Source organism: Streptomyces sp. NPDC031445 (assembly GCF_055581365.1).
Genome location: NZ_JBVIJO010000002.1, coordinates 112,665 through 167,379, shown reverse-complemented (window position 1 = coordinate 167,379; position 54,715 = coordinate 112,665). Strand labels below are relative to the sequence as shown.

The 54,715-nt window shown below is 73.7% G+C and carries 54 protein-coding genes, 1 other RNA gene and 1 pseudogene (2 of these 56 only partly in view); 31 read left to right on the top strand and 25 right to left on the bottom strand.

The features are described from left to right. The 3 genes from ACZ5DC_RS07055 to ACZ5DC_RS07045 all read right to left on the bottom strand — a co-directional run. Window positions 1–465, bottom strand: the 5' end (the start) of a protein-coding gene (locus tag ACZ5DC_RS07055; protein ID WP_468650229.1) for an N-acetylmuramoyl-L-alanine amidase. The gene continues 486 nt to the left of window position 1, outside the view; 465 of the gene's 951 nt are visible here — the first part of the coding sequence; it begins with the start codon at window positions 463–465; its stop codon lies off the left edge, out of view. A gap of 22 nt (window positions 466–487) precedes the next feature. Next, entirely contained in the window at window positions 488–1,138 is a 651-nt protein-coding gene (locus tag ACZ5DC_RS07050; protein ID WP_366749341.1) for a class I SAM-dependent methyltransferase, read from the bottom strand. Between the two features lie 155 nt (window positions 1,139–1,293). Beyond that, entirely contained in the window at window positions 1,294–3,036 is a 1,743-nt protein-coding gene (locus ACZ5DC_RS07045) for an MFS transporter (RefSeq protein ID WP_468650227.1), read from the bottom strand. A 193-nt stretch (window positions 3,037–3,229) separates the two neighbouring features. Between ACZ5DC_RS07045 and ACZ5DC_RS07040 the strand changes: the two genes are divergently transcribed. Further along, entirely contained in the window at window positions 3,230–3,769 is a 540-nt protein-coding gene (locus ACZ5DC_RS07040; protein ID WP_468650225.1) for a SigE family RNA polymerase sigma factor, read from the top strand. Further along, a complete protein-coding gene (locus ACZ5DC_RS07035; RefSeq protein WP_468650223.1) occupies window positions 3,769–4,590 on the top strand; it encodes a hypothetical protein in 822 nt (273 codons plus the stop codon). The genes ACZ5DC_RS07040 and ACZ5DC_RS07035 overlap by 1 nt, the downstream gene beginning before the upstream one ends. 22 nt (window positions 4,591–4,612) lie before the next feature. Here ACZ5DC_RS07035 and ACZ5DC_RS07030 read toward each other — a convergent pair whose 3' ends face one another. Further along, on the bottom strand, window positions 4,613–5,245 hold the full coding sequence (locus ACZ5DC_RS07030; RefSeq protein ID WP_468651257.1) for a response regulator: 633 nt from the start codon (window positions 5,243–5,245) through the stop codon (window positions 4,613–4,615). 184 nt (window positions 5,246–5,429) lie between these two features. Between ACZ5DC_RS07030 and ACZ5DC_RS07025 the strand changes: the two genes are divergently transcribed. Beyond that, the gene (locus ACZ5DC_RS07025; protein WP_468650221.1) at window positions 5,430–6,047 is read left to right on the top strand and encodes a TOPRIM nucleotidyl transferase/hydrolase domain-containing protein; all 618 of its coding nucleotides are present in this window, start codon (window positions 5,430–5,432) and stop codon (window positions 6,045–6,047) included. 109 nt (window positions 6,048–6,156) lie between these two features. Here ACZ5DC_RS07025 and ACZ5DC_RS07020 read toward each other — a convergent pair whose 3' ends face one another. Then, window positions 6,157–7,491 carry a sensor histidine kinase gene (locus tag ACZ5DC_RS07020; RefSeq protein WP_468650219.1) on the bottom strand — a complete coding sequence of 445 codons (1,335 nt, stop codon included), beginning with the start codon at window positions 7,489–7,491 and terminating at the stop codon, window positions 6,157–6,159. Window positions 7,492–7,707: 216 nt separating this feature from the next. Between ACZ5DC_RS07020 and ACZ5DC_RS07015 the strand changes: the two genes are divergently transcribed. Further along, on the top strand, window positions 7,708–8,565 hold the full coding sequence (locus tag ACZ5DC_RS07015) for a MaoC/PaaZ C-terminal domain-containing protein (RefSeq protein WP_468650217.1): 858 nt from the start codon (window positions 7,708–7,710) through the stop codon (window positions 8,563–8,565). 155 nt (window positions 8,566–8,720) lie between these two features. Here the strand turns inward: ACZ5DC_RS07015 and ACZ5DC_RS07010 are convergent, their stop codons facing one another. Together ACZ5DC_RS07010 and ACZ5DC_RS07005 are read right to left on the bottom strand one after the other, a co-directional pair. Further along, on the bottom strand, window positions 8,721–8,879 hold the full coding sequence (locus ACZ5DC_RS07010) for a hypothetical protein (protein WP_366749335.1): 159 nt from the start codon (window positions 8,877–8,879) through the stop codon (window positions 8,721–8,723). Between the two features lie 96 nt (window positions 8,880–8,975). Then, window positions 8,976–10,313: a hypothetical protein gene (locus tag ACZ5DC_RS07005; protein ID WP_468650214.1), complete on the bottom strand. Its 1,338-nt coding sequence runs from the start codon at window positions 10,311–10,313 to the stop codon at window positions 8,976–8,978. A 187-nt stretch (window positions 10,314–10,500) separates the two neighbouring features. Between ACZ5DC_RS07005 and ACZ5DC_RS07000 the strand changes: the two genes are divergently transcribed. The 3 genes from ACZ5DC_RS07000 to ACZ5DC_RS06990 are packed head-to-tail and all read left to right on the top strand — an operon-like array spanning window position 10,501 to window position 13,538. Then, window positions 10,501–11,409: a Nif3-like dinuclear metal center hexameric protein gene (locus ACZ5DC_RS07000; protein WP_468650212.1), complete on the top strand. Its 909-nt coding sequence runs from the start codon at window positions 10,501–10,503 to the stop codon at window positions 11,407–11,409. After that, window positions 11,406–12,149: a zinc ribbon domain-containing protein gene (locus ACZ5DC_RS06995; RefSeq protein ID WP_468651255.1), complete on the top strand. Its 744-nt coding sequence runs from the start codon at window positions 11,406–11,408 to the stop codon at window positions 12,147–12,149. The genes ACZ5DC_RS07000 and ACZ5DC_RS06995 overlap by 4 nt, the downstream gene beginning before the upstream one ends. A gap of 12 nt (window positions 12,150–12,161) precedes the next feature. Further along, window positions 12,162–13,538: a bifunctional RNase H/acid phosphatase gene (locus tag ACZ5DC_RS06990; RefSeq protein WP_468650210.1), complete on the top strand. Its 1,377-nt coding sequence runs from the start codon at window positions 12,162–12,164 to the stop codon at window positions 13,536–13,538. Between the two features lie 12 nt (window positions 13,539–13,550). Here the strand turns inward: ACZ5DC_RS06990 and eda are convergent, their stop codons facing one another. Next, on the bottom strand, window positions 13,551–14,222 hold the full coding sequence (gene eda / locus ACZ5DC_RS06985; protein ID WP_468650208.1) for a bifunctional 4-hydroxy-2-oxoglutarate aldolase/2-dehydro-3-deoxy-phosphogluconate aldolase: 672 nt from the start codon (window positions 14,220–14,222) through the stop codon (window positions 13,551–13,553). A gap of 72 nt (window positions 14,223–14,294) precedes the next feature. Then, window positions 14,295–15,077 (bottom strand): peroxide stress protein YaaA, encoded by a 783-nt coding sequence (yaaA, locus tag ACZ5DC_RS06980; protein WP_468650206.1) that lies wholly within the window; start codon window positions 15,075–15,077, stop codon window positions 14,295–14,297. A 74-nt stretch (window positions 15,078–15,151) separates the two neighbouring features. Here yaaA and ACZ5DC_RS06975 point away from each other — a divergent pair, with 74 nt between their 5' ends. The 4 genes and pseudogenes from ACZ5DC_RS06975 to rnpB all read left to right on the top strand — a co-directional run bounded on the left by ACZ5DC_RS06975 (window position 15,152) and on the right by rnpB (window position 18,847). Further along, window positions 15,152–16,585, top strand: a complete 1,434-nt coding sequence (locus ACZ5DC_RS06975) for an RNB domain-containing ribonuclease (RefSeq protein WP_468650204.1) — start codon at window positions 15,152–15,154, stop codon at window positions 16,583–16,585. A 109-nt stretch (window positions 16,586–16,694) separates the two neighbouring features. Continuing rightward, the gene (locus ACZ5DC_RS06970) at window positions 16,695–17,543 is read left to right on the top strand and encodes an AraC family ligand binding domain-containing protein (protein ID WP_468650202.1); all 849 of its coding nucleotides are present in this window, start codon (window positions 16,695–16,697) and stop codon (window positions 17,541–17,543) included. Continuing rightward, window positions 17,540–18,319: pseudogene (locus ACZ5DC_RS06965) on the top strand (DMT family transporter); the annotation flags it as partial. The gene ACZ5DC_RS06970 and the pseudogene ACZ5DC_RS06965, both read left to right, overlap by 4 nt. A gap of 115 nt (window positions 18,320–18,434) precedes the next feature. Further along, an RNA gene (rnpB, locus tag ACZ5DC_RS06960) (RNase P RNA component class A) lies at window positions 18,435–18,847 on the top strand. 219 nt (window positions 18,848–19,066) lie between these two features. On the opposite strand, the gene ACZ5DC_RS06955 is transcribed toward rnpB, so the two are convergent. After that, window positions 19,067–19,612: a DoxX family protein gene (locus tag ACZ5DC_RS06955; RefSeq protein ID WP_468650200.1), complete on the bottom strand. Its 546-nt coding sequence runs from the start codon at window positions 19,610–19,612 to the stop codon at window positions 19,067–19,069. Window positions 19,613–19,862: 250 nt separating this feature from the next. Between ACZ5DC_RS06955 and ACZ5DC_RS06950 the strand changes: the two genes are divergently transcribed. Continuing rightward, complete coding sequence (locus tag ACZ5DC_RS06950; protein WP_468650199.1) at window positions 19,863–20,843, top strand: aldo/keto reductase; 981 nt, start codon at window positions 19,863–19,865, stop codon at window positions 20,841–20,843. Between the two features lie 154 nt (window positions 20,844–20,997). Continuing rightward, window positions 20,998–22,191 (top strand): D-alanyl-D-alanine carboxypeptidase family protein, encoded by a 1,194-nt coding sequence (locus tag ACZ5DC_RS06945; protein ID WP_468650197.1) that lies wholly within the window; start codon window positions 20,998–21,000, stop codon window positions 22,189–22,191. A 291-nt stretch (window positions 22,192–22,482) separates the two neighbouring features. On the opposite strand, the gene ACZ5DC_RS06940 is transcribed toward ACZ5DC_RS06945, so the two are convergent. After that, window positions 22,483–23,241, bottom strand: a complete 759-nt coding sequence (locus ACZ5DC_RS06940) for an SDR family oxidoreductase (protein WP_468650195.1) — start codon at window positions 23,239–23,241, stop codon at window positions 22,483–22,485. Window positions 23,242–23,297: 56 nt separating this feature from the next. Next, on the bottom strand, window positions 23,298–24,329 hold the full coding sequence (locus tag ACZ5DC_RS06935; RefSeq protein ID WP_468650193.1) for a Gfo/Idh/MocA family protein: 1,032 nt from the start codon (window positions 24,327–24,329) through the stop codon (window positions 23,298–23,300). A gap of 147 nt (window positions 24,330–24,476) precedes the next feature. Between ACZ5DC_RS06935 and ACZ5DC_RS06930 the strand changes: the two genes are divergently transcribed. From ACZ5DC_RS06930 to ACZ5DC_RS06910, 5 genes are all read left to right on the top strand, one after another. Then, entirely contained in the window at window positions 24,477–25,793 is a 1,317-nt protein-coding gene (locus ACZ5DC_RS06930) for a multidrug effflux MFS transporter (RefSeq protein ID WP_468650191.1), read from the top strand. Continuing rightward, window positions 25,730–26,914, top strand: a complete 1,185-nt coding sequence (locus ACZ5DC_RS06925; RefSeq protein WP_468650188.1) for a serine hydrolase domain-containing protein — start codon at window positions 25,730–25,732, stop codon at window positions 26,912–26,914. The genes ACZ5DC_RS06930 and ACZ5DC_RS06925 overlap by 64 nt, the downstream gene beginning before the upstream one ends. A 127-nt stretch (window positions 26,915–27,041) precedes the next feature. Then, a complete protein-coding gene (locus ACZ5DC_RS06920; RefSeq protein WP_468650186.1) occupies window positions 27,042–28,019 on the top strand; it encodes a small ribosomal subunit Rsm22 family protein in 978 nt (325 codons plus the stop codon). A 42-nt stretch (window positions 28,020–28,061) separates the two neighbouring features. Then, window positions 28,062–28,676: a TetR/AcrR family transcriptional regulator gene (locus tag ACZ5DC_RS06915; protein WP_468650184.1), complete on the top strand. Its 615-nt coding sequence runs from the start codon at window positions 28,062–28,064 to the stop codon at window positions 28,674–28,676. A 139-nt stretch (window positions 28,677–28,815) separates the two neighbouring features. After that, complete coding sequence (locus ACZ5DC_RS06910) at window positions 28,816–29,556, top strand: bifunctional DNA primase/polymerase (protein WP_468650182.1); 741 nt, start codon at window positions 28,816–28,818, stop codon at window positions 29,554–29,556. A 39-nt stretch (window positions 29,557–29,595) separates the two neighbouring features. On the opposite strand, the gene ACZ5DC_RS06905 is transcribed toward ACZ5DC_RS06910, so the two are convergent. From ACZ5DC_RS06905 to efeO, 4 genes are read right to left on the bottom strand one after another with little or no spacing between them, the layout of a single operon-like run. Next, window positions 29,596–30,588, bottom strand: a complete 993-nt coding sequence (locus ACZ5DC_RS06905; protein WP_468650180.1) for an SCO2278 family lipoprotein — start codon at window positions 30,586–30,588, stop codon at window positions 29,596–29,598. Continuing rightward, window positions 30,548–31,420, bottom strand: a complete 873-nt coding sequence (gene efeU / locus ACZ5DC_RS06900) for an iron uptake transporter permease EfeU (protein WP_468650179.1) — start codon at window positions 31,418–31,420, stop codon at window positions 30,548–30,550. The genes ACZ5DC_RS06905 and efeU overlap by 41 nt, the downstream gene beginning before the upstream one ends. A 3-nt stretch (window positions 31,421–31,423) precedes the next feature. Beyond that, window positions 31,424–32,680: an iron uptake transporter deferrochelatase/peroxidase subunit gene (efeB, locus tag ACZ5DC_RS06895; protein ID WP_468650177.1), complete on the bottom strand. Its 1,257-nt coding sequence runs from the start codon at window positions 32,678–32,680 to the stop codon at window positions 31,424–31,426. A 17-nt stretch (window positions 32,681–32,697) separates the two neighbouring features. Next, window positions 32,698–33,834, bottom strand: a complete 1,137-nt coding sequence (efeO, locus tag ACZ5DC_RS06890; RefSeq protein ID WP_468650175.1) for an iron uptake system protein EfeO — start codon at window positions 33,832–33,834, stop codon at window positions 32,698–32,700. 142 nt (window positions 33,835–33,976) lie between these two features. On the opposite strand from efeO, the gene ACZ5DC_RS06885 reads away from it, so the two are divergent. Next, window positions 33,977–34,621: a PhzF family phenazine biosynthesis protein gene (locus tag ACZ5DC_RS06885; protein WP_468650172.1), complete on the top strand. Its 645-nt coding sequence runs from the start codon at window positions 33,977–33,979 to the stop codon at window positions 34,619–34,621. 126 nt (window positions 34,622–34,747) lie between these two features. Continuing rightward, the gene (locus ACZ5DC_RS06880; RefSeq protein WP_468650170.1) at window positions 34,748–34,945 is read left to right on the top strand and encodes a hypothetical protein; all 198 of its coding nucleotides are present in this window, start codon (window positions 34,748–34,750) and stop codon (window positions 34,943–34,945) included. Window positions 34,946–34,995: 50 nt separating this feature from the next. Here the strand turns inward: ACZ5DC_RS06880 and map are convergent, their stop codons facing one another. Beyond that, window positions 34,996–35,853 carry a type I methionyl aminopeptidase gene (map, locus tag ACZ5DC_RS06875; RefSeq protein WP_468650168.1) on the bottom strand — a complete coding sequence of 286 codons (858 nt, stop codon included), beginning with the start codon at window positions 35,851–35,853 and terminating at the stop codon, window positions 34,996–34,998. A gap of 58 nt (window positions 35,854–35,911) precedes the next feature. Between map and ACZ5DC_RS06870 the strand changes: the two genes are divergently transcribed. Next, window positions 35,912–36,145, top strand: a complete 234-nt coding sequence (locus ACZ5DC_RS06870) for a hypothetical protein (RefSeq protein ID WP_468650166.1) — start codon at window positions 35,912–35,914, stop codon at window positions 36,143–36,145. Here ACZ5DC_RS06870 and ACZ5DC_RS06865 read toward each other — a convergent pair whose 3' ends face one another. Further along, the gene (locus ACZ5DC_RS06865) at window positions 36,146–37,468 is read right to left on the bottom strand and encodes an MFS transporter (protein WP_468650164.1); all 1,323 of its coding nucleotides are present in this window, start codon (window positions 37,466–37,468) and stop codon (window positions 36,146–36,148) included. It abuts the gene before it with no gap. Window positions 37,469–38,059: 591 nt separating this feature from the next. Further along, window positions 38,060–38,656, bottom strand: a complete 597-nt coding sequence (locus ACZ5DC_RS06860) for a hypothetical protein (RefSeq protein ID WP_468650162.1) — start codon at window positions 38,654–38,656, stop codon at window positions 38,060–38,062. 115 nt (window positions 38,657–38,771) lie between these two features. Between ACZ5DC_RS06860 and ACZ5DC_RS06855 the strand changes: the two genes are divergently transcribed. From ACZ5DC_RS06855 to ACZ5DC_RS06845, 3 genes are all read left to right on the top strand, one after another. Then, the gene (locus ACZ5DC_RS06855; RefSeq protein WP_468650160.1) at window positions 38,772–39,845 is read left to right on the top strand and encodes a sialidase family protein; all 1,074 of its coding nucleotides are present in this window, start codon (window positions 38,772–38,774) and stop codon (window positions 39,843–39,845) included. A 37-nt stretch (window positions 39,846–39,882) separates the two neighbouring features. Beyond that, window positions 39,883–40,596 (top strand): NADPH-dependent F420 reductase, encoded by a 714-nt coding sequence (gene npdG, locus ACZ5DC_RS06850; RefSeq protein ID WP_468650158.1) that lies wholly within the window; start codon window positions 39,883–39,885, stop codon window positions 40,594–40,596. Between the two features lie 81 nt (window positions 40,597–40,677). Next, complete coding sequence (locus ACZ5DC_RS06845) at window positions 40,678–40,890, top strand: hypothetical protein (RefSeq protein WP_468650156.1); 213 nt, start codon at window positions 40,678–40,680, stop codon at window positions 40,888–40,890. Here the strand turns inward: ACZ5DC_RS06845 and ACZ5DC_RS06840 are convergent. Beyond that, complete coding sequence (locus ACZ5DC_RS06840; protein ID WP_468650154.1) at window positions 40,880–41,683, bottom strand: site-2 protease family protein; 804 nt, start codon at window positions 41,681–41,683, stop codon at window positions 40,880–40,882. The genes ACZ5DC_RS06845 and ACZ5DC_RS06840 overlap by 11 nt on opposite strands. Window positions 41,684–41,816: 133 nt before the next feature. Between ACZ5DC_RS06840 and ACZ5DC_RS06835 the strand changes: the two genes are divergently transcribed. Beyond that, window positions 41,817–42,362 carry a Uma2 family endonuclease gene (locus tag ACZ5DC_RS06835; RefSeq protein ID WP_468650152.1) on the top strand — a complete coding sequence of 182 codons (546 nt, stop codon included), beginning with the start codon at window positions 41,817–41,819 and terminating at the stop codon, window positions 42,360–42,362. A 35-nt stretch (window positions 42,363–42,397) separates the two neighbouring features. Continuing rightward, window positions 42,398–45,655, top strand: coding sequence for an AfsR/SARP family transcriptional regulator (locus ACZ5DC_RS06830; RefSeq protein WP_468650150.1), 3,258 nt, complete (start codon window positions 42,398–42,400; stop codon window positions 45,653–45,655). A gap of 13 nt (window positions 45,656–45,668) precedes the next feature. On the opposite strand, the gene ACZ5DC_RS06825 is transcribed toward ACZ5DC_RS06830, so the two are convergent. The 3 genes from ACZ5DC_RS06825 to panB all read right to left on the bottom strand — a co-directional run bounded on the left by ACZ5DC_RS06825 (window position 45,669) and on the right by panB (window position 48,652). Beyond that, entirely contained in the window at window positions 45,669–46,490 is an 822-nt protein-coding gene (locus ACZ5DC_RS06825) for an ABC transporter permease (protein WP_468650148.1), read from the bottom strand. Further along, entirely contained in the window at window positions 46,487–47,512 is a 1,026-nt protein-coding gene (locus ACZ5DC_RS06820) for an ATP-binding cassette domain-containing protein (RefSeq protein WP_468650146.1), read from the bottom strand. The genes ACZ5DC_RS06825 and ACZ5DC_RS06820 overlap by 4 nt, the downstream gene beginning before the upstream one ends. Window positions 47,513–47,773: 261 nt before the next feature. Further along, entirely contained in the window at window positions 47,774–48,652 is an 879-nt protein-coding gene (gene panB, locus ACZ5DC_RS06815) for a 3-methyl-2-oxobutanoate hydroxymethyltransferase (protein ID WP_171156881.1), read from the bottom strand. Window positions 48,653–48,832: 180 nt separating this feature from the next. Here panB and ACZ5DC_RS06810 point away from each other — a divergent pair, with 180 nt between their 5' ends. The 5 genes from ACZ5DC_RS06810 to ACZ5DC_RS06790 all read left to right on the top strand — a co-directional run bounded on the left by ACZ5DC_RS06810 (window position 48,833) and on the right by ACZ5DC_RS06790 (window position 54,287). Then, on the top strand, window positions 48,833–50,419 hold the full coding sequence (locus tag ACZ5DC_RS06810; protein WP_366749302.1) for an MFS transporter: 1,587 nt from the start codon (window positions 48,833–48,835) through the stop codon (window positions 50,417–50,419). Window positions 50,420–50,495: 76 nt separating this feature from the next. After that, the gene (locus tag ACZ5DC_RS06805) at window positions 50,496–51,125 is read left to right on the top strand and encodes a TetR/AcrR family transcriptional regulator (RefSeq protein WP_468650143.1); all 630 of its coding nucleotides are present in this window, start codon (window positions 50,496–50,498) and stop codon (window positions 51,123–51,125) included. Between the two features lie 187 nt (window positions 51,126–51,312). Then, entirely contained in the window at window positions 51,313–52,362 is a 1,050-nt protein-coding gene (locus ACZ5DC_RS06800; protein WP_468650141.1) for an endonuclease/exonuclease/phosphatase family protein, read from the top strand. 95 nt (window positions 52,363–52,457) lie between these two features. Beyond that, window positions 52,458–53,675, top strand: coding sequence for an MFS transporter (locus ACZ5DC_RS06795; RefSeq protein ID WP_468650139.1), 1,218 nt, complete (start codon window positions 52,458–52,460; stop codon window positions 53,673–53,675). Between the two features lie 84 nt (window positions 53,676–53,759). Further along, window positions 53,760–54,287 carry an STM3941 family protein gene (locus tag ACZ5DC_RS06790; protein ID WP_468650137.1) on the top strand — a complete coding sequence of 176 codons (528 nt, stop codon included), beginning with the start codon at window positions 53,760–53,762 and terminating at the stop codon, window positions 54,285–54,287. A 34-nt stretch (window positions 54,288–54,321) separates the two neighbouring features. Here the strand turns inward: ACZ5DC_RS06790 and ACZ5DC_RS06785 are convergent, their stop codons facing one another. Further along, the gene (locus tag ACZ5DC_RS06785) at window positions 54,322–54,678 is read right to left on the bottom strand and encodes an ATP-binding protein (protein ID WP_468650135.1); all 357 of its coding nucleotides are present in this window, start codon (window positions 54,676–54,678) and stop codon (window positions 54,322–54,324) included. Next, on the bottom strand, window positions 54,675–54,715 hold the 3' end of the coding sequence (locus tag ACZ5DC_RS06780) for a hypothetical protein (RefSeq protein ID WP_468650133.1). 181 nt of this gene lie beyond the right edge of the window; the window shows 41 of its 222 coding nt (coding positions 182–222); its start codon lies off the right edge, out of view; its stop codon occupies window positions 54,675–54,677. The genes ACZ5DC_RS06785 and ACZ5DC_RS06780 overlap by 4 nt, the downstream gene beginning before the upstream one ends.

Below are 54,715 nucleotides of genomic sequence, written 5' to 3'. Positions count from 1 at the left end.
CAGGTCCCGCAGCCGGTGCGCCACGTCGAGCGTGAACCGCGCCTCGGTGTAACCGTCGTCGGTGGACGTGCCGGTGGTGTCGCACTCCTTGCGGTTCGTGCCGATGTCCACCGGGCGGCCGATCTCCGCCGTGTGCCGGAAGTTGCCCTGGTTGTGCCCCGGGTCGATGACGACGACCTTCCCCTTGAGCGACCCGGAACCGCCCGCAGGCGCGGAGGGCGAGGCGGACGCCTTGCCGTCGTCACCGCCGCCGCTTCGGGAAGGGGCCGGGAGGGAGGACACCGCCGAGCCGCGCGGCGCCGGCGCGGGGGAGGCCGCATGGTCCGCACCGCCACCGCCGACCGCCTGGTACACCACCCAGCCGAGCAGTGCCCCGGGCACCAGGGCGGCGAGCGCCACGGTCAGCGGGCGCCGCCGGGGCCGGCGGGGCTGCGGGGGATCGAAGTCCGGGCCAACGTACGACACGTCTGCGACTCTAACCGGGGCCTCAGATCCCCGCTCCCGTTCGCCGCAGGACGCGCAGCGAGCCGGTCGCCGAGACCTCCGTGAACGCCCCGGAACCAAGGGCCCGCAGGTAGACCCGGTACGGAGCCTGGCCGGTGAACTCGTCCTCCGGGTGGGGGAAGACGTCGTGGATGACCAGCAGCCCGCCCTCGGCCACGTGCGGCGCCCAGCCTTCGTAGTCCGCCGTGGCGTGCTCGTCCGTGTGGCCGCCGTCGACGAAGACGAACCCGAGCGGGGAGTTCCAGACCGCCGCCACCTGCGGGGAGCGGCCGACGAGGGCGACCACGTGCTCCTCCAGCCCCGCCCTGAACAGCGTGCGCCGGAAGGTGGGCAGCGTGTCCATCAGGCCGACCTCGGGATCGACCGTCTCCGGGTCGTGGTAGTCCCAGCCGGGCTGCTGCTCCTCGCTGCCCCGGTGGTGATCGACGGTGAGCGCCGTGACCCCGGCCGTGCGCGCGGCGTCGGCGAGCAGGACGGTGGAGCGCCCGCAGTACGTGCCGACCTCCAGCAGCGGCAGCCCGAGCCGGCCCGCGGTGACGGCGGCGTCGTGGAGGGCGAGCCCCTCGTCGAGGGGCATGAACCCCTTCGCCGCCTCGAACGCGGCGAGGATCTCGGGCTGGGGAGCGGCGGGCATGGAGCGCCTTTCGGTCGTACGTCGGTCCGTGCGCCCATGCTGCCGCACCCCCGGCCGGCCGGATGACAGGGGGTGCGTGGGCGAGGGGCGCGGGGAGCCGCGCGACCGGCACGGCCGGCACGTTCCCCGCAGGACGGCGTGGCCGCCCCGGACTCTCAGGCGCTCACCGATTCGCCGGGGAGGGCGAGATCCAGGTCCACGGCCCGCTCCGCCCCGGAATGCGTCACCGAGGAAGCCAGCGGCCCGTGGCCGAGGGCCCGTGCCGCGAGCACGTACGCGCCCTCGCCCGGCACCGCCAGCACGTAGCTGCCGTCCGCCGCGGAGAGGGTCGCACCGGCCTGCCGCCCGCGGCGGTCGATCAGGGTGACCTTGGCGCGGGCGACGGGCGTGCCGCCGGCGTCCACGATCCGCCCCCGGAACCCGCGCAGCACCTCCTCGGCGCGCTGCAGGCCGGCCTCCTCCTCGCTGCTGGCCCGCAGCTGGGTGTGGAGCGCCGGGCGGGCCGGCTTCGGGAGGAAGATTGCCAGGACCAGCCCCACAGCGACGGCGGCGGTGGCGATCAGGAAAGAGACCCGGAAGCCGTGCATGGTGGGGACGGCGACGCCGTTCACGGTGTTCGCGGTGTTGGCCAGCACCATGCCGATGACGGCGCTCGACACCGACGTGCCGATGGACCGCATCAGGGTGTTCAGGCCGTTGGCCGCGCCGGTCTCGGAGGCCGGGACCGCGCCGACGATGAGCGCGGGCAGCGAGGAGTAGGCGAGGCCGATGCCCGCGCCGAGGACGACGGACGTGATGATCGTCTGCCAGGCCGCGTCCATCAGGCCGAGGCCGCCGCCGTAGCCGATCGCGATGACGACGAGGCCGGCGATGAGGGTGACCTTCGGGCCGTAGCGGGCGGACAGCCGGGCGTACACCGGGGCGGTGAACATCATCGTCAGGCCCAGCGGGGCCACGCACAGACCCGCGACGACCATGGACCGGCCGAGGCCGTAGCCGGTCGCGGTGGGCAGCTGGAGCAGCTGGGGCAGGACGAGCGAGACGACGTAGAAGCTGACGCCGACCATGATCGAGGCCAGGTTGGTGAGCAGCACCTCACGGCGGGCGGTGGTGCGCAGGTCGACCAGGGGCGCCTGGACGCGCAGCTCGTACAGGCCCCACAGCAGCAGGACGGCGACGGCCGCGGCGAACAGGCCGAGCGTCGTGCCCGAGGACCAGCCCCAGTCGCTGCCCTTGGTGATGGGCAGCAGGAGCAGCACCAGGCCGGCGGACAGGCCGAGCGCGCCGAGCAGGTCGAAGGAGCCCTCGGCGCGCATCCGGGACTCGGGGACGGCGAGGAGGGTGAGGAGGATGGCGAGCACGCCGAGGCCGGCGGCGCCGTAGAACAGGGCGTGCCAGTCGGTGTGCTGCGCGACCAGGGCCGCGGCGGGCAGCGCGAGGCCGCCGCCGACGCCGATCGAGGAGCTCATCAGGGCCATGGCCGAGCCCAGCTTCTCGCGCGGCAGCATGTCGCGCATCAGGCCGATGCCGAGCGGTATCGCGCCCATGGCGAAGCCCTGGAGGGTACGGCCGGCGATCATGGTGAGCAGCTGGTCGGTGAAGGCGCTGACCAGGGCGCCGACCACCATCACGGCGAGGCTGAGGATCAGCATGCGGCGCTTGCCGTAGAGGTCGCCGAGCCGGCCCATGATCGGGGTGGCGACGGCGCCCGACAGGAGGGTCGAGGTGAGGACCCACGTGGCGTTGCTGGGGGCGGTGTCCAGCAGCTGCGGCAGGTCCTTGATGACCGGCACGAGCAGCGTCTGCATGACCGCCACCACGATGCCCGCGAAGGCGAGCACGGGGACCACGGCGCCGCCCGCTCTCCGGGTGCGCTGGTCGGTCGTCGTCTCTGGCATGGGGTGAGGCCTCCCGCGTGTCATAAGTGCTGGGTAAACCTCGTATGCACAGGCAACTATTCCGTTGCTTCGGGCCCCTAACGAATTCTTGACCCTTCCATGGGTTACTGACGCGGAGTCAAGGAATCTCCTCGCCGGCCGGGGCAACGGTCCGGGCGGCCCAGGGACTCCTTTAGACATCTAGGAGGTGCCCATGGGGGACGGGAAGCAGACTCGGAACGAGGAGTTCCAGAGCTTCGTGGTCGGCCGCTGGCCGCGGTTGATGCGTACGGCATTTCTCCTCACGGGGGAGCAGCACGCCGCCGAGGACCTGGTCCAGTCGACGCTCGAACAGGTCTACGTGGCCTGGCGCCGGGTCGGCGGCGCGGACGACCCGGAGGCGTATGTACGCCGCGTCATGATCAACGCGCACGCGCGCAGACACCGCCGGAGGCTCAGGGAGTTCCTGGCGCCGAAGGACGACTCCGGGCTGGCGCGCGAGGTGGCCGACACCGGCGACCGGATCGCCCAGGCCGACGACCGCAGCGCCCTGCTCAAGGCGCTCGCGCAACTGCCTGCCCGGCAGCGCGAGGCGGTGGTGCTGCGCTACTGGGAGGACCTGACGGAGACGCAGACGGCGGAGGCGATGGGCTGCTCGGTCGGCACGGTGAAGAGCAACGCGGCCAAAGGGATCGCGAAACTCCGCGCCATACCGGGTCTGGCCGACATGGTGACGCACGGAGGGCGGAAGTGATGAGCGCGGACCGGGAGAACCACGACATGACGCAGACGGACATCGCCCTCCTGCTCGCGGACGCGGCGGACGGGGTCGAGATCGGCATAGCCCCGGTCCAGGCCGTCATCCGCGGCGGCCGGCGACGCAGAGCACGGCGCTGGGCCGTGGCGGCGGCCACCGCGCTGGTGCTGGCGGGCTCGACGGGAGCCACGCTGGCCTTCGCCGGGCTGCCCGGGGAGCGCGCCGACCGGGGGACGCCGATGGCGCCCGGCCCGGCGTCCGCCGAGGAGAGACACGTGTACGAGCCGCAGCGGACGGAGCTGGCGCGGGGGACCGAGCACGGCAGGCAGTGGCGGGTCTGGGTCGAGGTGTGGGGCGCGCCGCGAGACGTGCGGGAGGCGGACCGGCAGTTCGCCGCCATGCAGCGGACGGGCGTGCGCCCGGCGGTGGACAAGGCCGCCGATCTGGTCGGGAAGACCTCGTACTTCTCGATGCGGTCCTACGGTGACGGCCGTTCCCTGGTCGTCATGTTCGACACGCACCAGAGGACCGACCGCCTCACGGACACCGACCTCATGGCCGCCGCCGTCAGCCTGGAGGGGGCCGGCCCCACGACCCCCGAACGGCTGGTGGTCGGCCATGTGGCGAAGTCCGCCCGGGAGGTCACCTGCCGCTGGAAGGACGGCAGGTCCACCGTGGCCCGGCCGGCGGGCTCGGCGCCCGCCGGCCAGGACGGCACCTCGCTGATCCGGCCGGTGGCCGGCTACCCGGGAGGCAACTGGTTCGTGTGCCTCGCCCCGGAGGGGACGGTCTACGAGGACGCCCGCGTGACCGGGTGACCCGGTGCGCGGGAAGCCCCGCTCAGAGCCAGCCCTGCTGCCGGGCCTCCCGTACCGCCTCGGCCCGGTTGCGGGTGCCGGTCTTGCCGATCGCGGAGGAGAGGTAGTTGCGGACGGTCGACTCGGACAGGCGCAGCCTGCCGGCGATGTCGGCGACGGTCGCCCCGTCCACCGAAGACGTCAGCACCTCCCGCTCACGGGGTGTCAGCGGATTCGGCCCGGCGCTGAGCGCGGCGGCGGCCAGCGCCGGATCGACCACGGTCTCCCCGGTGAGCACACGCCGGATCGCCGCGGCCAGCTCCTCCACGGGCCCGTCCTTGACGAGGAAGCCGGCCGCTCCGGCCTCCATGGCCCGGCGCAGATAGCCCGGCCGTCCGAAGGTGGTGAGGATGAGCACCCGGCAGTCGGGAGCCTGGGCCCGCAGTTCGGCCGCCGCGTCCAGTCCGCTCATGCCCGGCAGCTCGATGTCCAGCAGGGCCACGTCCGGCCGGTGCGTGAGCACGGCGTCCACGATGCCGTCACCCGCGGCCAGCTGAGCCACGACCTCGATGTCCTCCTCCATACCGAGCAGCAGGGCGAGCGCGCCACGCATCATGCCCTGGTCCTCGGCCAGCAGCACCCGGATGCGTGCGCCGGGCCGGTGACCCCGGGGCATCTCGTCGTCCACCGCCCCAGATTACGCCGGGCGGCTTGGGGTGACTCCGCGTCATCCGGTACCGAACCGGGTCCGCCGAGCGGACTCGACGCGTCCTCGGCGGGGTGGGCGGTGGCCGTGGGCAGCGCTGCGCGGTCCCCGGAATTCCCTACCGTGGGCGTGGGAAAGGGCGCAGACTCGGCTCATGGCTGACATGGGGGCGTTCCGGGAGGCGGTCACCGCGTGGGCGGCCGGTGGGCCCGGTGACCCCGCGCGGGAGCTGGCCGCGCGGCTGTCCGTCCGGGCGGTCGTCCTGCTCGAAGGGCCGAGCGACGCGGCGGCGGTCGGCGCGCTGGCCGAGGGCCGCGGCCGGGACCTGGCGGCCGAAGGCGTCTGCGTCCTGTCGATGGGCGGGGCGATGAACGTCGGGCGGTTCGCCGGGCTCCTCGGGCCGGCCGGGCTGGGCCTGCGCCTGACCGGGCTGTGCGACGAGCGGGAGCGTCCGTACTACGCCCGTGGCTGGGAGCGGGCCGGTGCGGCGCAGCACGGGTTCTTCGTCTGCGCGGCTGATCTGGAGGACGAGTTGATCCGCGCACTGGGCGTGACCCGGGTGACGGAACTGGTCCGGGCGCAGGGCGACCTGCGCGCGTTGCAGACCTTCCTGCGCCAGCCGGCGCAGCGGGGCCGCACCGCACAGCAGCAGTTGCGGCGCTTCCTCGGCACGAAGAAGGGGCGGAAGATCCACTACGGCCGTGTCCTGGTCGAGGCCCTCGATCCCGGCCGCGCGCCCGCCCCGCTCGACGGCTTGCTCACCAGTCTCTGACCGGGCGGAGGGCTCCGGGGCCACGGGGGTTGGGGCATCTTGACGGTGGGCAAACAATCGCCGGGCGGGACCAACGCCGTCGACAGCGAAACGTCGTGGACGGCCGACGTCAGCTGCGCGGTCGCCGCGCCCCGGGCGCCGTAGCGGGAGCCGCCGTAGCCACCTCGACACCGCTCAGCGCGAGTTCGCCGCTCACCGGGAGGTCGGCGGTGACCGTGAAGCCGCCGCGTGGCGCCGGGCCGGCCGTGAGGGAGCCGCCCGCCGCCGCGAGGCGTTCGGTCAGGCCCTTCAACCCCGTGCCGCCGATGCCCGCACCAACACCCGTACCGCCGACCGGGGTTCCGGTGCCGGCTCCGGTGCCCGTGCCGTTGTCCGTGACCGTCAGCCTGACCCGCTCGGCGGTCCCCTCGACGGTGATCTCGCAGCGGTCGGCACGGCTGTGCCGGACCACGTTGGTGACCGCCTCGCGCACCACCCAGCCGAGCAGCGCCTCGGTCTGCGGGGTCAGCGGCGCCCCGGTCTGGCGCACCACCGGCTCCACGCTCGCCGCGGAGAGCGCCGACCGGGCCCGGCTGAGTTCGGTGGCCAGGCTGCCCTCGCGGTAGCCGGTCACCGCCTCCCGGATCTCGGTGAGCGCCTGCCGGCCCACCGACTCGATGTCCGAGATCTGTGCCAGCGCCGCGTCCAGGTCGCGTGCCGCGAGCCGGCGGGCCGCCTCGGACTTCACCACGACCACCGACAGCGTGTGCCCGAGCAGGTCGTGCAGATCGCGGGAGAAGCGCAGCCGCTCCTCCGCCACCGCGCGACGGGCCAGTTCCTCCCGGGCGGCCCGCAGTTCCCGCACGGCCTCGGACAGGCCGAGGATCGCGGCGGTGACCATGCTGGACAGGAAGGTGGCGTAGGCGATGCCCGACGCGTCGTCCCAGCCGTCCCGCAGCCAGGTGGCCGCTCCCGCGTAGAACGTGAGCAGCAGGCCGACGCGGCCGAGCCAGGGTCCGCGCACGGTGGCGCCCGTGGCGAGGCCCAGCAGCGGGAAGAACATCAGCCAGTTGCCGCCGTACCCGAGGGCCAGGCCCGTCGTGACCAGGCCGAGCAGGACCAGCGCCACCCGGGTGGACACCGACTCGCGCCTGGCCCGGTCGAAGGCGCGGAAGGTGACGTAGACGTACAGGGAGTTGAAGGCGAGCAGGCCCAGGCCGCCGACCCAGGGGTTCGGGGTCTCGCCCTTGAGCACGTTGGAGAGGGAGCCCATGCCCAGCAGCAGCCAGGGCAGCAGGGTGAAGCCGGTGGGCGGCGGGCCCGGGTGCTCGGCGGTGGAGGGGTCCGCGCCCGCGCACCGGGCGGCCCGCCGCTCGGCCCGGAAGCGCCGCATGTCCGCCCGCCACGCCAGTCGTTCCCGCTGCCAGGCCGCCGTCTGCCGGCGCAGGCTCCGCCACCACGTCATCTCCGAGTCCCCCGTCCCCGTCGTTCCGGCGGCCCGTCCCGCAGGGGGCGGGAGGGCGGCACTGTCGTACGGATCGAACGGTACGGAACCGGGCCCGGCGCCGGCAGACACGCGTGTACCGAATCGGGCAGGACAAATGTCACGGGCGCCCTGCGGAGTCGACACACTGTCGCGTACTGCCTCGACACCGAGGTCTTGAGACCCGTCAGGAGCGCCATGCCCATCGACGCCGCCAAGGCACTCGCCGCCGAGCCCCGGTCGGGAGAGATCTCCTGGACGCGCAAGGACGTCCTGCTCTACCACCTCGGCATCGGCGCGGGCGTCCCCGCCACCGACCCCGACGAGCTGCGCTACACCCTGGAGTCCCGGCTGCACGTCCTGCCCGGCTTCGCCACCGTCGCGGGCGCCGGCTCACCGGGCGTGATCAGCGGGCTGTCCATGCCCGGCGTCGACGTCGACCTCGCCCGCGTCCTGCACGGCGGCCAGTCGCTCACCCTGCACCGGCCCGTTCCCGTGGAGGGCACCGCCACCGCCACCGGCCGCATCGCCGCCGTGTACGACAAGGGCACGGCCGCCGTCCTCGTCATGCGCACCGAGGTCGCGGACGCGGAGGGCCCGTTGTGGACCAGCGACGCGCAGATCTTCGTACGGGGAGAGGGCGGCTGGGGCGGCGACCGGGGACCGTCCGCCCGGACCGAACCGCCCGCAGGGGAGCCGGACCGGGTCGTCGAGCGGCGCCTGCGCGAGGACCAGGCCCTGCTCTACCGCCTGTCCGGCGACTGGAACCCGCTGCACGCCGACCCCGGGTTCGCCAGGCTCGCCGGCTTCGAACGGCCCATCCTGCACGGCCTGTGCACCTACGGCGTCACGCTCAAGGCGGTCGTCGACACCCTGCTCGGCGGGGACGTGAGCCGGGTGCGGTCGTACGCCACGCGGTTCGCCGGTGTCGTGTACCCGGGGGAGACCCTGCGGATCCGGCTGTGGGCATCGGAAGGCTCCGTGCGGGCCGCCGTGAGCGCCGTCGAACGCGACGACGCGCCCGTCCTCGCCGACACCGTGGTCCAGCACTCCTGACAGACCGCGTGCGACGGACTCGACGCGCTGCTCACCCCGCACCACGCGGGGCCGGGCGCCGGGGGGACCTTCGCGGCGGCGGAGGTGCCGGGGCTCGGACGGGGACAGGCGAAGGGGGCGCCCGCCGAGCGGACGCCCCCTCTTCTTTCCTACCGTCAGGCAGCTGCCTCCACCCTCTCCTGGGCCGGTTTGCGGTGCCGGCCGTGCGGAGCCGACTCGCTCTCCTGGGCCGCGACCGGGCCCCGGTGCCGGCCGTGGCCGGTGTTCTCGGAAGAGCCGGCAGACAGCTGCTCAGTGGTGCTGGTGTCGCTCATCGGACGTATTCACCCCGTCAACCTGATCTTTCGTACAGCCGGGCGAGTGTAACCGGCGCACCACGGACCGAATCCAGGCGCACACGCCAACCGGCACTAGTTCGTTACAAGACGGCCCAAGGGTGCCTGCTGCAACGGCACGGGCCGGGCCACGGCCGGCACCGCGGGGCCCGGTTCCGCCCCCGCCGGACCCACCCGTTCCGGGGTCCCGGGGCCGCCGTCCCGGGACCGCCGGGCGTCCTCCGTACCCTCCGCGGCGACGTCAACCGCCCCGGCGACGTCAACCGCCCCGGCCAGGTCCCCCGCCCGGGCCAGGTCCCCCGCCCGGGCCACGCCCCCCGACCCGGCCCCGGCCAGGTCTCCCGCCCCGGCCCCGGCCAGGTCTCCCGCCCCCGTCGTCGTCGCGCCCCAGCCCGGTGCCGTCACGTCCGACAGGCCGCACGGAGTCGCCTCCGTGGCGTACGGCAGACGCAGCACCCCGTCGCGCGTGCACAGCCCGCTGCCCGCCAGCCAGCCCTCGGGCGCCGGGAGGTGCCGGACCTCGCGGTCGGCCGGGCGCCACACGCCCACCCAGGTGCCGAAGGACCCGTCGATGCGCAGCCCCACCGCGCAGTTCTCCGGCATCAGCACCTGCCCGGGCTGGATCGCGAACGGCGTCACCAGGCACTCCGGCACCCGCAGGCACTCCGGGAACCGCACCGGCAGGGTGCTGCCGAGGACACCCCAGCCCAGGCGCGCCCGTCCCGGGGAGGGCGCGTCCGAGGAGATCAGCAGCAGACCGCTGTCGGGATCGGCGAGCAGCAGCCGGTCGTCGCTGCCCTCCGTGATCTGGAGCAGCGGCGAGACCTCACCGGCGCGCTCCAGGTCCACCACGACCGTCTTGGTGCGTCCGTCCAGTTCCCGGTCCAGCGCCAGCATCCGCCCCGAACCGTCCAGCCAGACCCCGCCCGAGCAGCGCCCCGGCACCTCGGCGCACCGCTCCAGGCCGAACGCCCCGCCCGCCACCAGCCACACCGCGCTGGAGCGCGCCCCGACCGCGAGGGCGTACGCCCGCACGCCCCCCGGCGCGGGCGGCAGCAGGGTGAGCCGGGTGCCGGGTCCGGCGCACTCCACCGCGCCCAGCGGCAGCTCACCGGTGCCGGGCCCGGTCGGGTACAGCAGCGAGAACGCGTGCCGCCCGGCCACCAGGCGGTGGATCAGCACCCGCCCGTCACCCATCGGCTGCACCTCGGTCCCGGGCTCCTCCGGCTGGTTCCCGGGCAGGGGCACCGCGTACGGTTCCGGGCCGTCCAGGGTCCAGCGTTCCGGGAACCAGGAGTCACCGTCCCGGGCGAGCCGCGCGGCGTAGGCGCCGTCCGCCGTGATCGCGCACCCCGCCGCCGGCACGCCGTCGGTCCCGTCCGTGGAGGGGGGTTCCATCGCACAGACCGTCATCGTTCGGTCACCTCCGGCGACGAAGCTAGTTTTCGCACGCACAGGCGGGGGACCGGCCCTCCCCGGCTTCACACGTAAGGGTGGCGCAGAAGCGATTCACCTGAGGAAACCGGGGCGTCTGTGCTGAGCGGGGTCAGACCGGACGCATGCGGTACAGCCCCGCCGGGCAGCCAGGTAGCCTTGGGCCGTGCCCCGTCTGTCTGAAGTCATCGCCGCGCTGGAGAACCTGTGGCCCGCCGAGCGGGCCGAGTCCTGGGACGCGGTCGGCACGGTCGTGGGCGACCCCGGCCAGGAGGTCACCCGGGTCCTGTTCGCCGTCGACCCCGTCCAGGAGATCGTCGACGAGGCGGTGAAGCTCGGCGCCGACCTGCTGGTCACCCACCACCCGCTCTATCTGCGCGGCACGACCACGGTCGCGGCCACGCACTTCAAGGGCCGGGTCGTGCACACGCTGATCAAGAACGACATCGCGCTGCACGTCGCCCACACCAACGCCGACACCGCCGACCCCGGCGTCTCCGACGCCCTCGCCGGGGCCCTCGACCTCCGCGTCGTGGGCCCCCTCGTGCCCGACCCCACCGACCCCGAGGGCCGCCGGGGCCTGGGCCGCGTCTGCGAACTCGACCACCCCCTCACCGTCCGCGAGCTGGCCGCGCGCGCCGCCGAGCGGCTGCCCGCCACCGCGCAGGGCATCAGGGTGGCCGGCGACCCCGCGGCCGTCGTCCGCACCGTCGCCGTCAGCGGCGGCTCCGGCGACAGCCTCTTCGACCAGGTCCGCGCGGCCGGCGCCGACGCCTTCCTCACCGCCGACCTGCGCCACCACCCGGCCTCCGAGGCGGTGGCCCACAGTCCCCTCGCGCTGCTCGACGCGGCGCACTGGGCCACCGAGTGGCCCTGGTGCGAGCTGGCCGCGAGCCAGCTCGACGAGATCTCCGACCGTCACGGCTGGGACCTGCGCGTCCACGTCTCCAAGACGGTCACCGACCCCTGGACCGCCCACGCGGCGTCCACCGCCACCGCCCACCCGTCGTCCACCGCCACCCTTCCAACGAGCGCTTCGCGCGCCCCTTCCGATACCACGGGAGCCCCCAACTGAACGCCGCGCCCGCCGACCAGATCCGACTCCTCGACGTCCAGGCCCTCGACGTCCGCCTGCAGCAGCTCGCGCACAAGCGGAGGTCCCTGCCCGAGCACGCCGAGATCGAGTCGCTGACGAAGGACCTCACGCAGCTGCGCGACCTGCTCGTGGCCGCGCAGACCGAGGAGAGCGACTGCGCCCGCGAGCAGACCAAGGCCGAGCAGGACGTCGACCAGGTGCGCCAGCGCGCCACCCGCGACCAGCAGCGCCTCGACTCCGGCGCGGTCACCTCGCCGAAGGACCTGTCCAACCTCCAGCACGAGATCGCCTCCCTCGCCAAGCGGCAGGGCGACCTGGAGGACGTGGTCCTCGAGGTGATGGAGCGCCGCGAGGCCGCGCAGGAGCGGGTGAACGAGCTGACCGAGCGGGTCGCCTCCGTGCAGTCGAAGATCGACGACGCGACCGGTCGCCGGGACGCGGCGTTCGAGGAGATCGACGGCGAGGCCGCCTCGGTGACCAAGGAGCGCGAGGTCGTGGCGGCCTCCGTGCCGGCGGACCTGCTCAAGCTCTACGACAAGCTGCGCGAGCAGCAGGGCGGCATCGGCGCGGCCAAGCTGTACGCCCGCACCTGCCAGGGGTGCCGGCAGGAGCTGGCCATCACCGAGCTGAACGAGATCCGCTCGGCGGCGCCGGACACGGTGGTCCGCTGCGAGAACTGCCGCCGCATCCTGGTGCGCACGTCCGAGTCGGGTCTGTAAGGAGCTTCAGGGGTGCGGGAGTTCATCGTCGAGGCCGACGGCGGGTCGCGGGGCAACCCCGGGCCCGCGGGCTACGGGGCGGTCGTGCTCGACGGGGCCACGGGTGAGGCCCTGACCGAGGCCGCGGAGTACATCGGCGTCGCCACGAACAACGTCGCCGAGTACCGCGGCCTGCTGGCCGGCCTCCGCGCCGCGCGCGCCCTCGACCCGTCGGCCCGGGTCCACGTCCGCATGGACTCCAAGCTCGTCATCGAGCAGATGTCGGGCCGCTGGAAGATCAAGCACCCCGACATGAAGCCGCTGGCGACGGAGGCGAGGTCCGTCTACCCGCCGGACCAGGTCACCTACGAGTGGATCCCCCGCGAGCGCAACAAACACGCGGACCGCTTGGCGAACGAGGCGATGGACGCGGGGGCGAAGGGCCGGCAGTGGTCACCGTCGCAGTCCCGCGCGGCCCTGGACACCCCGCCGTCGGGTCCGCCCGGAGACGCGGCGGCGGGCGCGGCGAAGGCCCGCGCGGCCCTGGCGGAGGGCCGGGCCCCCAGCGCCGGGCAGGCTCTCGGCACCGAGCAGCGTCCTACGGCCTCCGGCGCCGGGCAGGCTTCCAGCGAGCAGCACGTTACGGCCTCCGGCGCCGGGCAGGCTCCCCGCGGGCAGCACCCCCAGCCCCCCGGCGAAGGGCGCCCCTCCGGTTCCGCCGGGGAGACCCCGCACGAGCAGCGCGACACCAGCGCCCCCGGCTGGAGCGCCGCCCCCGACCTGGGCGCGCCCGCCACCCTCGTCCTCCTCCGGCACGGGGAAACCCCCCTGACCCCCCAGAAACGCTTCTCCGGCAGCGGCGGCACCGACCCCTCCCTCTCCGCGGCGGGCCGGGAGCAGGCGCACCGCGTCGCCGAGGCCCTGGCACGGCGCGGCACGATCCAGGCCGTCGTCGCCTCCCCCCTCGCCCGCACCCGCGAGACAGCCGAGATCGTCGCCGCCCGCCTGCGCCTGGACGTCACGGTCGACGACGGCCTGCGCGAGACGGACTTCGGCGCCTGGGAGGGCCTGACCTTCGGCGAGGTCCGCGAGCGCCACCCGGACGACCTCGACGCCTGGCTCGCCGACCCGCAGGCCCACCCCACCGGCGGCGGGGAGAGCTTCGCCGAGACGGCCACCCGGATCGCCGCGACCCGCGACAAGCTGGTCGCGGCCCACGCGGGCCGTACGGTCCTGCTGGTCACGCACGTCACGCCGATCAAGACCTTCGTCCGCCTCGCGCTCGGCGCCCCGCCCGAGTCGCTGTTCCGGATGGAGCTCTCGGCGGCCTCCCTGTCGGCGGTGGCGTACTACGCGGACGGCAACGCGAGCGTACGGCTGTTCAACGACACCTCTCACCTGCGCCCCTGAGTCCCCGGGCGGCTACGCCCCCGAGCCGGCCGAGCCGCCCGAGGACCCCAACCCGGCCGCCCCGCGCGCCAGTTCCTCGATCCGCCCCCAGTCCCGGGCGGCCACCGCATCCGCGGGGACCATCCAGCTCCCGCCCACGCAGCCGACGTTGGGAAGCGCGAGGTACTCGGGCGCGGTCTCCAGCCCGATCCCGCCCGTGGGGCAGAACCGGGCCTGCGGCAACGGCCCGGCCAGCGACCTCAGATACGCCGTACCGCCCGCCGCCTGCGCCGGGAAGAACTTCATCTCCCGCACCCCGCGCTCCAGCAGCGCGACGACCTCCGAGGCGGTCGACACCCCGGGCAGGAACGGCACCCCGGACCCGCGCATCGCCTCCAGCAGCGCCTCCGTCCACCCGGGACTGACCAGGAACCGCGCCCCGTCCGCCGTGCACGCGCTCACCTGCTCCGGTGTGATCACCGTGCCCGCACCGACGACGGCTTCGGGGACCTCGGCGGCGATGGCCCGGATCGCGGCAGGCGCGGCCGGGGTCCGCAGGGTCACCTCGATGGCGGGCAGCCCGCCCGCGACCAGCGCCCGCGCGAGCGGTACGGCGTCGGCGGCGTCGGCGAGCACCACCACGGGCACGACGGGGGCGAGGTCCAGCACGGAGGCAGCCGGGAACGAGGGCAGCGGCGAGGTCATGCGCTCATCGTGCCCAGGGACTGCAATCTCCGCAACGATCGTTGCGCATGATGCAACGCTATGGGTGTCTCCTCAGTGGACCTCGTCCACCAGCACGTCCAGCGCCCACGCCTTGCCCGCCTTCCCGGGCGCCTCCGCCTCCACGACGTACCCCAGCTCCCGCAGCACCTCCACCAGCTCCGCGGGATCCTTCGGCGCGGCCCCCGCGGTCAGCAGGCTCCGGACGATCCGGCCCTTCGTCGCCTTGTTGAAGTGGCTGACGACCTTCCGGGTCGGCGCGTGCAGCACCCGTACCGTCGCCGTGCGCCCGGCCACCTCGCCCTTCGGCCGCCAGGCCGCCGCATACGCCGAGGACCGCAGGTCGAGGACCAGGCCGTCGGCCGCCGCCTGTGGCAGCACTCCGGCCATCGGCGCCCGCCAGTGCCCGGCCAGCGCCCCGAGACCCGGCAGCCGCCCGCCCATCGAGCAGCGGTAGGAGGGAATCCGGTCCGTCACCCGCACGGCGCCCCACAGCCCGGAGAAGACCAGCAGCGAGTCCGCCGCACGGCGCCGCGCCGCCGCGTCCAGCGTGGCCAGGCCGAGGGCGTCGTACAGGACACCGGTGTAGACCTCCCCGGCCGGGCGGGCGCCGGCCGTGCGCAGCCCGGCGTTCTTCGCGACCTCGCCGCGCAGCCCCTCGCTCAGCCCCAGCACCTCGCGGGCCTTCTCCTCGTCACCGGAACACAGCTCGACCAGTTCCCCGAGCACGGCCTCCCGCGCGGCGGTCAGCCCCGGCAGGGACAGCGACTCCAGCCGAAGCGGGGCACCCTCGCCCCCGTTCGCCTTGCCTTCCGAGGGCGGCAGCAGGACCAGCAACACGTACTCCTCACGTAGACCTCCGCGCCAGGGTACGGCGTGACTCCCGTGCCACCTCCGCCTACGCTCGCTCCATGCCTCGCCGCAAGATCCGCGTCACCGGCGCCCCCGAAGCGCCCCTCCGGGCCGCGCTCGCCGCGCTCCGCTCCGAACTCGGCATCCCGGAGACCTTCCCGCCGGAGGTCCTGGCGGCGGCCGAGCGGGCGGCCAAGGACCCGGCGCTGCCGGTGCACGACGCCACCGACATCCCCTTCTTCACCCTGGACCCGCCCACCTCCACCGACCTCGACCAGGCCACCCACCTGTCCCGGCACGGCACCGGCTACCGCGTCCGGTACGCCATCGCCGACGTCGCCGCCTTCGTCGCACCCGGCGGAGCCCTGGACGCGGAGGCGCACCGGAGGGTGACCACCCTGTACTTCCCGGACGAGCGGGTCCCGCTGCACCCCACCGTGCTCAGCGAGGGCGCGGCCAGCCTGCTGCCCGGACAGACCCGGCCGGCCGTGCTGTGGACGATCGACCTGGACGCCCAGGGCCGCACCCTCGCCGTCGACGTGCGCCGGGCCCTCGTCCGCAGCCGGGCCAAGCTCGACTACGCCCACGTGCAGCGGGACATCGATGCGGGGACCGCGGAGGAACCCGTCGCGCTGCTCAAGGAGATCGGCGAGGCGCGGGAACGGCTGGAGGCCGAGCGCGGCGGGATCTCCCTGAACGTGCCCGAGCAGGAGATCGTCCAGCGGGACCACACCTACGCGCTGCGCTACCGCGCCCCGCTGCCCGCCGACCGCTGGAACGCCCAGCTCTCCCTGCTCACCGGCATGGCCGCCGCCGATCTGATGCTCGCCCACGGCACCGGCATCCTGCGCACCCTGCCCACCGCCCCGGACGGCGCCGTCGCACGGCTGCGCCGCACCGCCACCGCCCTGCACATCGACTGGCCGCACCACGTGTCGTACGCGGCCCTGCTGCGCACCCTCGACCCGCACGACCCGCACCACGCGGCCTTCCTCCAGGAGTGCACCACCCTGCTGCGCGGGGCCGGCTACACGGTCTTCCGGGACGGCGAGCCGCCCGCGCTCACCACGCACGCGGCCGTCGCCGCCGCCTACGCGCACTGCACCGCCCCGCTGCGCCGCCTCGCCGACCGGTACGCCTCGGAGATCTGCCTCGCCGCCGTCGCGGGCCAGGACCCGCCCGACTGGGTGCTCGCCGCGCTCGACGCGCTGCCCCGGCGGATGGCCGACGGCTCCCGGCGCGCGGGCACGGTCGAGCGGGAGTGCGTCGACATCGTGGAGGCGGCCCTGCTCAAGGACCGGGTCGGGGACGTCTTCGACGGCTGTGTCGTGGACGTGGACGAGCACCGGCCGACCGTGGGCACCGTCCAGGTGCTGTCCCCGGCGGTCATCGGACGCGTCGAGGGCACGGACCTGCCGCTCGGTGAACGCCTGCGCGTCCGGCTCACCCGCGCCGACCCGGGCACGTCGAAGATCCTCTTCGCCGTGGCGTGAGCCGCCCGGACGAGCGCGGCATGGAATGGCGGCTTCCGGCGCTGTACGCGGTGTGGGGGCCACGGCGCGGGAAGGGCGCCGGTGGCGGAAGCCGTGGGAGGACGGACCGATGGGGGAACAGGCGCGCTGGACACGGGCCCGGCTGGGCCGTTGCGGACCCCCGCTCGACCTGCTCACCGCGAGCTTCCGCCGGCACGTCTACGCCCCGCACGCCCACGACGAGTACACGATCGGCGTCTGCGTCGGCGGCTCCGAGATCATCGACTACCGGGGCGGCCACATCCGCACCGGCCCCGGCACCATCGTCGTCCTCGAACCCGGCGAGATGCACACCGGCGGCCCCGGCAACCCCACCGACGGCTACGCCTACCGCGCCCTGTACGCCGAGCCGTCCCTGCTGGCCGACGGCACCCTCGGCGGTCCGCCGCACTTCCGCGAGCCCCTCATCGACGACCCGGCGCTGGCCCGGGCCCTGCGCACCGCCCACACGCGACTGAGCGCCTGCCCCGACCCGCTGGAGGCCGAGTCCGTCGTGCCCTGGGTGCTGGCGGCACTCGCCCGGCGCCACTCCACGGCCCGCCCGCTCGCCGGCCGCGTCCCCGGCGCCGACGCCATAGCCCGCACGGTCCGCGACCGCCTCGCCGACGAACTCACCGACCCGCCCTCCCTGGCCCTGCTCGCCACCGACCTCGGCCTGTCCCGCTACCAGCTGCTGCGCGCCTTCCGCACGACGATGGGCATACCCCCCTACGCCTGGCTCGCCCAGCACCGCGTCACCAAGGCGCGGGTCCTGCTGGAGGCCGGCCTGCGCCCCGCCGAAGTGGCCGCCCTCGTCGGCTTCGCCGACCAGGCCCACCTCACCCGCTGGTTCCGCCGGGTGCTCGGGGTGACCCCGGCGGCCTACCGCAACAGCGTTCAAGACAGCCCCGGACCGGGCGGCCGACACTCGGCCGCATGACTGCACGCGGCTGGTTCCTGTTCTCCCTGATGGGAGTGGTCTGGGGCATCCCCTATCTGATGATCAAGGTGGCGGTGGACGCGGTGTCCCCGCCGGTGGTGGTGTTCACGCGCTGTGCGCTCGGCGCGGCCCTGCTGCTCCCGTTCGCCCTCCGCCAGGGCGGTCTCGGCGACGCGGTACGACGTCACTGGCGCCCCATGCTGGCCTTCGCGGTCCTGGAGATCATGATCCCCTGGTTCACCCTGACCGACGCCGAGCGGCACCTGTCCAGCTCGACGGCGGGCCTGCTGATCGCGGGCGTGCCGATCGTCGGCGTGGTCCTGGCCCGGTTCCTGGGCGACACGGAGCACCTCGGCGTCCGCCGGATCTCGGGCCTGGCCCTGGGGCTGGCGGGGGTGGCGGTCCTCACCCTCCCGCACCTCGCCGGCGGCGACGCCCGCTCCCTGGCGGAGGTCCTGGTGACGGTCCTGGGCTACGCCACGGCCCCCCTGATCGCCGCCCGCCGCCTCAAGGAGGTCCCGTCGCTCCATCTGACGGCCGCCTGCCTCACCCTGGCCGCCCTGGTCTACGCCCCCGCGGCCGCCCTCACCCGCCCGGCCGCGCTGCCCTCCGCCACCGTCCTGACCGCGCTGGCCGGCCTGGGCGTGATCTGCACCGCCGTGGCGTTCGTGGCGTTCCTGGAGCTGATCAGGGAGGCGGGCCCCACCCGGGCCACGGTGATCACCTACGTCAACCCGGCGGTGGCGGTGGCGGCGGGAGCCCTGTTCCTGCACGAACCGCTGACCCTCCCGGTGCTGGCCGCCTTCGCCCTCATCCTGGCCGGCTCGGTCCTCGCGACGGCCGCGGGTCCCCGGCGCGGCACGCGCCCGGTACCATGGTCGGCACGGCAGACGAGCCGGGCGGACGGCCGCGTGGAGTCCCCTTAGGGGGCTTCCCGAGGAACGTCCGGGCTCCACAGGGCAGGGTGGTGGCTAACGGCCACCCGGGGTGACCCGCGGGACAGTGCCACAGAAAGCAGACCGCCCGGGGCTCCGGCCCCTGGTAAGGGTGAAACGGTGGTGTAAGAGACCACCAGTGCCCAGGGTGACCTGGGCAGCTAGGTAAACCCCACCCGGAGCAAGGTCAAGAGGGGCCGCCTCTCGCGAGAGGGGCGTCCCTGCGCGGACGATCGAGGGCTGCCCGCCCGAGTCCGCGGGTAGACCGCACGAGGCCGGCGGCAACGCCGGCCCTAGATGGATGGCCGTCGCCCCGGCGCCCGCGAGGACACCGGGGAACAGAACCCGGCGTACAGCCCGACTCGTCTGCCGCTCTGTTCTGCGCGCCGAAGCCGGTGCCACGCTGCCGGCTCGGGCACCGCCCGCCGCTGAGGGCCCGGCGCAACCGCCCGCGACCGCCGCGCCGTCGCCACTGGGTCCCGAGGCCACGGAAACGCTCGACACCGCCCGCTGCCGCACAGGCTCACGCGCCGCCCGCTTCGGCGGAGACCCGCGCGCCGCCCGCCACTCCCCGGGGCGACCGCCCGCTCACTCCTCGAACAGCGTCTCCTGTTCGCCCTCCGCCCGTTGCCGTACCCGGCGGTTGCGGGCGCCCACCACCAGGGCCGTCGCCGCGGCGGTCACGCCGAGGGCGGCCGGGACCATCCAGCCGCGGTCGAGGACGTGGCCGAGGGCGTGGTCGAGGGAGAGCCGGCCCGGGCCGGCGACGGCGAGGCCGGCCGCGGCCAGGCCGAGGGTCGCCGCGTACTCGTAGCCGCCCTCCTGCGCGAAGAAGCCGTGGGGCATGTGCACGGTCGCGGCCCCCGCCATCCCGCCGGCCGCCGCCGCGCCCGCCGCCGGGGTCGCGAGGCCCAGGGCCAGCAGGGTGCCGCCGCCCGCCTCCGCCAGGCCGGACGCCGTCGCGCTCAGCTTGCCGGGCGCGAAGCCGATGGACTCCATGTACTGGCCGGTGCCCTCCAGCCCGTGCCCGCCGAACCAGCCGAACAGCTTCTGCGCGCCGTGTGCCGCCAGTACTCCGCCGGTGCTCAGCCGAAGCAGCAGCAGGCCCACATCTCGTCGGTCGTAACAGGTCACGGTGACTCCCCAGCAGACAGGCGGACACGTCCCTCCCGCGTCCCACCCTCGCACCGCGGACGCCGCCCGGCCCGCCCTGGCCGCCGTTCGGGTGGCGGGACCGCCGGCGCGGTGTGGGCCTGACGCCATGACGATTCAGCCGACGACGGCTCCGAGCGGGACCTCGCCGAAGGGGCTTGAGGGGGCGCGCCCGCAATGACGCCCGCGGGGGCTTGTGTTCGCGTGCGCTCCAACTCCTAGCGTCCCACCCATGACGACACGGACGCTGGGACGCAGTGGCATCGAGGTGAGCGCGCTCGGTTTCGGGTGCTGGGCCATCGGGGGTGAGCACCAGACCGCCGACGGGCAGCCCGTCGGCTGGGGGAAGGTGGACGACGAGGAGTCCGTACGGGCCGTCCGCCGGGCACTGGACCTCGGCGTCACCTTCTTCGACACCGCCGACTCCTACGGCACCGGGCACAGCGAGGAGATCCTCGGCAAGGCCCTCGGCAAGCGGCGGGACGACGTCGTCCTCGCCACCAAGTGGGGCAACGTCTTCGACGCGGACACCCGCACGCTCACCGGCACCGACGCCACCCCGGAGTACGCCCGCCGGGCCCTGACCGCGTCACTGCGCCGCCTCGGCACCGACCGCGTCGACCTCTACCAGCTCCACATCTCCGACGCGGACCCGGCACGTGCCGCCGAACTCCGCGACGCCTGTGAGGAGTTCGTCACCGAAGGGCTCGTGCGCGCCTACGGCTGGAGCACCGACGACCCCGCGCGGGCCGCCGTCTTCGCCGAGGGCCCGCACTGCACGGCCGTGCAGCACACCCTCAACGTGCTCCAGGACGCGCCGGACGTCGTGGCCCTGTGCGAGCGGCTGGAGCTGGCGAGCGTCAACCGCGGCCCGCTCGCCATGGGGCTGCTCGCCGGGCGGCGCGGCGGACCGCTGGAGGCCGGGGACATCCGCAGCCGGCCGCCCGCCTGGCTGCCGGGGTACGCGGACGACGGCTCCGGCGCCGATCCGGGGTGGCTGGCCAGGATCGACGCGGTCCGCTCCGTCCTCACCAGCGACGGCCGCAGCCTCGCCCAGGGCGCCCTCGCCTGGCTGTGGGCCCGCAGCTCGCGCACCGTGCCCATCCCCGGCTTCCGGACCGTCACCCAGGCCGAGGAGAACGCCGGGGCGCTCGCGAAGGGGCCGCTCACCGCGGCGCAGTGCGCCGAGATCGACCGCCTGCTCGGCAGGTGAGCGGCCCTGGGACCGTACGGGAGGGACCGGTGGGACGGGTGCCGCCGGCCCGGGGTGTCACGCGGATCGTCGGAATTTCATAACGCGGCAAATTCCGTGCCGTCTCGGCCATCAGTTCGTGAAGTCCCTGCTGGAGGCGGTGTACGGTCCCCGGGTGCGTGAATGTTCCCGGCTCAGCCGGCGTGCCGTCCTCGGTTTGACGGCCGCCGCCCTTCCCCTGTCCACGGCCACCTCCGCCGCCGCGGCGACCGTCGTCGGCGGCGAGCAGCTGGCCCGCTCCGGCGTCCAGGTGCGCGGCGCCACCGGGCTGCCCGAGAAGCTCACCGCCCGCTCCTGGCTGGTCGCCGACTGCGAGAGCGGGGAGGTGCTCGCCTCCTTCAACGCGCACCGGCGGCTCGCGCCCGCGTCCACGCTGAAGATGCTGTTCGCGGACACCGTGCTGAAGAGGTTCGACCGCACCGAGCGGTACCGGGTCACCGATGCCGACCTCGCCGACATCCCGGCCGGTTCCAGCCTCGTCGGCATCAGGCCCGGCCTCACCTACACCGTCGAGCAGCTGTGGCAGGGCGTGTTCCTGCGCTCGGGCAACGACGCCGTGCACGTCCTGTCCCACATGAACGGCGGTGTCGCGAAGACCGTCGCCGAGATGCAGGCCAAGGCCGCGGACCTCCAGGCCCTGGACACCCATGTGGTCAGCCCCGACGGCTTCGACCACAAGGGGCAGCTCTCCTCGGCGTACGACCTCACGCTCTTCGCCCGCCACGGCCTGAAGGACCCCGACTTCCGCGCCTACTGCGGCACGCGGACCGCCGACTTCCCGGCGGGCGGGAAGAAGACCTTCCAGATCCAGAACACCGACCGCCTGCTGACCGGGTCGTGGGGGCTGAAGACGTACGACGGCCTGATCGGTGTGAAGAACGGCTACACCAGCCATGCCGGGAACACCTTCACCGGCGCGGCGACCCGGGGCGGGCGCACCCTGCTGGTCACCGTGATGCATCCCGGCGCGGGCGGCAACGCCGTGTACGAGCACACCGCCGCGCTGCTCGACTGGGGCTTCACCCACGGGCGTTCGGCGCAGCCGGTGGGCCTGCTGGTCGAGCCGCTCAGCGCGGGCGGGGCGAGCGCGGCCCCGGTGCCCGTGCGGAAGACGGTGCGGGCGGCGGTCGGCGCGTCCGGCTCGGTGTCCGGCGGCGGCTCGGGCCTGCGGATCGCGGAGGGCGCCGCCGGGGCGCTCGCGCTGCTGGGAGCGGGAGCCTGGACCCTGCGCAGGCGCCGGGCACGGACGGCGGGGGCAGCGGCGGGCGAGGCGGCGGAGACGAGGCGCGGGCACCGGCGCCGGCGCTGACCGGGGTGCCGGGGCCGAACGGCCGTAGCGCCCGCTCCGCCGGCGAACCCGCCGTACGGCGGTATGTGGCGGCGGTCGTTCCACCGGCCGGTGTGTACCCCGCGGTCCGCCGCGAGGTCCACCCCCAACTCCCGTCCGGTGGAACGGCCGCCGCCTCCCCCCTGGCGGTGGCCGCGGAACCCGTGTGCTCCAACTGTGAAGCTCTGGTGGAGAAAAGTTGAGCACATGTCATCGATCGACCGCAATAGCGCGGATGTTCAAATTCCGTTTGCCGGGGCGGGGGAGTGCGCCTCAGCCCCGCCCGATGTACGGCATCGCCGTCGCCAGTACCGTCGCGAACTGCACGTTCGCCTCCAGGGGCAGCTCCGCCATGTGCCGTACCGTGCGGGCCGCGTCGGCCACGTCCATCACCGGCTCCGGGACCACCTCCCCGTTCGCCTGGAGCGCGCCCGTGCCCATCCGGGCCGTCATGTCCGTCGCCGCGTTGCCGATGTCGATCTGCCCGACCGCGATGCGGTACGGCCGCCCGTCCAGGGACAGCGACTTGGTCAGGCCGGTCAGCGCGTGCTTGGTCGCCGTGTAGGCGACCGACCGCGGGCGGGGCGCGTGGGCCGATACGGAGCCGTTGTTGATGATCCGGCCGCCCTGGGGGTCCTGGTCCTTCATCCGCCGGAAGGCCGCCTGGGCGCACAGGAACGCGCCGTTCAGGTTGGTGTCCACCACGTGCCGCCAGGCGTCGTAGGGCAGTTCCTCGACCGGGACCCCGCCGGGGCCGAAGGTCCCCGCGTTGTTGAACAGCAGGTCCACCCGGCCGAACCGGTCCACGGTCGCCGTGAACAGCGCCTCGACGTCCTCGGGCCGTGACACGTCGGTGGGTACGGCGAGCGAGGCCGCCCCCGGCACCAGCGCCGCCGTCCGCGCCAGCGGCTCCGCGCGCCGGCCGGCCAGCGCCACCGACCAGCCGGCCCGCAACAGCTCCACGGCGACGGCCCGCCCGATGCCGGAGCCGGCCCCGGTCACCACCGCGATGTTCGATTGCCTGTCAGTCATGGTTCCGCAGCGTAGGCGGGAAGTCCGCCATGCGGAATCAGGTGTCCGCCATACGGTTACCCGGCGAGGACGACCGCCTCGTCACCCGCCGTCTCCTCCCCGGGGTAGCGCACCCCGATCCGCTCCCGCACCGCGTCCAGCGTCCGCATCACCGCGAGCGTGCCCTCCAGCGGCACCAGCGGCGACTCCTTCTCGCCCGCCCGCACTGCCCGCATGACCTCCGCCGCCTCGTGCCGCATGCTGGTGCGCGGCCCGTCGGCCGGGTCGGCGGCGAACTCCTCCGGGTCACGGCCGTCCCGGTGCAGCACGAACCGGTCGGGATGGAAGAAACCGGACGGGATGTCGATCCGGCCGCGTGAACCGGTGACCGACGCCGTGACCGCCGTACCGCCGACGATCGAGCAGTGCAGCGAGGCCAGCGCGCCGCTCCCCCAGGACAGCACCGCTCCCGTCTGGAGGTCGACGCCCTCGGGCGACAGCACCGCGCTCGCGGCGACCCCGTCGGGCTCGCCCAGCAGCAGCTGCGCGAAGGACACCGGGTACACGCCCAGGTCCAGCAGCGCCCCGCCGCCCAGCGCGGGGTCCCGCAGCCGGTGCGCCGCCGGGAAGGGACCGGCCAGGCCGAAGTCGGCGTGCACCGTGCGCACCTCGCCGATCGCCCCGTCGTCCACCAGCGCCTTCAGCCGCCGGACCAGCGGGTTGCAGTACATCCACATCGCCTCCATCAGGAAGCGGCCGTGCTCCCGCGCCAGCGCGACGAGTTCCTCCGCCTCGCGCAGGTTCAGCGTGAACGGCTTCTCGCACAGCACGTTCCGGCCCGCCGCCAGGCACGGCCCGGCCGCCGCCCGGTGCGCCGCGTGCGGAGTGGCGACGTACACCACGTCGACGTCCGCGTCCGCCGCCAGGGACTCCCAGTCGCCGTACGCCCGCGCCACCCCGAACCGCTCGGCGAACGCCTCCGCCGACTCCCGGCGGCGCGACGCCACCGCCACGATCTCCGCGTCCGGCAGATCGACCAGATCCGCCGCGAACGCCGCCGCGATCCCGCCCGTCGCCAGGATTCCCCAGCGCACGTTCTCTCCCGCCATCCCCGCCCTCGCTCATCCGTGCCTCGGCAGTGTGTACGAGCTGAGAGCATAGGTGCCGGTCGTGCCGACGACACCGATGTCAGAGCAGCACGAGAAAGCCGAAGAAGCCGGAACAGCCGGAGCAGCCGGGGAAGCAGGGAGGGGCACATGCCGGACCACGCGGCGGCACCGACACCGGAACAAGGGCAGCGGCCCACCTCCGCCCCCGTACCGTCACCGGCCCGCGCACCACGCAGCACCGGACCCCTCGTCACCTTCCTCCTCGGCGGCCTCACCGCGACCACCCCGCTCGCGATGGACATGTACCTGCCCTCGCTGCCGGAGGTCACCCGCTCGCTGGACGCCCGCGCCGTCACCGTCCAGCTCACCCTCACCGCCTGCATGGCCGGGCTCGCGCTCGGCCAGCTGGTCGTCGGCCCCCTCAGCGACCGCTGGGGCCGGCGCCGCCCGCTGCTCGCCGGACTCGCCGTCTACGTGGCCGCCACCGCCCTGTGCGCCCTCGCGCCCACCGTCGAGACGCTGATCGCCTTCCGGCTGGTGCAGGGCCTCGCCGGCGCGGCCGGAGTGGTCATCGCCCGGGCCGTCGTCCGCGACCTGTACGACGGCGTGGCCATGGCCCGCTTCTTCTCCACCCTCATGCTGATCTCCGGGGCGGCCCCCATCGTCGCCCCGCTCGTCGGCGGGCAGATCCTGCGGGTGACGGACTGGCGGGGCGTGTTCCTGGTGCTCACGGTGGTCGGCGCCGCGCTCACCGCCCTCGTCTGGGTGCGGCTGCCGGAGACCCTGCCGCCGGGCGAACGGCACGGCGGCGGAACCGGCGAGGCCCTGCGGGCGATGCGCGGCCTCCTCGCCGACCTGCCCTTCACCGGCTACATGCTCGCCGGAGGCTTCGCCTTCGCCGCGCTGTTCGCCTACGTGAGCGCGTCCCCCTTCGTCGTCCAGGAGATCTACGGCGCCTCCCCGCAGACCTTCAGCCTGCTGTTCGGCCTCAACTCCGTCGGCCTCGTGGCCGCCGGCCAGTTCAACGGCAAGGTGCTGGTCGGCCGGGTCAGCCTGGACAAGGTGCTCGCCTGCGGCCTGGCGGTGATCGTGCTCGCCGCGACCGCCCTGCTGCTGATGGCCGCCGGCGCCTTCGGCGACACCGGCCTCCTCCCCGTCGCCACCGCCCTCTTCGTCCTGATGTCCGCGATGGGCGTCACCCTGCCCAACGCCCAGACCCTCGCCCTGCTGCGCACCCGGCACGCCGCCGGCTCCGCCTCCGCGCTGCTCGGCACCTCCTCCTTCCTCGTCGGCGCGGTCGCCTCCCCCCTCGTCGGCGTCGCCGGGGAGCACACCGCCGTCCCGATGGCCGTCGTCCAACTGGCCGGAGCGCTGGTCGCCGTGGCCTGCTTCGTGGGAATGTGCCGTCCCTGGGCGGTGGCACGGGCAACCACCCGTGCCGGGTCGGAGGGAGACGAGAGCTGAGCGCACCGAGACTGCGCGCCGGCACAGCGGAGCGGGCCGGGCTCGACCCCGTCGAACTCGGGCACCTGGTCGACGAGGTGCACGCCCTCACCGCCGGCGAGCGCCCCTGGGCGTCCGGCGCCGTCGTCCTGGCCGGCCGCGGACCCGTGATCGCCGTGGCCGAGGCCGCCGGCTGGGCCGTGCGCTACGCCGCCCACGACCCCGGCACCGGCGCCGGCGTGGAACTGCCGCCCGCCGCCCGGGTCCCGGCCACCGTCGACACCCCCTTCGACCTGGCGTCGCTGACCAAGCTGTTCACGTCCGTCGCCGCCGTGCAGCAGATCGAGCGCGGCACCGTCGGCATGGACGCCCGCGTCGGCGACTACCTGCCCGACTTCCACGCGGTCGCCGCGCACCGCGTCACGGTGCGGCAACTGCTCACCCACACCTCCGGCCTGCGCCCCGAACTGCCCCTGTACGACTGCCCGGACGACGCCACCCGGCTCGACCTGCTGCGCGCCGAGGCCCCGTCCGGGGAGGTGGGCCGGTACGGGTACTCGGACCTGAACATGCTGCTGCTCCAGTTCGTCCTGGAACGCGTCACCGGGCGCACCCTGGACGTGCTCGTGCGGGACTGCATCACCCGGCCGCTCGGCATGACCGCCACCGCGTTCGGGCCCTGCCCCGGCGCCGCGGCCACCGAGGACCAGCGGCGTCCGTGGGCCAAGGCCGACCGGGGGATGCTGCGGGGCGTGGTCCACGACGAGAACGCCTGGGCGCTCGGCGGGGTCGCCGGCCACGCGGGCCTCTTCTCCACCGCGCCCGACCTGGCCGTCTTCTGCCGCGCCCTGCTCGCGGGCGGCTCCTACGGCCCCGCGCGCATCCTCGGCCCCGACCACGTGGAGCTGCTGTTCACCCCGCCCGGACTGGGTTTCCACCTGGACCAGCCCTGGTTCATGGGCGAGCTGGCGGGCCGGGGCGCGGCGGGCCACACCGGCTTCACCGGCACGGCCCTGGTCCTGGACCGGGCGACGGACACCTTCCTCGTGCTCCTGGCCAACACGGTCCACCCGAAGCGCCGGCCCCCGGACAGCGGTCCCCGAGCGCGGCTGGCGACGCACTTGGCGAGAGCCGTCGTCTGAGAACCACCCGGGCCGGGCGGGCGGGCACGGGTGCCGGGGGTCAGGGGACGGAGCCCCAGCGGGTCGGTACCGGCGCCGGGTGCCGTGGAGTGTCCCCCCAAGGGGCCGGGCGCCGTAGAATCGCCAGGTGAACGACCCCCTCCGCACAGCCCTGGCCGAGCTGCTGGACGGTCTGCCCCCCACGGAGGTCACCGCCGCCGTGGACCGGCTGATCGCCAGCTACCGCGGCGACACCCCCACCCACGCGCCGATCCTCCGCGACCGCGCCGACGTGGCCGCGTACGCCGCCTACCGCATGCCCGCCACCTTCGAGGCCGTGCACCGCGCCCTGGAGGCGTTCGCGGCGACCGTCCCCGACTGGACCCCCGGCAGCCACGCCGACGTCGGCGGCGGCACCGGCGCCGCCACCTGGGCCGTCAGCGCCACCTGGCCCGGCGAGCGCGGCGTCACCGTGCTGGACTGGGCCGAACCCGCCCTCGCCCTCGGCCGGGAGATCGCCGCCGCCAACCCGGCCCTGCGGGACGCCCGCTGGCAGCGCGCCCGGATCGGCAAGGACCTCACCCTGGACGCCACCGACCTGGTCACGGTGTCGTACGTCCTCAACGAACTCGCCGAGGCCGACCGCGCCGCCCTCGTCGACGCGGCCGCCGGCGCCGCGCGGAGCGTCGTGATCGTCGAGGCCGGCACCCCGGCCGGCTACGCGCGCGTCATCGAGGCCCGCGACCGGCTTGTCCGGGCCGGCTTCCGCATCGCCGCCCCCTGCCCGCACAGCGCCGCCTGCCCCATCGCGCCCGGCACGGACTGGTGCCACTTCTCCGCCCGCGTCGGCCGCTCCTCCCTGCACCGCCAGGTCAAGGGCGGCTCACTGGCGTACGAGGACGAGAAGTTCTCCTACGTCGCCGCGACCCGGCTGCCCGCCGAGCCCGCCCCCGCCCGGGTGGTCCGGCGCCCGCAGATCCGCAAGGGCCAGGTGCTGCTCGACCTGTGCGAGACCGAGGAGCGGCTGCGCCGCACGACGGTCACCAAGCGCCACGGCGACCTGTACAAGGCGGCCCGGGACGCGGACTGGGGCGACGCCTGGCCGCCGTACGACCCCGCGTCCTGACGGGTGTCGTGGCCGGCCCCCGCCGCTTGTTACTTTCGACCCATGGTCAGCAAGCCCGCACCCGACGCCACCCGCCGCAGCGAGAAGTCCCGCCGGGCCATCTACGCCGCCGCCCTCGCCCTGGTCGGGGAGGTCGGGTACCCGAGGACCACCGTGGAGGCCATCGCCGCACGGGCCGGGGTCGGCAAGCAGACCATCTACCGCTGGTGGTCGTCCAAGGCGGACGTCCTGCTGGAGGCCTTCCTGGACCTCGCCGGGCAGGCGGCGCGGGCGTCCGGGCAGGACGTGGACGCCCTCCCGGACACCGGTGACCTGGCCGCCGACCTCAAGGCGGTGCTGCGGGCCACGGTGGACGAGCTGTTCGACCCGCGCTTCGAGGCGCCGGCGCGGGCGCTGGCCGCGGAGGGCGTCGTCAACGAGCAGCTCGGCCGCGAGGTCGTCGCCAAGCTGCTGGAACCGCAGCTCCAGCTGTACGTCGCCCGGTTGCGCTCGGCCCAGGACGCGGGGGCCGTACGCGCCGGCGTCGACCCGCGGATCGCGCTGGAGCTGTTCGTCTCCCCGCTCGCGCAACGCTGGCTGCAACGCAGCGGACCGGTCTCGTACGCGTACACGGACACCCTCGTCGACTACGCCCTGCACGGCATCGCGCCGCGCTGAGCCGCCCCCGCCGAACCGCCCGCCCGCCCGCCGGCGACCGCCGGCCACTGGCCCGCGGCGACCCCCGAGGCACGCGAAGGTGGGACGATGAGGCATGCTGTCCGCACAGCAGCGAGGCGACCACAGACCGAGGGGATAGATGAGCGAGACGTTCGGCGGCCGGAGCGGCCGGCAGGGCAAACTCTCCCAATGGCTGCTCGGACGCCGCCCGAAGGAGGCCGCCGCCGACGACAGCGGCCGTGAGACCCTGCTGCTCGCAGCCGCCGCGGCGGGCCTGCCCCTCGCCCCCGCCGCGCACCCCGCCGACGGCTACCGCTGCTCCTGCGACCGCGTGGGCTGTCCCACCCCCGCCCGGCACCCGGTGTCGTTCGCCTGGCAGACGCAGTCCACCACCGACCGCGCCCAGATCGAGCGCTGGGCCCGGCACCAGCCGGCGGCGAACTTCATCACCGCCACCGGCATGGTGCACGACGTGCTGGACGTGCCCCTGGCGGCCGGCCGCGAGGCGCTGGACCGGCTGCTCGGCTCCGGTGTCGAGGTCGGCCCGGTCGCCGAGAGCGACGACGGCCGCATGCTGTTCTTCACCCTGACCCGGGGCACCCCCGAGGACGAGGACGAGTGGTGGCCCTGTGAGCTGGACTGCCACCCCGAGACGATGGACGAGCATCCCGGGCTGCGCTGGCACTGCCGGGGCTCCTACGTCCTCGTACCGCCCGCCCGGCTGCCCGGCGACGCCGACCAGCGGGTGCGCTGGGTGCGCGGCCCGGAGCATCCGCTGCCGGACCCGCTGAGCCTGCTGGAGGCACTGACCGACGCCTGCGCCCGGCACCCGGGCACCGAGCCCGGCCACCACGGCACGGCCTGGCCCCTGCACCGCTGACGGCCGGCGCGACCCCCGGTCCCGCGCTTCCTGTCCGCCCTACTCGCCCTGCGCGGACGTCAGCCCCTGCACCCGCCCCAGCATCCGCACCGGGCCGCTGCCGGCCGGGTCGAGCACGGCCTGGTTGGCGATCGACTCCAGCGTCAGGGACTGCTTCACCTCGCCCTTGGTCAGGGCCCGCACGTCCTTGTTCGGGACGGGCACGGTCGCGCCCGTGTAGGCGGTCTGCTTCTCGTAGTGGTGCGTGGTGAAGAACACCAGCGCCCCGCCGTCCGCCGTGCGCAGCGCGAGCGGCGCATAGTCGCCGTGGGTGAGCGGTTCGTCGATGAACTGCCGGACCAGACCCGGCTTCTTGGCCTCCTTCGCACGGCCCGCGCGCAGCCCGCTGGTGTCGCGCCCGTCCGCGAAGGTCTTCCCGCCGTTCTTCAGGTAGTCCGCGTACGCCTGGCTCAACTCGTCCGGGCGGACGGCCAGTCCGCCGGTCGCGGCCGGTACGGCCTCGGCCCGGCCGTCCTCGTCCGTCCTGAACTCGGGGACGGTGCCGGGGGCCATGAGCGTCAGATAGCTCACCTGCCAGCGCTCGCCGAGATCGCCGCGGGTGAAGACCAGCACCCAGCGGTAGGCGCCGCCCTTGTTGCCCCGGGCGTCGGCGACGAACCAGCGGGGCCAGCCGGCCTTCTCCGGGATCGTGATCTTCACGTCCGTCAGCGTCAGCGGGGTGTGGCCGGCGTTCCCCGACGGGCTGTTGGCGTGCCCGGCCCGCAGGCGGGCGGAGTCGATGTCGGAGAGGGCGCCGGTGACGTAGGGAGCGTCCAGGGAGCTGTCGTAGGCCTTGTCGGCCCTGTTGTACGCGTCCGTGAACGCGGTGACCGCCTTGGCGGCCTCGGCACGGGTGGCGGCGGGAACCACCACCCGCTCGCCGTGCACCACCACGCATCCGCTCGCGGTCAGCGACAAAGCGGTCAGCGAGGCCGCTATGAGTGCGTTCCGGTCACGCCTGCGAAGCCGCCGACGGCTGCGTTCCCTGGTCATCGGGCTCCTTCACCTTCCCCTTCCCGGAGGCGAACCCTACCGGGGAGAGGAACAGCGCGAGCACCGGGACCAGGTACAGCGCCCACACCGTGACCTGAAGGACCGTCGGGTCCGGCTGGAAGTTGAACACGCCCTTCAGCAGGGTGCCGTACCAGCTGTCCGGCGGGATGGCGCCGCTGATGTCGAAGGCGAGATCGGTCAGGCCGGGAATCCAGTCGGCCTCCTGGAGGTCGTGGAAGCCGTACGCCAGCACGCCCGCCGCGACCACGACCAGCATCCCGCCGGTCCAGGTGAAGAACTTGGCCAGGTTGATCTTCAGGGCGCCCCGGTAGAACAGCCAGCCCAGCAGCACCGCCGTGGCGAGGCCGAGGGCGACGCCGACCAGCGGGCGCGGGGTGCCGTCGCTCGCCGCGTGCACCGACGCCCACACGAACAGCGCGGTCTCCAGGCCCTCCCGGCCGACCGCGAGGAACGCCGTGGCGACCAGCGCGCCCGTGCCCAGGGCGAGGGCGGCGTCCAGCCTGCCGTGCAGCTCGGACTTCAGGTGCCGGGCGGTGCGCCGCATCCAGAACACCATCCAGGTCACCAGGCCGACGGCGACGACCGACAGGGAGCCGCCGAGCGCCTCCTGCGCCTGGAACGTCAGCTCCTGCGAGCCGAACTCCAGGGCGCAGCCGAAGCCCATGGCGATGGCGATCGCGATGCCGATGCCGATCCAGATCGGCCGCAGGGCGTCCTTGCGGCCGGTCTTGACCAGGTAGGCGATCAGGATGCAGACGACGAGCGACGCCTCGAGTCCCTCGCGCAGGCCGATCAGGTAGTTGGAGAACACGGGCTATGCCCCCTTCGAGAACAGCGTGCGGCCCCACCAGTCGCCGGAGTCCCGGACGCCGGGCGGGACCGCGAAGACCGCCGAACCCACGTGCTGGATGTACTCGTTGAGCGCGTCGTGCGCGGCGAGCTTGCGCTGGAGCGGGATGAAGCCCTTGCGCACGTCCCGCTGGTAGGCGAGGAAGAACAGGCCCGCGTCCAGGCGGCCGAGGCCGTCGGTGCCGTCCGTGAAGGAGTAGCCCCGGCGCAGGATGGTGATCCCGTCGTTGGAGTCGGGGTGCGCGAGCCGCACGTGCGCGTCGGGCTTCATCGCCTTCAGGAACGGCTCGTCGTGCTCCTTGGCCTTGCCGACCGGGGCGCCCTCGCGCTTGTCCCGGCCGAACACGTCCTCCTGCTCCTGGAGCGAGGCGCGGTCCCAGGTCTCGATGTTCATGCGGATGCGCCGGGCCACCAGGTACGAGCCGCCGGTCATCCAGTCGGGCCCGTCCTCCTCGCCGACCCACACGAACTTCTTCAGCCGATCGGTCTCGGTGCCCGCGATGTTGCGGGTGCCGTCCTTGAACCCCATGAGGTTGCGCGGGGTCTGCGCGCCCGGGGTGGTCGAGGAGGTCTTGCCGAAGCCGAGCTGGGACCAGCGGATGGCGACCTTGCCGAAGCCGATCCGGGCGAGGTTGCGGATGGCGTGCACGGCGACCTGCGGGTCGTCGGCGCAGGCCTGCACGCACAGGTCGCCGCCGGTGCGGGACCTGTCGAGGTTGTCGCCGGGGAACTGGGGCAGGTCGACCAGGGCCTCGGGCCGCCGGTCCGCCAGCCCGAACCTGCCGAAGAGCGAGGGGCCGAACCCGATGGTGAGCGTCAGCCGGGACGGCTTCAGCCCGAGCGCCTCACCGGTGTCGTCCGGCGGGGCCTCGGCGAGCCCGCCGTAGGCGCCCTCGCCGACGGCCTTCCCCGCGGTCATCCGGCGGGCCGCGGCCGTCCAGTCCTTGAGCATCTGGACGAACTGTTCGCGGTCGTCGGTCTTCACGTCGAACGCGGCGAAGTGCAGCCGGTCCTGCACCGGGGTGGCGATGCCCGCCTGGTGGGCGCCGTGGAACTCCACCGCGCCGCCGGTCTCGGCGGCGGCCGGGTCCATGTCGTCGCCCGTCCTGGCCATGGCCGCGGCCCCGCCGGCCGCGGCGGCCCCGAGCGCGAGCCCGGCACCGCCCCAGCCGATCAGCGCGCGGCGCGACGGGCCGGCCTTGGTCTCCTGGGTCTCGGTCATCGCCTCTGCCCCCTCGTCTACTTCACGACCGCGGCGGCGAGCTTGGACAGCGGCTCGGCGAGCGCGTTCACCGCGTCCGACAGCTCCTTGCGCTGGTCCTTGGTGACCTTGTCGTAGGACACGAAGTCGTAGGACGTCTTGTCCGTGCGGTACTTGTCGAGCAGCGTGTCCAGCGCCGCGAACTGCTTGTCGAGTTCCTTGGTGAGCGCGGGGTCGTTCTTCGCGGCGACCGGCTTCAGCAGCTCGTACGCCTTCTGGGCGCCCTCGACGTTGCCCTTGAAGTCGACCAGGTCGGTGTGGGCGTAGCGGTCCTCTTCGCCGGTGACCTTGCCGGTGGCGACCTCGTCCAGCAGTTCCTTGGCGCCGTTGGCCATGGAGGTCGGGGTGATCTCCGCCTTGCCGACCCGGCCCTGCCAGTCCTTGAGGTCCGTCAGCAGCTGGTCGGCGAGGGTCTTCTCCTCGGCGCCGATCTTCCTGTCGTGCCACAGGGCCTTCTCCAGCCGGTGCCAGCCGGTCCACTTCTGGCCGGACTCCAGGCCGTCCTCGCGGACGTCGACCTTCGGGTCGATGTCACCGAAGGACTCGGCGACCGGCTCGGTGCGCTCCCAGCCGAGCCGGGAGAGGCTGTAGGCCTTCTTCGCGGCCTCCAGGTCGCCGTCCTTGACCGCCTTCACGAAGGTCTCGGCCTTCGGCAGCGTCTCGTCGGCCTGGTCCTGGGCGTACTGGCGGTACTCGGCGACCGCCTGGTCCAGCTTCGGGTTCCGCTTGGCGGCGCCGGCGCCACCGGTCACGGTCAGCTTCTGCCGGACGCCGTGGCCCTTCATGCCGGGCCGGCAGGCGATCTCGTACGAGCCGGCCTTCACCTCGGCGGTGAGCGTGTACTTGGTGCCCGGGCCGATGTTCTCCTTCTCGGAGACGATCCGGTCGTCCGGGAACAGGATCTCGACCTCGGTCGCCTTCGAGCCCTTGTTCTCGATCTTCAGCGTGACCTGGCCGGCCGGCACCGACGTGCTGGAGGTCTCGCACTTCGCATCGGCGGCCGTGACCTGTATGGCGTCACCGTCCTTGGCATCGCTCTTCGCGGTGCAGGCCGAGAGGGCGGTCAGAGCCGCCGCGGTGGCGGCGGCGGTGACGGTCAGTCGGACGGCGCGCATGCAGGCTCCAAGCGGATCTGGTCTGGTGAGGCTGCCCTAACTTACATGAGGCTACCCTCACTCATACCCCCGCCTCCCGTGATTCGGCTCTCATGGAAAGATCACGAAGCGTCCGCCCGGGCCGCGGTGCTTCAATTCCCCGGTGACTGACTACGACGTACTCCGCGTCTTCTGCGGGCCGAACGGCGGCTACGGCAACGAACTGGGCGTCGTCCGCGACGGCTCGGTGCTGCCCGAGCGGAGCGACCGGCAGGCGCTGGCGGCCAAACTCGGCTTCAGTGAGACCGTGTTCGTGGACGACCCCGAGCGCGGGGTGATCGACATCTACACCCCCACCCTGCGCCTGCCCTTCGCCGGCCACCCCTGCGTGGGCACGGCCTGGCTGCTCGACGTGCCCGAACTCGTCACCCCCGCCGGGGTCGTGGGGACCCGCCTGGACGGCGAGTTCACCTGGATCGAGGCCCGCGCGGAGTGGGTGCCCCCGCGCACCCTGCGCCAGTACGCGAGCGCCGCCGAGGTGGACGCCCTCGACGTGCCGCCGCCGGGGGAGTGGATCTACGCCTGGGCCTGGGAGGACGAGGCGGCCGGGCGGATCCGGGCCCGCGCCTTCCCCGGGCGCGACGACGGCGTCGAGGAGGACGAGGCCACCGGCGCGGCGGCGCTGCTCCTCACCGACCGGCTGGGCCGGGCGCTGAACATCGCCCAGGGCGAGGGCTCCCAGCTCCTGACCGCCCCCCAGCCGCACGGCTGGACCGAGGTCGGCGGACGGGTCCGCCTGGAGCGCTGACGCGTGCGCGCGTCCGGGGGATAGCCCGGGACCCCGTTCGGGTGGATCCACGGGTGCGCGCGACGGCCGGCGGGGGCGAACGGGGACCTCTGGGCGTGACCACTCCGCCTCCCTGAGAGGAGCACCATGCGCATCAGATCAGTCCTGGCCGCGACCGTCCTCGCCGCCGCCCTCGCCGCGTCCGGCGCCACGACGGCCAGTGCCGCCCATCACCACGAGAAGACCGACGACGAGGCCGTGTGCAGCCCGTACGCCGGCACCCTCACCTCGCTGGAGAACCACCTGACGTGGTCGGGCGCCCACTGCAGCGACTACCTGCGCTGATCCGGCCCGGGTCCCCTCCCGTGCGCGGCGGGGACCCGGTCGTACCGCGCTCAGGGGAGGGTCAGGATGTCCGCGCCGGTCTCCGTCACCACCAGCGTGTGCTCGAACTGCGCGGTCCGCTTGCGGTCCTTCGTCACGACCGTCCAGCCGTCGTCCCACATGTCGTACTCATGGGTGCCCAGCGTCAGCATCGGCTCGATCGTGAACGTCATCCCCGGCTGCATCACGGTCGTCGCGTGCGGGCTGTCGTAGTGCGGGATGATCAGCCCGGAGTGGAACGCCGTGCTGATGCCGTGCCCGGTGAAGTCCCGCACCACGCCGTAGCCGAACCGCTTGGCGTACGACTCGATGACCCGGCCGATGACGTTGATCTGCCGGCCGGGCTTCACGGCCTTGATCGCCCGGTTCAGCGCCTCGCGGGTGCGCTCCACGAGCAGCCGCGACTCCTCGTCCACGTCACCGACCAGGTAGGTGGCGTTGTTGTCGCCGTGCACCCCGCCGATGTACGCCGTCACGTCCAGGTTGACGATGTCGCCGTCCCTGAGGACCGTCGAGTCCGGGATGCCGTGGCAGATGACCTCGTTGACCGAGGTGCACAGCGACTTGGGGAAACCCCGGTAACCGAGCGTGGACGGGTAGGCGCCGTGGTCGCACATGTACGCGTGGGCGACCTTGTCGAGCTGGTCCGTGGTGACGCCGGGCGCGATCAGCTTCGCGGCCTCCGCCATCGCCCGCGCGGCGATGCGGCCGGCGGTCCGCATCGCCTCGATGGTCTCGGGGGTCTGCACCTCCGGCCCGGTGTACGGCGCCGGCGCGGGCTTGCCGACGTACTCGGGGCGGCGGATGTTTCCGGGAACCGGACGGGTGGGGGACAGCTCCCCCGGTACGAGCAGCGACTGGCCAGACATGCAAGCGAGTCTAACCAGCGGACATGGGGGAACATGTCGGTGGCGAGAGGAGCTGGTCATGGCCCTGTTCAAGAAGCGCACCGTCGGCAAGCCGGGCGAGTGGTACTACTGCCTGGAACACAAGAAGGTCGAGGAGGGCCCGGACTGCCCGGGCAAGGACCGCTTCGGTCCGTACGCCTCCCCCGAGGAGGCCCGGCACGCGATGGAGAGAGCGGCCGAGCGCAACCTCCAGTGGGAGAACGACCCGCGCTGGCACGACGCGCCCGCCGGGGGCGGCGCCGACGAGGACTGATCACGCCGACACGGCCGCGCGCCGCTCGCGCATCCGTACCGCGTGCTCGTTCGTCCGGGCGTCGTACGCCATCAGCCGCGGCAGGCACAGCGCCAGCAGCCCCACCGCGCCCGCGCACGCCAGGCCACCGGACCAGACCGAGGCCCGTACGCCCGCCCACGCGGCCGTGCCGCCCGCCCGGACCTGACCGAGCTGCGGGCCGACCGAGTACGACAGCAGTTCGATCCCGGCGAGCCTGCCGCGCAGCTCGTCCGGGATCGTCTGGTTCCACATGGCCGCCCGGAAGATCCCGCTGACCATGTCGAAGCCGCCGCCGACGGCGAGGAACAGCAGCACCAGCCAGACGTTCCCGCAGACCCCGGCCGCCGCCACCGCCAGGCCCCAGCCGGCGGCCGACAGCACCACCAGCACCCCGTGCCGGTGTACCCGCGAGGTCCAGCCGCTCGTCAGGCTCACCAGCAGCGCGCCCGCCGGGATGGTCGCGTACATCAGCCCGAGCGCCCACCGCGCGTGCAGGTCGTCGGCGAGGAACGGCAGCACGGCCAGCGGCATGGCCAGGAACATCGCCGCGAGGTCGACGGCGTAGGTGCCGAGGAGTTCCTTGCGGCTCCACGCGTACCGGGCGCCCTCCGCGATCGCCTTCAGGTCCGGCTTCGCGGCCTCCGCGGCGGCGGGGGAGGGGGCGATCCGCGCGATGTACGCCAGCGAGACGGCGAAGGTCAGCAGATCGGCCGCGTAGGCCCAGCCGAGGCCCGCGTAGGCCACGACCACGCCCGCGACCGCCGGGCCCGCCACTCCGCCGACGGTCCAGCGCAGCGAGTTCAGCGAGGCCGCCGCCGGCATGTCGTCGTGGGCGACGATCCGGGGCCACAGGGAGTCCAGGGCCGGGCGCTGCACGGAGACCAGCGCGGAGGAGAGGGCGGCGACGACGTACAGCGGCCAGACCGCGGGGCGGGGCAGCAGGGCGTTCAGCAGCAGGGCGGCGCTGAGCAGGCCCTGGCCGGCCTCCGTCCACACGATGAGCTTCCGCTTGTCCAGGGCGTCGGCGAGGGCGCCGCCGTAGAGGCCGCACACGATGAGCGGCAGCAGCTCGACGGCGCCGATCGCGCCGACCGCTGCGGCGGACTCCGTCAGGTCCTTGAGCTGGACCGGCAGCGCGACGAAGGTCAGGAAGCTGCCGAAGTTGCTGATCAGACCGGACTTCCACAGGCGCCGGAAGTCGGCGGAGGCTTTCCAGGGGGCGAGGTCGGGGAGGAGGGCTCGGCTCACCGGGGAATGCTCGACGGCCCGGCCCCGCCGGGCAACTGGTTTTCCGCCCTGCATCGAGACCGTACGGCGCCGCTCACGAACCGGTGCGGCACCGTGCCGGACGCGGACCGCCGCGGCCTCCTCCCGGCCCGGTCCGACCGGAGCGGGGCCGGCTGGTGGAGGGTGAGCGGCTGGGGCCCGGCGGGGTGTTGGGAGGGGCGGCGGACCGGGACCGTCGGCCGGCCGGGAGAGGCGGAGGGCTGGGAGCCCGGCGGGCTGGGAAGGCCGACGAGGCCGGAGGCCCTGGAGGCCGGCAGGGCCGGAGGCCGGGAAGTCCGGGGCCCGGGAAGTCCGGGGCCCGGGAAGTCCGGGGCCCGGGAAGTCCGGGGCCCGGGAAGTCCGGGGGCGGCAGCCCGAGAGGGGCGACTGGCCGGGACAGCCCGGGAGGGACGGTCGGCCGGCCGGGGGAGCCCGGCGGGGTGGGGGAAGTCGGGACCGTCGGCCGGCGGTGAGGGCCGGCGGGCCGAAAGGCGTCGGCCGGGACCGGCGACGGGCCGGGAGGGGGAGCAAGTCGGGCCGCCTGCTGGGCGGAAGGGGCCGGTCGCCGTCAGGAGGCGTTCGGTGGGGGCCTCTTGGCCGAGCGAGCCGGGTGGGTGGGCGGGGCGGTCACCACGGGGCGGGCGGCGGAGCCGTCAGCGCTTCCGTCAGCCGGGCGAGACGGTCCCGGAACCCCCGGCGCGCCCTCGGAGAGCCCCCGTTCTCACCCGCCGCCGCGCTCACCAGGTGCTGCACGCTGTCCAGGTCCAGCTCCGCCCCCTCGGGCACGGCCAGCGTGTCATGCGCCATCGCGGCCAGCTCGCCCCCGCCCGCCCCCAGCGCCAGCACCGTCACCCCGGCCCGCCGGGCGTCGTGCACCCGCTCCAGCAGCGGCGCCGGCTCCTCGGGCGCCACCACCAGCAGCGTCTCCCCGCGCCGCGCCGCCGCGATCCGCCCCGGCCCCACCGCCAGATGCGCGGGATCACAGGGGCGCGCGTGATGCCGTACCAGCGTCGGCGCCAGCTCGGGCGTGCCCGACCACGCGGCCTCGTCCACCAGATGCGCGGCCAGGTGCCACGGCTCGTACTCCGGCGTCCCCACCAGCAGCAGCCCGCCGCCGTGCGCCACCACCGACCCGCGCAGCACCCCCGCGAACCTCCGGGTGGCCCCCAGCCACTCGGTCCCGGCCAGCACTTCCCGCAGCAACGCGACCCGTACGGCGTCCATGCGACCGCATCCTGCCGCAACCCGGCACTCGTGACACCGAGTTCACCGCGAATTCGCCCGACCCGGGGATGGTGGCTGCCACCCCGCCCGCCCCGCACGCCCGAGGAGCCGCCCGATGACCGACGTGTCCGTCCCCTTCCGCGCGGGCCACGAGGGCTACGCGGGCTTCCGCATCCCGGCCGTCGTCGCCACCCGCTCCGGCACCCTGCTCGCGTTCTGCGAGGGCCGCGTCGACTCCGCCGCCGACCACGGGCACATCGCCGTCGTGCTCAAACGCTCCACGGACGGCGGCCGCACCTGGGGCCCGCTCCAGGTCGCAGCGGACAACGGCGCGAACCTCGCCGGCAACCCCGCCCCCGTCGTCCTGGACACCGGCCGCGTCCTGCTCGTGCACGTGCGCGCCGCCGCCTCCGCCACCGAGGCCGACATCCTGCGCGGCCAGGTCGGGGACGCCGACGGGCGGCGCGTGTGGGTGCAGCACAGCGACGACGACGGGGCGACCTGGTCCAGCCCCAGGGAGATCACCCAGCAGGTGAAGAAGCCCGGCTGGCGCTGGTACGCCACCACCCCCGGCCACGCCCTCCAGCTGGCCTCCGGCCGCGTCCTCGTCCCCGCCAACCACACCCTGCCGCCCACCGGCACCGACACCGGTGCCGAGGCCAGGTACAACGGCGGGCACTGCCTGCTCAGCGACGACCGCGGCGAGAGCTGGTACCTGGGCTACCTGGACGAGAACACCGACGGCTACGTCAACGTCAACGAGACCACCGCCGCCGAACTCCCCGACGGCCGCGTCTACCTCAACACCCGCAACGACTCCCCGTCACCCGGCAACCGCGCCGACGCCCACTCCGAGGACGGCGGGAAGACCCTCGTCAAGCCCTTCCGGCCGCAGGCCGGGCTGACCGCGCCGGTCTGCGAGGCCTCCGTGCTCCAGCTCCGCGACCCCGACCTGCTCCTCTTCTCCGCCCCGGCCGACCCCGCCGCCCGCGCCCTGATGACGATCCGCGCCTCCGGCGACGGCGGCGTCACCTGGCGCCCGGTGTTCACCGTCGACGGGCTGCCCGCCGCCTACTCCGACCTGGTCCGCGTCGACCCGCACACCGTCGGGCTCCTGTACGAGACGGGCGACTTCGGCGCCTACGAGACGATCACCTTCCGCCGGGTGCCCGTACACCGGCTGACCTGAGCCGGTACGGACCCGGCGGCGGACGTAGAGTCGGCCCATGACCTCTACCGACAGCGCACAGACCCCTGCCAAGGCCCCCGCCAAGGACCCCTGGGACCTGCCCGACGTCTCCGGGTACGTCGTCGGCGTGCTCGGCGGCACCGGACCGCAGGGCAAGGGCCTCGCCTACCGGCTCGCGCGGGCCGGCCAGAAGGTGATCGTCGGCTCCCGCGCCGCCGAGCGGGCCCAGGCCGCCGCCGCGGAACTCGGGCACGGCGTCGAGGGCGCCGACAACGCCGAGACCGCGCGCCGCAGCGACATCGTGATCGTCGCCGTACCGTGGGAGGGCCACGGCGACACCCTGAAGTCGCTGCGCGAGGAGCTGGCCGGAAAGCTCGTCGTGGACTGCGTCAACCCCCTCGGCTTCGACAAGAAGGGCGCCTACGCCCTCAAGCCGGAGGAGGGCAGCGCCGCCGAGCAGGCCGCCGCCCTGCTGCCGGACTCCCGGGTCGCCGCCGCCTTCCACCACCTGTCGGCCGTCCTGCTCCAGGACCCGGAGATCGAGCAGATCGACACCGATGTGATGGTGCTCGGCGAGGAGCGCGCCGACGTGGAGATCGTGCAGGCGCTGGCCGGGCGCATCCCCGGCATGCGCGGCGTCTTCGCGGGCCGGCTGCGCAACGCCCACCAGGTCGAGTCGCTGGTCGCGAACCTGATCTCGGTCAACCGCCGGTACAAGGCACACGCCGGGCTCCGCGTCACCGACGTGTGAGCCGGGTCCGGCCGTGTCCGGCCATGGGGGACACTGGAACCTCGAGCAGTGTCCCCCCGACAGGATCCGGAGCCGACCCCCATGCCCCCCCTGCCCCCGCCCAGCCCGACCCGGCGACTCGCCCTCTACACCCTCGTCGTCTGCCTCCTCGCGGTGGCCGCGGCGGTCGTCTCCTTCGTGCAGGGGAGCTGGCTGGGCATCGTCTGGGTGCTGCTGGCGGGCCTGTCCTCCAACATGACCTGGTACTACGTCAAGCGCGGCAGGACGGCCCGCGGCGGGTCCGTCACGGGCTGACCGCGGAGCAGTACTCGTCGGCGCCCCGCCAGAACCGGTACAGGTCCTGGCCGCAGTAGCGGGAGACGTCGTCGACGTTCAGGGCCCGCATGACCGAGTCGATCACGTCGAAGAACGCGCTGTTGACCGACGGCAGCCACAGCAGCGCGAACACGAACAGCAGCCCGAACGGCGCGAACGGCTCCACCTGCCGCTTCACGTTGTACGACAGCCACGGCTCGATCACCCCGTAGCCGTCCAGGCCCGGCACCGGCAGGAAGTTCAGCAGCGCCGCCGTCACCTGGAGCAGCGCGAGGAACGCCAGCGCGAACCGGAAGCCGGCGGGGACGCCGTCCAGCGCGTGCAGCCAGAACGGGGCCGTGCACACCGCCGCGAACAGCACGTTCGTCAGCGGGCCCGCCGCCGAGATCAGGCTGTGCCGCCAGCGGCCCCGGATGCGGCTCCGCTCGATGAACACCGCGCCGCCGGGCAGACCGATCCCGCCCATGATCACGAACAGCACCGGGAGCACGATGCTCAGCAGCGCGTGCGTGTACTTCAGCGGGTTCAGCGTGAGGTAGCCCTTCGCGCCGACCGTGATGTCCCCGCTGTGCAGGGCGGTGCGGGCGTGCGCGTACTCGTGCAGGCACAGGGAGACGATCCAGGCCGCCGTCACGAACAGGAACACCGCGACGCCCGGCTGCGCGGCGAACCCGCTCCAGGTGGCCCAGCCGGTCACCGCCGTCACGGCCAGGATGCCGACGAACACCGGGCTGATCTGCCGATCGCCGCGGCGGGTGGTGGCGGTGGTCATGGGGAAGAGCTCCTCGGGTCGCGTCGGGCGGGCCGGGATCGACCGTACCGGTGATCGCGGGGAAACGTCCTGCGAGCGGCCGGAGGTTCCTGCTAGTCGTTACGCTGTCATCGAGTCGACTGAGGAGGTGGCCATGACGATCGCCGAGGGCTGGGTCGAGCTTGTCCAGGACGCCATTCATGTGCCGAAGAGCGCGCGCCTCCGCCTGACGAGGAATGGTCTCACCTTGGTACCGGTCACCTACGCGCACAGGGCGACTCAGCGGCGCATCGAGAACCAGATCGAAGAACGGCTGCCGGGCTGGGTGGCGACGAGCGAGTTCTCGGTCGTCCCTCCCCGGGAGGGCTACAGGCCCGAACCCGATGCCACGGCGATTCCGCGCGAGCTGGTCGAGACGGACAAGAGCGACATCAGCGAAGAGCTGCTGCCCTTCGTGGTCGAGGTCGTCTCACCGGAGAGCAAGAACCGCGGCTACAACACCAAGCCGAGCCATTATGCTCTGCGCCGCATCCCCGCCTACCTCGTCGTCGACGTGCTCGCCGGCCGTTGGACCCTGCTGACCCGCCCGGAGGACGGCGAGTACCAGCACCAGGAGTCCGGCGTCTTCGGGGATCAGATCAAGATCCCCGTCGCCGACCAGACCCTCGTCCTCGACTCCTCCCAGTTCATCCGCATCTGAGACCCGCGAGCGGCGCCCGGTGGTCCCCAGGGACAATGGACCCCGTGCGCTATCGGCTGCTCGGCACCACTCAGGCGATCCGTCCCGACGGTACGGCCGTCCCGGTCGGCGGGGCGCGGTTGCGCGCCCTGCTGAGCGTGCTCGCGCTCAGGGCCGGGCGGACCGTGCCCGCGGGGGTGCTGGTGGACGAGGTGTGGGGCGCCGACCCGCCCGCCGACGCCACCGGCGCTCTCCAGGCGCTCGTCGGCCGGCTCCGCCGGACCCTCGGCGCCGCAGCCGTCGTCTCCGCCGACGGCGGCTACCGGCTCAGCGCCACGCCCGACGACGTCGACCTCGTCCGCTTCGACCGGCTGACCGGCGACGGCCTCGCCGCCCTCGCCGACGGCGACCCGGCCAAGGCCGCCGCCGTCCTCGACGACGCCCTCGCCCTGTGGCGCGGCCCCGCCCTCGCCGACCTGCCCGACCGCACCGCCGAGGCGGCCCGCTGGGAGACCCGCAGGCTCGACGCCCTGCGCGCCCGGCACACCGCCGCCCTCGCCCTCGGCGAGGCCGAGCGGGCGCTGCCCGAGCTGACCGCGCTGTGCGACAGCCACCCGCTGGACGAGCCCCTCCAGGCGCTGCGGCTGCGCGCCCTGCGCGACACCGGCCGCCCCGCCCGGGCACTCGCCGCCTACGAGGACGTACGACGCCTCCTCGCGGACCGGCTCGGCTCCGATCCCGGCCCCGAACTGCGTGCCCTGCACGCCGAACTGCTGCGGGAGGAACCGGCCGAGCGGGCTCCCGCGGCCCGGCCGGGCAACCTGCCCGCCCGGCTCACCTCCTTCGTCGGCCGGGAGGCCGACCTCAGGACCATCGGCGCCGACCTGGCGACGGCCCGCCTGGTCACCCTGCTGGGGCCCGGCGGCGCCGGCAAGACCCGGCTCTCGCAGGAGGCCGCCGAGGCGGTACGGCACACCGCACCGGACGGGGTGTGGCTCGCCGAGCTGGCCCCCGTGGACGCCCCGGACGCCGTACCGCAGGCCGTGCTCACCGCGATCGGCGCCCGCGAGACCGTGCTGCACGGCGCCGGCGTGGACGGCATGCGCGCGGTCTCCGACCGGCACGGCGACCCCGTCGAACGGCTCGTGGAGCACTGCGCCCGGCGCCGCATGCTGATCATCCTGGACAACTGCGAGCACGTCGTGGACGCCGCCGCCCGGCTCGCCGAGCACCTGCTGGCCCGCTGCCCGGAGCTGACCGTCCTCGCCACCAGCCGGGAACCCCTCGGCGTGCCGGGGGAGCTGGTCCGGCCCGTGGAGCCGCTGCCCGAGCCGGTCGCGCTGCGGCTGCTCGCCGACCGGGGCGCGGCGGCCCGCCCCGGCTTCCGGGTCGAGGACGACCCGGAGGCGTGCGCCGAGATCTGCCGCCGCCTGGACGGACTGCCCCTCGCGATCGAGCTGGCGGCGGCCCGGCTGCGCATGCTGACGCCTCGTCAGATAGCGGACCGGCTGGACGACCGTTTCCGGCTGCTCACCTCCGGCAGTCGCACCGTGCTGCCCCGCCAGCAGACCCTCAGAGCCGTCGTCGACTGGTCCTGGGACCTGCTGGACGCCGGCGAACGGGACGTCCTCGCCCGGCTGTCGGTGTTCGCCGGCGGCTGCGACCTCGCCGCCGCCGAGGCGGTGTGCGGGCCGGCCGCCCTGGACGCGCTCGGCTCCCTGGTCGACAAGTCCCTCGTGGTGGCCGCCCCGGCGGCCGACGGCGGCATGCGCTACCGGCTGCTGGAGACCGTCGCCGAGTACGCCGCCGAACGCCTCGCCGAGACCGGCCACCGCGCGCGGGCCCAGCGCGCCCACCTGACCTACTACCGGGAACTCGCCCGCACCTCCGACCCGCTGCTGCGCGGCTCCGGGCAGCGCGCCGCCATCGACCGGTTCCAGCTGGAGTACGAGAACCTGCGCACCGCGTTCCGGCACGCCGTCGCCCAGCGCGACGAACAGGAGTGCCTGTGCCTGGTGCTGTCCCTGTTCTGGTTCTGGCAGATGCGCGACCAGCGCATCGAGATCCGCACCTGGTGCCGGGAGGTCATGGCGCTCGGCCCCGACCCGTTCACCGAGCCGGTCCGCCGCGCCGAACCGGTGTGGCAGCGCTGCACCGACACCCCGCCCCCGTACACCGGAGAGCTCCTCGCCGAGGCCCGGCGCGGGGTCCATCTGGCCCATCTGGCGTGCATGGACACCGAGATCGACCTCTGGCAGACCCCCGAGGCGGCGGCGAAGCTCCGTGTCGTCACCCAGGTCTACGAGCCCGGCCTGCCGCAGACCTGCCGGCCCCCGGGCATGCTGTGGTTCTTCGCCGGGCTGCTGACCGGCGGCGCCGATCAGGTGCGCACCATCGTGGACGCCAACGTGCGGACCTGCCGGGAGACCCCGGGCTACGAGTGGGAGCTGGCCGGCGCCCTCCACCTGCGCGCCAACCTCCTGGCCAACCGGGGCTCCTGGGCGGGCGACGCCACCCGCGACGCCGACGAGTCCCTGGAGATCTACCACCGGCTCGGCGACGCCTGGGGCACCACCGAGGCCCTGTCCGCCCGCGGCGAGGCCAACGAACGCAAGGGCGCCCACCGCGAGGCCGCCGCCGACTACCAGGCCGCCATCGAACACGCCGAACGCCTCGGCGCCCGCGCCCAGGTCGCCGTGCTCCGCGCCCGGCTCGGCAGCGTGCTCGTGCAGGCCGGCGAGAACGAACGCGGCGAGCGGATGCTCCGCGACGTCACCATGGACGAGGGGAGCGTCCACAACGAGGCCGTGCCCTTCGCGCGGCTCTTCCTCGCCGGCTGGCTCAGTCTGACCGGCCGCACCGCGGAGGCCCGCGAACAGCTCCGGCTGACGCGCGAGGAGGTCACCCTCGCGCGTTTCGTCGTGTTCGACGCGCTGATCACCTCCCAGGAGGCATGGGTGGACGCCGTGGACGAGCGCACGGAGGACGCCCTCTCCCGGGTCCGCAGGGCCGTCCGTCTCGCCACCGACCCGCTGTCCGAGGCCCTCAACCCGCACCTGAACTCCATCTGCCTCACCACCGCGGCGATGGCCCTCGCCCGCGCCGACGGCGGCAGCCGCGCCCTCGACGCCGCCCGCTGCCTGGGCGCCGCCGACGCGCTGCTGCCGCCCGGCCACATCCCCTCCGACGTGGAGCGGCGGTGCCACGCCATGACCGAGGCGCGGATCCGGGAGGCGCTGGACCCGGTCTCGTACGAGGCCGCGTACGCCGAGGGCGGTGGCCTCTCCCTCGCGGAGGCCACCGCCCTGCTCTGAGCACCGGGAGGCGTCAGCTCTTCGTGCGGAACTTGTGGATGGCGACCGGGGCCATGACCGCGGTCAGGCCGACCGACCAGATCAGCGTCACCCACAGGTCGTGCGCGACCGGGCCGCCCTCCATCAGGCCGCGCGCGGTGTCGGCCAGCGACGACAGCGGGTTGTAGTCGGTGAACGCCTGGAGCCAGCCCGGCATCGAGGAGGTCGGCGCGAAGATCGACGAGCCGAACTGGAGCGGCATCAGCACCAGGAAGCCCATCGCCTGCACCGACTGCGCGTTCTTCATCACCACGCCGAGGGTCAGGAACACCCACATCAGCGCCGAGCCGAACACCGCCGACAGCCCCACGGAGGCCAGCAGACCGCTCCAGCTGTTGATGTCGTAGCCCACGAGGAGGGCCACCACCAGCAGCACCAGGGTCGCGAACAGCATCCGCATCAGCTCCACCGCGATCTTCGCGAAGAGCACGGAGCCGCGCCCGATCGGCAGGGACCGGAAGCGGTCCATGACACCGGAGTTGAAGTCCTGGTTGAAGCCGGTGCCCACGCCCTGGGCCATGTTCATGCCCATCATGGCCATGAGGCCGGGGACGACGTACTGGACGTACTGGTCCTGCCCGCCGCCGAGGGACTTCCCGATGGAGCCGCCGAAGACGTACACGAACAGCAGGGTGAAGACGACCGGGAACAGGATCGCGTCGAACATCGACTCCGGGTCCTGGCGGATCCACAGCAGGTTGCGGCGGATCAGCGCGCCGGTGTGGCGCAGATGGGCGCGCAGCGGGATCGGCGTGTCGGCCTTCGGCGCGGCCGGGGACAGGGTGGCGGCGGTCATACGGCGACCTCCTGACGGTCGTCGGCGGGCGTGGCGTCCTGCGGGGCACTGGCGCGGTGGCCGGTGAGCGACAGGAACACCTCGTCCAGGCTGGGCAGTTCGGTGGTGACGGAGGAGACCGTGATGCCGCGCGCGGTGACCGCGCCGACGACGGCCGTCAGCTGCTCGTCGCTGAGGATCGGCACCAGCAGGGTCCCGGTGTCGGTGTCCACGGTGGTCGTGGCGAGCCCGGTGATGCCCAGCTCGTCCAGCATCGTGGCGAGCGGGCCCAGTTCCAGCGGGTCCACGGGCCGCACCCGCAGGGTGCGTCCGCCGACGCGGGCCTTCAGCTCCTCGATCCCGCCCTTCGCGATGACCTTGCCCCGGTCCACCACGGTCAGTTCGGACGCGAGCTGCTCGGCCTCCTCCATGTACTGGGTGGTGAGCAGCACGGTGACGCCGTCGCCGACCATCGCCTTCACCTCGTCCCACACCTCGTTGCGGGTGCGCGGGTCGAGGCCGGTGGTCGGCTCGTCCAGGTACAGCACGGCGGGCCGGCCGATCATGGACGCGGCCAGGTCCAGCCGCCGCCGCATGCCGCCGGAGTACGTGCCCGCGGGCCGCCTGGCCGCCTCCGTCAGCGAGAACCGCTCCAGCAGCTCGTCGGCGCGGGCGCGGGCGTCCTTGCGGGACAGGTCCAGCAGCCGGCCGATCAGGTACAGGTTCTCCCAGCCCGGGAGCTTCTCGTCCACGGAGGCGTACTGGCCGGTGAGGCCGATGACCCGGCGCAGCCGGCGGGGCTGCCGTACGACGTCGTAGCCGGCCACCGTGGCCTGCCCGGCGTCGGGGGTGATGAGGGTGGACAGGATGCGTACGAGGGTGGTCTTGCCGGCGCCGTTCGGTCCGAGCACACCCATCACGGTGCCCTCGCGCACGTCCAGGTCGACACCGTCCAGCGCCTTGGTCTCGCCGTAGTGCTTGACCAGTCCCCGTACGGTCACGGCGGAGCGTCCGCCGGCGGGGTTGTCGTCGATGCGTGTCATGCCGATGACAGTGCCAGCCCCCACCGACAAACCACCGACAGCCGACCGACAGCCGACCGACACCCGCCGACAGCCGACCGACACCCGCCGGCAGCCGGCCGACATCACCGACACATCCCCGACGAGCACCGCGACCATCAATTGAGCAACCACGACGGCGAGCACCACATCCGCGAGAGCGGCGCCGGCTTAGGCGCAAAAGACGGCGGCAGCCCGCCGACGGGGGACGATCGGCGGGCTGCCCGGTGGTGCCGCAGTGGTCTAGTGGACGGAGTGCTCCTCCAGCGGGAACGTCCCGCCGACCACGTCCTCCGCGAACGCCTTGACCGCGTCGCCCATGACCTCACGCAGGTTCGCGTACTTCTTGACGAACTTCGGGACCCGGCCGGAGGTCAGCCCGAGCATGTCCGTCCAGACCAGGACTTGCGCGTCCGTCTCCGGTCCCGCGCCGATGCCGACGGTCGGGATGTGCAGCACCCGCGTCACCTCGGCCGCCAGCTCCGCCGGGACCAGCTCCAGCACCACCGCGAACGCGCCCGCGTCCTGCACGGCCTTGGCGTCGCGCAGCAGCTGCTGTGCCGCCTCCTCGCCGCGCCCCTGCACCCGGTAGCCCATCGCGTTGACGGACTGCGGGGTCAGCCCGATGTGGGCCATGACCGGGATGCCGGACTCCACCAGCAGCCGGATCTGCTCGTGCGACCGCTCGCCGCCCTCCAGCTTGACCGCGCCGACCCCGGCCTCCTTCACCAGCCGGGTCGCCGAGCGCAGCGCCTGCACCGGGCCCTCCTGGTAGGAGCCGAAGGGCAGGTCGCCGACGATCAGGGAGCGAGTGGTGCCGCGTACGACGGCCGCGGACAGCATGGTCATCTCGTCGAGGGTGACGGGGACGGTGGTGTCGTACCCGAGGTGGCAGTTGCCCGCCGAGTCGCCGACCAGGATGACCGGGATGCCGGCCTCGTCGAAGACGGACGCGGTCATCGCGTCGTACGCGGTGAGCATGGGCCACTTCTCGCCCCGCTCCTTGGCGAGGGCGATGTCGCGGACGGTGATGCGGCGGGTGCCCTTTCCTCCGTAGAGGCCCCCGTACAGCGCCTTGCTGCCGTCGGAGGGCTTGTTCTGGGCAGCCGAAAGCTGCGTCATGGCAACGGCTCCTTCAGTCATCTCGAGGCGCCCTGACGGCGTCCCCGGATCGACTCCATGGTGGCACCTCGTGCCATTCGGGGCCAGGGGTACCCCCGTGTGAGCCGAACCGCGTAAGGCCTTGGTAAAGAAATAAGATACGAGACGGTTCCGTATCGGAATGATCGTAGGCTCGGACACATGACAAGTCCCGTCCCTGCCTCCCGAATACCGGAAGCGGTACACCGACGCCGTTGGGCGATCCTCGGCGTGCTCATGCTCAGCCTGCTGATCGTGGTGCTCGACAACTCGATCCTGAACGTCGCCATCAAGACCATCGCCACCCCGGCGCCCACCGGCCTCGGCGCCACGCAGAGCCAGATCGAGTGGGCGATCAACGCCTACACCCTCGTCTTCGCCGGCCTGCTGTTCACCGCCGGACTCGTCGGCGACCGGCTCGGCCGCAAGAAGGTGCTGCTCGGCGGCATCCTCGTGTTCGGCATCGGCTCCGCGCTCGCCGCCGAGTCCGGCTCGCCCGGCCAGCTGATCGCCTACCGCGCGGTGATGGCCCTCGGTGCCGCCTTCGTCATGCCCGCCACCCTCGCCGTGCTCATGAACGTCTTCGAGCGCGAGGAACAGCCCAAGGCCATCGGCATCTGGGCCGGCGGCGTCGGTCTGGCCATCGCCATCGGCCCGATCACCGGCGGCGCCCTCCTCGACCACTTCTGGTGGGGCTCGGTCTTCCTCGTCAACGTGCCCATCGTGATCGTCGCGCTGGTCCTGATGGCCTGGCTGGTGCCCGACTCCCGCGACCCGCGGCCCGGCCGCCTCGACCCCATCGGCGTGGTCCTGTCCGTCGTCGGCCTCGTGCTGCTCGTCTACGGCATCATCAAGGGCGGCGAGCTGGCCGACTTCACCGACGCCAAGGCGCTGGGCACCATCGTCGCCGGCCTCGTCGTCCTGGCCGCCTTCGTCGTCTTCGAGAAGCGCAGCGACCACCCGTCGCTGGACGTCACCTACTTCCGCAACAAGGTCTTCTCGGCCGCCATGAGCGCCATCGCGCTGGTCTTCTTCGCGCTGATGGGCGTCACGTTCTTCGGCGTCTTCTACACCCAGAGCGTGCGCGGCTACTCGCCGCTGGAGTCCGGCGTGCTGATGCTGCCGCTCGCCGCCGCCCAGCTGATCTTCGCGCCCCGGGCCCGGCTGCTGGTCGACCGGTTCGGCAACAAGGCCACCACGACCGGCGGTCTGGTGCTGATCGCGGCGACGCTGGCCGCGTTCGCCACCTTCCAGGCCGACACGCCGATCTGGCTGCTGGAGGTCGTGTTCTTCCTCATGGGCACCGGCATGGCGCACATCATGACCCCGACCTCGGTCGTCATCATGCAGGCCCTGCCCCGCGAGAAGGCCGGCTCCGCCTCGGCGCTCAGCAACACCTTCCGCCAGGTCGGCGGCGCCCTCGGCATCGCCGTCCTCGGCTCGGTGCTCGCCACCTCGTACCGCAACGGCATCGAGGACAAGCTCGGCCTGCTGCCACCCGGCCTGCGCGCGACGGCCGGCGAGTCCATCGAGGCCACCCTCGGCGTCGCCGAGAAGCTCGGCCCGCGGGGCCAGGCCCTGGTCACCCCCGCCAACGATGCGTTCCTGCACGCCATGCACGTCACCGCCCTGTGCGGCACGGGCGTCGCGCTGGTCGGCGCCGTGGTGACCTTCCTGTTCCTGCCGGGCAAGCCGCCCGCCGGCCGGCGGCAGGACAAGGAGCCGGAGCTGGTCGCCGCGGGGGAATGAGGCACGCGCGGGGTTCCACGGGGGAAGGAGGCGGCTGCGGGACAATCCCCGCAGCACAGTGAGAGGACGGATCGTCGTGAGCCTTGCCGAGAGCCGACCGCGTCCGGACGGACCCGCGCGCGGCCGGCCGCGCAGCGAAGCGGTGGAACGCGCCATCCTGGAAGGCGTGATGAAGCTCCTGGAGGAGGGCGTGCCCCTCGCCGAGCTGTCCATCGAGCGGGTCGCCCGCACCGCCGGGGTCGGCAAGGCCACCATCTACCGCCGCTGGAGCGGCAAGGAGGAACTGTTCGTCGACGTCGTGCGCGCCGCCGAGCCCCCCGACCCCGAACTCCCCGGCACCTCCCTGCGCGACGACCTCGTCGTACTGCTGGAGTCCCTGCGCCGGCGCGGCCTGGTCAGCCGCTCCTCGGCGATCCTGCACAACGTGTACGCGCAGATGAAGAGCAGCCCGCGGATCTGGGCGGCGTACCACGCCAGCGTCATAGCGCCCCGCCGCGACCTCGCCCTTGACCTGCTGCGCCGCGCGCAGGCGAACGGCGAGATCCGCGCGGACGTCGACCTGGACCTGGCCAACGACATGTTCGTCGGCCCCATGCTCGTCCGCTCCGTCATGCGCCCCGACGCCGAACTGCCCGAGGGGCTGGCGGAGCAGATCGTCGACGCGGTCCTGGACGGCCTACGCCCCGTCAGGTCCACGGTGCCGTAGCACTAATGTGCGCGTTTCGTCACAGACCCCGCGCACCCCGGGGGTCACCGGAACTCGCGGCCCCGGCTCGTTCGTCCTCGTCTTCCGTACGGCCGTCATGGGACGGCGGAACGGAGCCGATCATCCCCTAGGGTCGGAAGAACACGGGGGGCGAACGGTGTGCACGGCAGGCAGTGAGGCAGACGGTATGGCGCAGCAGGCGTACATGACGGAGACGGTGGGCGACGGCTCGGAGCCCGAGCGACCGGGATCCCGGCTCCGACGCCTGGCGCACCGCCTCTTCACCGGGTGGCGGAACGATTCGGGCGTCTGGCGGCGCGGCCTCGTCCTCGCCGTGCTGGCTCTGCTGCTCGCCCTGGTGATGCTGCTGCACGCCCACATGCCGAACGCGGTGGGCAACCTCGGCTCGCTCACCGAGACGTTCCTGCCCTGGCTGGGCCTGGCCGTCCCGGTGCTGCTGGTCCTCGCCCTGGTCCGCCGGTCGCTGACCGCGCTGATCGTGATCCTGCTCCCGGCGATCGTCTGGCTGAACCTCTTCGGCGGGCTGCTGACCGACAAGTCCGGCGCCGGCGGCGACCTCACGGTGGCCACCCACAACGTCAACGCCGACAACCCCGACCCGGCCGCGACCGCCACCGGCGTGGCCGCGTCCGGCGCCGACATACTGGCCCTGGAGGAGCTGCCCGCCTCCGCCGTACCCGTCTACGAGAAGGCGCTGGCGTCGACGTACAAGTACCACGCGGTCGTCGGCACGGTCGGGCTGTGGAGCAAGTACCCGATGACCGGCGTCCACGCCGTCGACATCAAGCTCGGCTGGAAGCGGGCGATGCGCGCCACCGTGGCGACGCCCAGGGGCCCGGTCGCGGTCTACGTCGCCCACCTGCCCTCGGTGCGGGTCAAGATGGAGGCCGGGTTCACCGCCCGGCAGCGGGACAAGAGCGCCGACGCGCTCGGCGAGGCCATCTCCGACGAGCCCCTGAAGCAGGTCGTGCTGCTCGGCGACCTGAACGGCACCATGAACGACCGCGCGCTCAACGGCGTCACCTCCCAGATGCGCTCCACGCAGGGCGCGGCGGGCAGCGGCTTCGGCTTCAGCTGGCCGGCGTCGTTCCCGATGGCCCGCATCGACCAGATCCTGGTGAAGGGCGTGGAGCCGGAGAAGAGCTGGACGCTGCCGCGCACGAACAGCGATCACCTGCCCGTAGCGGCCCGTGTGAAGCTCGACACAGGGTCTTAACCTGCCGGAATACTGGACCTGAGAGAGTTTGTTCCGTCCAGGAACATACCGCGAGACTGAACCTGTACGGCACCGCGCTCTCTGAAAGGTCCCTCATGCCCCTGGCCCTGCTCGCCCTCGCCGTGGGCGCCTTCGGCATCGGCACGACCGAGTTCGTGATGATGGGCCTCCTGCCCGACGTCGCGGACGACCTGCACATCTCGATCCCCGCCGCCGGCCACCTGGTCTCGGCGTACGCGCTGGGCGTCGTCATCGGCGCCCCGCTGCTGGCCGCGCTGACCGCGCGGATGTCCCGCCGCACGGTCCTGATCTCCCTCATGGCCCTGTTCGTGGCGGGCAACGCCCTGTCGGCGTTCGCCCCCGGCAACGGCTCCCTGCTGGCCGCCCGCTTCCTCAGCGGCCTGCCGCACGGCGCCTTCTTCGGCGTCGGCGCGGTCGTCGCCACGGCGATGGTCCCGCCGGAGCGCAAGGCCCGCTCGGTGTCCCTGATGTTCCTCGGCCTGACCGTCGCCAACATCGCGGGCGTCCCCGTCGCCACCCTGATGGGCCAGCACCTGGGCTGGCGGGCGACGTTCCTGGGAGTGAGCGTGATCGGCATCGCCGCGATCGCCTCCCTGGCCCTGCTGATCCCGCACGACCGGAACCACGCGGCCACGTCGACGGGCCTGCGCGGCGAACTCGCGGCCCTGAAGTCGGTACCGGTCTGGCTGGCCCTCGGTACGACGGTGGCGGGCTTCGGCGCGCTCTTCGCGGCCTACAGCTACGTCACCCCGATGCTGACGGACGCGGCGGGCTACGCCGACTCCAGCGTGACCCTGCTCCTCGCCCTGTTCGGCGTCGGCGCCACGGCGGGCAACCTGCTCGGCGGCCGGCTCGCCGACCACTCCCTGCGCGCCACCCTCTTCGGCGGCCTGGTGTCCCTGGGCGCGGTCCTGGCGCTCTTCCCCCTGCTGATGCGGGCGCAGTGGAGCGCGGCCCTGGCGGTCGCCCTGCTGGGCATGGCGGCGTTCGTCACCGGATCCCCGCTCCAGCTGATGGTGATGGAGAAGGCGTCGGCGGCCCCCTCCCTCGCCTCCTCGGCCAACCAGGCGGCGTTCAACCTGGCCAACGCGGGCGGCGCCTGGATCGGCGGCCTCGCCCTGGCGGCCGGCTTCGGCGCGACGTCCCCGGCGCTCGCGGGAGCGGCCCTGGCCGTCCTGGGCCTGGGCGTGGCGAGCGTGGCGTACGCGGTGGACCGCCGCCGGGAGACTCCGTCGGTGGGGCGGGTGGTGGCGTCCCGGGTGCCGGAGACGGAGGACGCGCTGTACCGCTGAGGGCGGCGAGGGGCCCGTGCCGCCAAGGTGCCCCTCGCGGGAAGGGTTCCGCCGGCGAGGGTCCTGGTCCTATCGTCTGGGCCCGTGAACGAAAAAGCGGCTCCCCTGTCCCCGACGGTCTTCCCGCTCGCCAAGGGACGTGTGTGGGCGATGCTGGCCGGCTCGCTGGTCTTCGTCGCCCTGGGCATCGTCTTCCTGGTCGCTCACAGCACCGTGAAGATGACGGTGGCCGGAGCGCTGGCCGTCCTGTTCTTCGGGTTCTGCTCGGTGAGCTTCATCCGGCGCCTGCTCCGTGACCGACCGGAGCTGGTGCTGGACGACGCGGGCGTGGAACACGTGAGCCTGGGCCGGTTCGGCTGGGACGAGATAGCCGCCGTGCGGATGCGGGAGCAGCGGGTGCGCACCACCTCACAGCGGTTCATCGAGCTGGTGCTGCACGATCCGGACGCCTACCTGGCGCGAGCGCCCCAGCTCGTCCGCAGGACCGCGCCCGCGAACGCGCGGCTCGGCCTCGGCCCGGCCAACATGGCCGCGAACACCTTGCCGGTGCCGCCGGAAGCGGTCCTGGAAGCGATGCGGCGCCACTGCCCCGGACTCCCGGTCCAGCACTGAGCCCCGCTCCCCGCAAGCCCCCGCGGCGCCCGCCTCAGCTCCTCAGCTCGCACCACACCGTCTTCCGGTCCGGCCCCTGGACCACGCCCCACCGCTCGGCCAGCGCGTCCACGAGCGCCAGCCCCCGCCCCGACTCGGCCGTTTCCCCTGCCGACAGCAGGACGGGCAACGCGCGCGGGTCGGGATCGGTCACCTCGATCCGCGTACGTCCCACCGCCGTACCCCCGACCCGGACCGTCACCGGTGTTCCCTCGCCGAGGTGGTCGATGACGTTGGTCAACAGCTCCGTCGCACACAGGCGGACGTCGAAGCCGTGCCCACGGAGGTGGTGGCGCAGTTCCGGCGCGGCCTTCGCCGTGGCCAGCAGGTGCAGTTCCAGCGACGTCGTCACTGCGCCGCCGCCTTCCTCAGCGCGGCGGCCAGCGCCC

Coding starts and splice junctions, on each gene's coding strand:
- ACZ5DC_RS07050 (WP_366749341.1), bottom strand. CDS start 1,138: ATGCCCGCCGCTCCCCAGCCCGAGATCCTCGCCGCGTTCGAGGCGGCG.
- ACZ5DC_RS07045 (WP_468650227.1), bottom strand. CDS start 3,036: ATGCCAGAGACGACGACCGACCAGCGCACCCGGAGAGCGGGCGGCGCC.
- ACZ5DC_RS07040 (WP_468650225.1), top strand. CDS start 3,230: ATGGGGGACGGGAAGCAGACTCGGAACGAGGAGTTCCAGAGCTTCGTG.
- ACZ5DC_RS07035 (WP_468650223.1), top strand. CDS start 3,769: ATGAGCGCGGACCGGGAGAACCACGACATGACGCAGACGGACATCGCC.
- ACZ5DC_RS07030 (WP_468651257.1), bottom strand. CDS start 5,245: ATGCCCCGGGGTCACCGGCCCGGCGCACGCATCCGGGTGCTGCTGGCC.
- ACZ5DC_RS07025 (WP_468650221.1), top strand. CDS start 5,430: ATGGCTGACATGGGGGCGTTCCGGGAGGCGGTCACCGCGTGGGCGGCC.
- ACZ5DC_RS07020 (WP_468650219.1), bottom strand. CDS start 7,491: ATGACGTGGTGGCGGAGCCTGCGCCGGCAGACGGCGGCCTGGCAGCGG.
- ACZ5DC_RS07015 (WP_468650217.1), top strand. CDS start 7,708: ATGCCCATCGACGCCGCCAAGGCACTCGCCGCCGAGCCCCGGTCGGGA.
- ACZ5DC_RS07010 (WP_366749335.1), bottom strand. CDS start 8,879: ATGAGCGACACCAGCACCACTGAGCAGCTGTCTGCCGGCTCTTCCGAG.
- ACZ5DC_RS07005 (WP_468650214.1), bottom strand. CDS start 10,313: ATGACGGTCTGTGCGATGGAACCCCCCTCCACGGACGGGACCGACGGC.
- eda (WP_468650208.1), bottom strand. CDS start 14,222: ATGACCTCGCCGCTGCCCTCGTTCCCGGCTGCCTCCGTGCTGGACCTC.
- ACZ5DC_RS06975 (WP_468650204.1), top strand. CDS start 15,152: ATGCCTCGCCGCAAGATCCGCGTCACCGGCGCCCCCGAAGCGCCCCTC.
- ACZ5DC_RS06970 (WP_468650202.1), top strand. CDS start 16,695: ATGGGGGAACAGGCGCGCTGGACACGGGCCCGGCTGGGCCGTTGCGGA.
- ACZ5DC_RS06950 (WP_468650199.1), top strand. CDS start 19,863: ATGACGACACGGACGCTGGGACGCAGTGGCATCGAGGTGAGCGCGCTC.
- ACZ5DC_RS06940 (WP_468650195.1), bottom strand. CDS start 23,241: ATGACTGACAGGCAATCGAACATCGCGGTGGTGACCGGGGCCGGCTCC.
- ACZ5DC_RS06935 (WP_468650193.1), bottom strand. CDS start 24,329: ATGGCGGGAGAGAACGTGCGCTGGGGAATCCTGGCGACGGGCGGGATC.
- ACZ5DC_RS06930 (WP_468650191.1), top strand. CDS start 24,477: ATGCCGGACCACGCGGCGGCACCGACACCGGAACAAGGGCAGCGGCCC.
- ACZ5DC_RS06915 (WP_468650184.1), top strand. CDS start 28,062: ATGGTCAGCAAGCCCGCACCCGACGCCACCCGCCGCAGCGAGAAGTCC.
- ACZ5DC_RS06910 (WP_468650182.1), top strand. CDS start 28,816: ATGAGCGAGACGTTCGGCGGCCGGAGCGGCCGGCAGGGCAAACTCTCC.
- ACZ5DC_RS06905 (WP_468650180.1), bottom strand. CDS start 30,588: ATGACCAGGGAACGCAGCCGTCGGCGGCTTCGCAGGCGTGACCGGAAC.
- efeB (WP_468650177.1), bottom strand. CDS start 32,680: ATGACCGAGACCCAGGAGACCAAGGCCGGCCCGTCGCGCCGCGCGCTG.
- efeO (WP_468650175.1), bottom strand. CDS start 33,834: ATGCGCGCCGTCCGACTGACCGTCACCGCCGCCGCCACCGCGGCGGCT.
- ACZ5DC_RS06880 (WP_468650170.1), top strand. CDS start 34,748: ATGCGCATCAGATCAGTCCTGGCCGCGACCGTCCTCGCCGCCGCCCTC.
- map (WP_468650168.1), bottom strand. CDS start 35,853: ATGTCTGGCCAGTCGCTGCTCGTACCGGGGGAGCTGTCCCCCACCCGT.
- ACZ5DC_RS06870 (WP_468650166.1), top strand. CDS start 35,912: ATGGCCCTGTTCAAGAAGCGCACCGTCGGCAAGCCGGGCGAGTGGTAC.
- ACZ5DC_RS06865 (WP_468650164.1), bottom strand. CDS start 37,468: ATGCAGGGCGGAAAACCAGTTGCCCGGCGGGGCCGGGCCGTCGAGCAT.
- ACZ5DC_RS06860 (WP_468650162.1), bottom strand. CDS start 38,656: ATGGACGCCGTACGGGTCGCGTTGCTGCGGGAAGTGCTGGCCGGGACC.
- ACZ5DC_RS06855 (WP_468650160.1), top strand. CDS start 38,772: ATGACCGACGTGTCCGTCCCCTTCCGCGCGGGCCACGAGGGCTACGCG.
- npdG (WP_468650158.1), top strand. CDS start 39,883: ATGACCTCTACCGACAGCGCACAGACCCCTGCCAAGGCCCCCGCCAAG.
- ACZ5DC_RS06845 (WP_468650156.1), top strand. CDS start 40,678: ATGCCCCCCCTGCCCCCGCCCAGCCCGACCCGGCGACTCGCCCTCTAC.
- ACZ5DC_RS06840 (WP_468650154.1), bottom strand. CDS start 41,683: ATGACCACCGCCACCACCCGCCGCGGCGATCGGCAGATCAGCCCGGTG.
- ACZ5DC_RS06835 (WP_468650152.1), top strand. CDS start 41,817: ATGACGATCGCCGAGGGCTGGGTCGAGCTTGTCCAGGACGCCATTCAT.
- ACZ5DC_RS06830 (WP_468650150.1), top strand. CDS start 42,398: ATGGACCCCGTGCGCTATCGGCTGCTCGGCACCACTCAGGCGATCCGT.
- ACZ5DC_RS06825 (WP_468650148.1), bottom strand. CDS start 46,490: ATGACCGCCGCCACCCTGTCCCCGGCCGCGCCGAAGGCCGACACGCCG.
- ACZ5DC_RS06820 (WP_468650146.1), bottom strand. CDS start 47,512: ATGACACGCATCGACGACAACCCCGCCGGCGGACGCTCCGCCGTGACC.
- panB (WP_171156881.1), bottom strand. CDS start 48,652: ATGACGCAGCTTTCGGCTGCCCAGAACAAGCCCTCCGACGGCAGCAAG.
- ACZ5DC_RS06810 (WP_366749302.1), top strand. CDS start 48,833: ATGACAAGTCCCGTCCCTGCCTCCCGAATACCGGAAGCGGTACACCGA.
- ACZ5DC_RS06800 (WP_468650141.1), top strand. CDS start 51,313: ATGGCGCAGCAGGCGTACATGACGGAGACGGTGGGCGACGGCTCGGAG.
- ACZ5DC_RS06795 (WP_468650139.1), top strand. CDS start 52,458: ATGCCCCTGGCCCTGCTCGCCCTCGCCGTGGGCGCCTTCGGCATCGGC.